The organism is Pseudomonas sp. 2FG (assembly GCF_005502935.1).
Classification (GTDB): Bacteria; Pseudomonadota; Gammaproteobacteria; order Pseudomonadales; family Pseudomonadaceae; genus Aquipseudomonas.
The window spans coordinates 167,941-224,319 of the sequence record NZ_SCMP01000005.1 but is presented as its reverse complement, the minus strand read 5'-3'; the positions used below and the strand labels follow the sequence as shown (position 1 = coordinate 224,319).

56 protein-coding genes (1 of these 56 only partly in view) are annotated in these 56,379 nt (G+C 63.8%); 29 read left to right on the top strand and 27 right to left on the bottom strand.

The window, feature by feature from the left end; genetic code table 11:
* Positions 1-435: 435 nt before the first annotated feature.
* From FFS13_RS07705 to FFS13_RS07680, 6 genes are all read right to left on the bottom strand, one after another.
* Entirely contained in the window at positions 436-783 is a 348-nt protein-coding gene (locus FFS13_RS07705; protein ID WP_137818501.1) for a hypothetical protein, read from the bottom strand.
* Positions 784-989: 206 nt separating this feature from the next.
* Positions 990-2,771: an ABC transporter ATP-binding protein gene (locus FFS13_RS07700; RefSeq protein ID WP_137818500.1), complete on the bottom strand. Its 1,782-nt coding sequence runs from the start codon at positions 2,769-2,771 to the stop codon at positions 990-992.
* Positions 2,764-3,366: a DsbA family protein gene (locus FFS13_RS07695; RefSeq protein WP_171006442.1), complete on the bottom strand. Its 603-nt coding sequence runs from the start codon at positions 3,364-3,366 to the stop codon at positions 2,764-2,766. The genes FFS13_RS07700 and FFS13_RS07695 overlap by 8 nt, the downstream gene beginning before the upstream one ends.
* A 36-nt stretch (positions 3,367-3,402) precedes the next feature.
* Positions 3,403-4,341 (bottom strand): rhodanese-related sulfurtransferase, encoded by a 939-nt coding sequence (locus FFS13_RS07690; RefSeq protein WP_137818498.1) that lies wholly within the window; start codon positions 4,339-4,341, stop codon positions 3,403-3,405.
* A gap of 164 nt (positions 4,342-4,505) precedes the next feature.
* Positions 4,506-4,811, bottom strand: coding sequence for a BolA family transcriptional regulator (locus FFS13_RS07685; RefSeq protein ID WP_137818497.1), 306 nt, complete (start codon positions 4,809-4,811; stop codon positions 4,506-4,508).
* 12 nt (positions 4,812-4,823) lie between these two features.
* Positions 4,824-5,345, bottom strand: a complete 522-nt coding sequence (locus FFS13_RS07680) for a DUF2059 domain-containing protein (protein WP_137818496.1) — start codon at positions 5,343-5,345, stop codon at positions 4,824-4,826.
* Positions 5,346-5,650: 305 nt separating this feature from the next.
* Here FFS13_RS07680 and FFS13_RS07675 point away from each other — a divergent pair, with 305 nt between their 5' ends.
* From FFS13_RS07675 to FFS13_RS07665, 3 genes are all read left to right on the top strand, one after another.
* Entirely contained in the window at positions 5,651-6,664 is a 1,014-nt protein-coding gene (locus FFS13_RS07675; protein ID WP_137818495.1) for a DUF2804 domain-containing protein, read from the top strand.
* 91 nt (positions 6,665-6,755) lie between these two features.
* On the top strand, positions 6,756-8,150 hold the full coding sequence (locus FFS13_RS07670; protein ID WP_137818494.1) for a class II fumarate hydratase: 1,395 nt from the start codon (positions 6,756-6,758) through the stop codon (positions 8,148-8,150).
* Positions 8,143-8,763, top strand: a complete 621-nt coding sequence (locus tag FFS13_RS07665; protein ID WP_137818493.1) for an NAD(P)H-dependent oxidoreductase — start codon at positions 8,143-8,145, stop codon at positions 8,761-8,763. Before FFS13_RS07670 ends, FFS13_RS07665 begins: the two co-directional genes overlap by 8 nt.
* A gap of 50 nt (positions 8,764-8,813) precedes the next feature.
* On the opposite strand, the gene FFS13_RS07660 is transcribed toward FFS13_RS07665, so the two are convergent.
* Positions 8,814-9,782: a DMT family transporter gene (locus tag FFS13_RS07660; protein ID WP_137818492.1), complete on the bottom strand. Its 969-nt coding sequence runs from the start codon at positions 9,780-9,782 to the stop codon at positions 8,814-8,816.
* A 293-nt stretch (positions 9,783-10,075) separates the two neighbouring features.
* Between FFS13_RS07660 and FFS13_RS07655 the strand changes: the two genes are divergently transcribed.
* Complete coding sequence (locus FFS13_RS07655; RefSeq protein WP_137818491.1) at positions 10,076-10,285, top strand: DUF6316 family protein; 210 nt, start codon at positions 10,076-10,078, stop codon at positions 10,283-10,285.
* Between the two features lie 70 nt (positions 10,286-10,355).
* Here FFS13_RS07655 and FFS13_RS07650 read toward each other — a convergent pair whose 3' ends face one another.
* Both FFS13_RS07650 and pap read right to left on the bottom strand, forming a co-directional pair.
* Positions 10,356-11,540, bottom strand: coding sequence for a thiolase family protein (locus FFS13_RS07650; protein ID WP_137818490.1), 1,185 nt, complete (start codon positions 11,538-11,540; stop codon positions 10,356-10,358).
* Positions 11,541-11,657: 117 nt separating this feature from the next.
* Positions 11,658-13,145 carry a polyphosphate:AMP phosphotransferase gene (pap, locus tag FFS13_RS07645; RefSeq protein ID WP_137818489.1) on the bottom strand — a complete coding sequence of 496 codons (1,488 nt, stop codon included), beginning with the start codon at positions 13,143-13,145 and terminating at the stop codon, positions 11,658-11,660.
* Between the two features lie 127 nt (positions 13,146-13,272).
* Here pap and mnmC point away from each other — a divergent pair, with 127 nt between their 5' ends.
* The 7 genes from mnmC to FFS13_RS07610 all read left to right on the top strand — a co-directional run bounded on the left by mnmC (position 13,273) and on the right by FFS13_RS07610 (position 21,057).
* On the top strand, positions 13,273-15,264 hold the full coding sequence (mnmC, locus tag FFS13_RS07640) for a bifunctional tRNA (5-methylaminomethyl-2-thiouridine)(34)-methyltransferase MnmD/FAD-dependent 5-carboxymethylaminomethyl-2-thiouridine(34) oxidoreductase MnmC (RefSeq protein WP_137818488.1): 1,992 nt from the start codon (positions 13,273-13,275) through the stop codon (positions 15,262-15,264).
* Between the two features lie 146 nt (positions 15,265-15,410).
* Positions 15,411-15,644, top strand: a complete 234-nt coding sequence (locus tag FFS13_RS07635) for a metal-sensing transcriptional repressor (RefSeq protein ID WP_137818536.1) — start codon at positions 15,411-15,413, stop codon at positions 15,642-15,644.
* A 20-nt stretch (positions 15,645-15,664) separates the two neighbouring features.
* Positions 15,665-16,207 (top strand): rhodanese-like domain-containing protein, encoded by a 543-nt coding sequence (locus FFS13_RS07630; protein WP_137818487.1) that lies wholly within the window; start codon positions 15,665-15,667, stop codon positions 16,205-16,207.
* Entirely contained in the window at positions 16,207-16,962 is a 756-nt protein-coding gene (locus FFS13_RS07625) for a sulfite exporter TauE/SafE family protein (protein WP_137818486.1), read from the top strand. The genes FFS13_RS07630 and FFS13_RS07625 overlap by 1 nt, the downstream gene beginning before the upstream one ends.
* 1 nt (position 16,963) lies before the next feature.
* On the top strand, positions 16,964-17,656 hold the full coding sequence (locus tag FFS13_RS07620) for an MBL fold metallo-hydrolase (protein ID WP_137818485.1): 693 nt from the start codon (positions 16,964-16,966) through the stop codon (positions 17,654-17,656).
* Positions 17,657-17,950: 294 nt separating this feature from the next.
* Positions 17,951-20,701: a hybrid sensor histidine kinase/response regulator gene (locus tag FFS13_RS07615; protein ID WP_137818484.1), complete on the top strand. Its 2,751-nt coding sequence runs from the start codon at positions 17,951-17,953 to the stop codon at positions 20,699-20,701.
* Positions 20,702-20,829: 128 nt separating this feature from the next.
* Positions 20,830-21,057 carry a YheU family protein gene (locus tag FFS13_RS07610; protein ID WP_137818483.1) on the top strand — a complete coding sequence of 76 codons (228 nt, stop codon included), beginning with the start codon at positions 20,830-20,832 and terminating at the stop codon, positions 21,055-21,057.
* Positions 21,058-21,145: 88 nt separating this feature from the next.
* On the opposite strand, the gene FFS13_RS20055 is transcribed toward FFS13_RS07610, so the two are convergent.
* The 9 genes from FFS13_RS20055 to FFS13_RS07570 form a co-directional block, all read right to left on the bottom strand.
* Positions 21,146-21,277 (bottom strand): hypothetical protein, encoded by a 132-nt coding sequence (locus FFS13_RS20055; protein WP_256657846.1) that lies wholly within the window; start codon positions 21,275-21,277, stop codon positions 21,146-21,148.
* Positions 21,278-21,383: 106 nt separating this feature from the next.
* Entirely contained in the window at positions 21,384-21,812 is a 429-nt protein-coding gene (locus FFS13_RS07605) for a hypothetical protein (protein WP_137818482.1), read from the bottom strand.
* Positions 21,813-21,956: 144 nt separating this feature from the next.
* Positions 21,957-23,429 carry an inorganic phosphate transporter gene (locus tag FFS13_RS07600; protein WP_137818481.1) on the bottom strand — a complete coding sequence of 491 codons (1,473 nt, stop codon included), beginning with the start codon at positions 23,427-23,429 and terminating at the stop codon, positions 21,957-21,959.
* Positions 23,430-23,677: 248 nt separating this feature from the next.
* Entirely contained in the window at positions 23,678-24,844 is a 1,167-nt protein-coding gene (locus FFS13_RS07595; RefSeq protein WP_256657845.1) for a CynX/NimT family MFS transporter, read from the bottom strand.
* 115 nt (positions 24,845-24,959) lie between these two features.
* Positions 24,960-25,769: an SDR family oxidoreductase gene (locus tag FFS13_RS07590; RefSeq protein ID WP_137818480.1), complete on the bottom strand. Its 810-nt coding sequence runs from the start codon at positions 25,767-25,769 to the stop codon at positions 24,960-24,962.
* 171 nt (positions 25,770-25,940) lie between these two features.
* Entirely contained in the window at positions 25,941-26,312 is a 372-nt protein-coding gene (locus FFS13_RS07585) for a DUF2784 domain-containing protein (protein WP_137818479.1), read from the bottom strand.
* 52 nt (positions 26,313-26,364) lie between these two features.
* Complete coding sequence (locus tag FFS13_RS07580; RefSeq protein ID WP_137818478.1) at positions 26,365-26,694, bottom strand: DHCW motif cupin fold protein; 330 nt, start codon at positions 26,692-26,694, stop codon at positions 26,365-26,367.
* Positions 26,695-26,817: 123 nt separating this feature from the next.
* Complete coding sequence (locus FFS13_RS07575; RefSeq protein ID WP_137818477.1) at positions 26,818-28,209, bottom strand: diguanylate cyclase; 1,392 nt, start codon at positions 28,207-28,209, stop codon at positions 26,818-26,820.
* 344 nt (positions 28,210-28,553) lie between these two features.
* Positions 28,554-29,474: a LysR family transcriptional regulator gene (locus FFS13_RS07570; RefSeq protein WP_137818476.1), complete on the bottom strand. Its 921-nt coding sequence runs from the start codon at positions 29,472-29,474 to the stop codon at positions 28,554-28,556.
* A 112-nt stretch (positions 29,475-29,586) separates the two neighbouring features.
* On the opposite strand from FFS13_RS07570, the gene gstA reads away from it, so the two are divergent.
* From gstA to FFS13_RS07540, 6 genes are all read left to right on the top strand, one after another.
* Positions 29,587-30,189, top strand: a complete 603-nt coding sequence (gene gstA / locus FFS13_RS07565; protein WP_137818475.1) for a glutathione transferase GstA — start codon at positions 29,587-29,589, stop codon at positions 30,187-30,189.
* Between the two features lie 69 nt (positions 30,190-30,258).
* Positions 30,259-31,338 (top strand): nitronate monooxygenase family protein, encoded by a 1,080-nt coding sequence (locus FFS13_RS07560; RefSeq protein ID WP_137818474.1) that lies wholly within the window; start codon positions 30,259-30,261, stop codon positions 31,336-31,338.
* Positions 31,339-31,848: 510 nt separating this feature from the next.
* Complete coding sequence (locus FFS13_RS07555) at positions 31,849-33,417, top strand: ABC transporter ATP-binding protein (protein ID WP_137818473.1); 1,569 nt, start codon at positions 31,849-31,851, stop codon at positions 33,415-33,417.
* Positions 33,418-33,451: 34 nt separating this feature from the next.
* Positions 33,452-34,531, top strand: coding sequence for an ABC transporter permease (locus FFS13_RS07550; protein WP_218568605.1), 1,080 nt, complete (start codon positions 33,452-33,454; stop codon positions 34,529-34,531).
* 1 nt (position 34,532) lies between these two features.
* Positions 34,533-35,465, top strand: coding sequence for an ABC transporter permease (locus FFS13_RS07545; RefSeq protein WP_137818472.1), 933 nt, complete (start codon positions 34,533-34,535; stop codon positions 35,463-35,465).
* 104 nt (positions 35,466-35,569) lie between these two features.
* Positions 35,570-36,667, top strand: a complete 1,098-nt coding sequence (locus FFS13_RS07540; protein ID WP_137818471.1) for a BMP family ABC transporter substrate-binding protein — start codon at positions 35,570-35,572, stop codon at positions 36,665-36,667.
* A 57-nt stretch (positions 36,668-36,724) separates the two neighbouring features.
* On the opposite strand, the gene FFS13_RS07535 is transcribed toward FFS13_RS07540, so the two are convergent.
* The 4 genes from FFS13_RS07535 to FFS13_RS07520 form a co-directional block, all read right to left on the bottom strand.
* The gene (locus FFS13_RS07535; RefSeq protein WP_137818470.1) at positions 36,725-37,123 is read right to left on the bottom strand and encodes a group 1 truncated hemoglobin; all 399 of its coding nucleotides are present in this window, start codon (positions 37,121-37,123) and stop codon (positions 36,725-36,727) included.
* Between the two features lie 220 nt (positions 37,124-37,343).
* Positions 37,344-39,002 (bottom strand): cation acetate symporter, encoded by a 1,659-nt coding sequence (locus FFS13_RS07530; protein WP_137818469.1) that lies wholly within the window; start codon positions 39,000-39,002, stop codon positions 37,344-37,346.
* Positions 38,999-39,313, bottom strand: a complete 315-nt coding sequence (locus FFS13_RS07525) for a DUF485 domain-containing protein (protein ID WP_137818468.1) — start codon at positions 39,311-39,313, stop codon at positions 38,999-39,001. The genes FFS13_RS07530 and FFS13_RS07525 overlap by 4 nt, the downstream gene beginning before the upstream one ends.
* 253 nt (positions 39,314-39,566) lie before the next feature.
* Positions 39,567-40,415: a glycine betaine ABC transporter substrate-binding protein gene (locus tag FFS13_RS07520; RefSeq protein WP_137818467.1), complete on the bottom strand. Its 849-nt coding sequence runs from the start codon at positions 40,413-40,415 to the stop codon at positions 39,567-39,569.
* 419 nt (positions 40,416-40,834) lie between these two features.
* Between FFS13_RS07520 and FFS13_RS07515 the strand changes: the two genes are divergently transcribed.
* Positions 40,835-42,388, top strand: a complete 1,554-nt coding sequence (locus tag FFS13_RS07515; protein ID WP_137818466.1) for a beta (1-6) glucans synthase — start codon at positions 40,835-40,837, stop codon at positions 42,386-42,388.
* 64 nt (positions 42,389-42,452) lie between these two features.
* Here FFS13_RS07515 and FFS13_RS07510 read toward each other — a convergent pair whose 3' ends face one another.
* On the bottom strand, positions 42,453-42,824 hold the full coding sequence (locus FFS13_RS07510) for a hypothetical protein (RefSeq protein ID WP_137818465.1): 372 nt from the start codon (positions 42,822-42,824) through the stop codon (positions 42,453-42,455).
* A gap of 194 nt (positions 42,825-43,018) precedes the next feature.
* On the opposite strand from FFS13_RS07510, the gene FFS13_RS07505 reads away from it, so the two are divergent.
* From FFS13_RS07505 to FFS13_RS07495, 3 genes are all read left to right on the top strand, one after another.
* The gene (locus FFS13_RS07505) at positions 43,019-43,507 is read left to right on the top strand and encodes a GNAT family N-acetyltransferase (RefSeq protein ID WP_137818464.1); all 489 of its coding nucleotides are present in this window, start codon (positions 43,019-43,021) and stop codon (positions 43,505-43,507) included.
* Between the two features lie 84 nt (positions 43,508-43,591).
* Positions 43,592-44,890: an alpha/beta fold hydrolase gene (locus FFS13_RS07500; protein ID WP_137818463.1), complete on the top strand. Its 1,299-nt coding sequence runs from the start codon at positions 43,592-43,594 to the stop codon at positions 44,888-44,890.
* Positions 44,883-45,650 carry a VacJ family lipoprotein gene (locus FFS13_RS07495; protein ID WP_371922939.1) on the top strand — a complete coding sequence of 256 codons (768 nt, stop codon included), beginning with the start codon at positions 44,883-44,885 and terminating at the stop codon, positions 45,648-45,650. The genes FFS13_RS07500 and FFS13_RS07495 overlap by 8 nt, the downstream gene beginning before the upstream one ends.
* Before the next feature lie 111 nt (positions 45,651-45,761).
* Here the strand turns inward: FFS13_RS07495 and FFS13_RS07490 are convergent, their stop codons facing one another.
* The gene (locus FFS13_RS07490; protein WP_137818461.1) at positions 45,762-46,949 is read right to left on the bottom strand and encodes a patatin-like phospholipase family protein; all 1,188 of its coding nucleotides are present in this window, start codon (positions 46,947-46,949) and stop codon (positions 45,762-45,764) included.
* A 40-nt stretch (positions 46,950-46,989) separates the two neighbouring features.
* Complete coding sequence (locus FFS13_RS07485) at positions 46,990-47,919, bottom strand: lipid A biosynthesis lauroyl acyltransferase (RefSeq protein ID WP_137818460.1); 930 nt, start codon at positions 47,917-47,919, stop codon at positions 46,990-46,992.
* Positions 47,920-48,051: 132 nt separating this feature from the next.
* On the opposite strand from FFS13_RS07485, the gene minC reads away from it, so the two are divergent.
* The 5 genes from minC to FFS13_RS07460 all read left to right on the top strand — a co-directional run bounded on the left by minC (position 48,052) and on the right by FFS13_RS07460 (position 52,073).
* Positions 48,052-48,792: a septum site-determining protein MinC gene (gene minC, locus FFS13_RS07480; RefSeq protein ID WP_137818459.1), complete on the top strand. Its 741-nt coding sequence runs from the start codon at positions 48,052-48,054 to the stop codon at positions 48,790-48,792.
* A gap of 113 nt (positions 48,793-48,905) precedes the next feature.
* The gene (gene minD / locus FFS13_RS07475; RefSeq protein WP_137818458.1) at positions 48,906-49,718 is read left to right on the top strand and encodes a septum site-determining protein MinD; all 813 of its coding nucleotides are present in this window, start codon (positions 48,906-48,908) and stop codon (positions 49,716-49,718) included.
* Positions 49,718-49,972 (top strand): cell division topological specificity factor MinE, encoded by a 255-nt coding sequence (minE, locus tag FFS13_RS07470; RefSeq protein WP_137818457.1) that lies wholly within the window; start codon positions 49,718-49,720, stop codon positions 49,970-49,972. Before minD ends, minE begins: the two co-directional genes overlap by 1 nt.
* A 57-nt stretch (positions 49,973-50,029) precedes the next feature.
* A complete protein-coding gene (locus FFS13_RS07465; RefSeq protein WP_137818456.1) occupies positions 50,030-50,665 on the top strand; it encodes an RluA family pseudouridine synthase in 636 nt (211 codons plus the stop codon).
* A 121-nt stretch (positions 50,666-50,786) separates the two neighbouring features.
* Entirely contained in the window at positions 50,787-52,073 is a 1,287-nt protein-coding gene (locus FFS13_RS07460) for a M18 family aminopeptidase (protein WP_137818455.1), read from the top strand.
* A gap of 125 nt (positions 52,074-52,198) precedes the next feature.
* Here FFS13_RS07460 and FFS13_RS07455 read toward each other — a convergent pair whose 3' ends face one another.
* Positions 52,199-53,161: a GlxA family transcriptional regulator gene (locus tag FFS13_RS07455; protein WP_256657844.1), complete on the bottom strand. Its 963-nt coding sequence runs from the start codon at positions 53,159-53,161 to the stop codon at positions 52,199-52,201.
* 84 nt (positions 53,162-53,245) lie between these two features.
* Here FFS13_RS07455 and FFS13_RS07450 point away from each other — a divergent pair, with 84 nt between their 5' ends.
* Positions 53,246-54,067 carry an MBL fold metallo-hydrolase gene (locus tag FFS13_RS07450; RefSeq protein ID WP_137818454.1) on the top strand — a complete coding sequence of 274 codons (822 nt, stop codon included), beginning with the start codon at positions 53,246-53,248 and terminating at the stop codon, positions 54,065-54,067.
* A gap of 102 nt (positions 54,068-54,169) precedes the next feature.
* Here the strand turns inward: FFS13_RS07450 and FFS13_RS07445 are convergent, their stop codons facing one another.
* Positions 54,170-54,886, bottom strand: coding sequence for a UTRA domain-containing protein (locus FFS13_RS07445; RefSeq protein ID WP_137818453.1), 717 nt, complete (start codon positions 54,884-54,886; stop codon positions 54,170-54,172).
* Between the two features lie 344 nt (positions 54,887-55,230).
* On the opposite strand from FFS13_RS07445, the gene FFS13_RS07440 reads away from it, so the two are divergent.
* Both FFS13_RS07440 and FFS13_RS07435 read left to right on the top strand, forming a co-directional pair.
* Positions 55,231-56,289, top strand: coding sequence for an ABC transporter substrate-binding protein (locus FFS13_RS07440; RefSeq protein WP_137818452.1), 1,059 nt, complete (start codon positions 55,231-55,233; stop codon positions 56,287-56,289).
* Positions 56,290-56,349: 60 nt separating this feature from the next.
* Positions 56,350-56,379 carry the start of an alkaline phosphatase family protein gene (locus tag FFS13_RS07435; RefSeq protein ID WP_137818451.1) on the top strand. Its footprint extends 777 nt past the window's final position, so 30 of the gene's 807 nt are visible here — the first part of the coding sequence; its start codon is at positions 56,350-56,352; its stop codon lies beyond the right edge, outside the window.

Genomic DNA, 56,379 nt, shown 5'->3' with positions numbered 1-56,379 from the left:
CGGCCGCCGCTGACCGCTGGAAATCCCCCAAGCCTGGGCCTAGAGACGCTTTTCGAGGTAGTTGTCGCGCAGGCCCTGTTCGCGCAAGGAAGCCGAATGTTCTTGGCAGTGCTCCAGGGGAAGGGAGTTGGCTGTTGCAACAGCCCGCCGACCTGAAGTCGAAAGTAGCGATCGCCGTCACGCAGGCAATCCGCAACACCTCACGGCGCCGCTCCAACTGGCCACTTTGGCGGAAGTTACCCGCTCGCTTGTTCTCCACCCCGCTCCCGCTGGATGAGCTGTTCGCGAACAAAGTTTAACTTCAGGCTTGAATGACACGCCTGAATGAAGTGGGCACCCATGCTCCTCGGCCGGATTGCTTAAGCCTCAGTTCGACCTTACCGCTCCGGACGCTCAGGTTCAGCGCTAAGCGCCCGGAGCGCTACGCCGCCTCACTCAATGCCCGTATTCGATCCTCTGTTGGTGGATTAGAGATTTGTACTGGGGTGCCGGTCCCTTGATCGACTGTGCCTCATTGGGCTCAAGCTGCGGGCCGGCAGCAGTTGGCTGCTCTTCGAGCAGTTGGGTAAAGCGCTGACTTTGATCCCCGCTTGTTCGAGCTTGGGCAACCTCATTACTAAGCATGCGAGACTCCAAAAGGCGATCACTACCATTTTCCGCCAGTAAGTACGCAGGCTCCTGCTCGAACGATGGGACCCGTGCGCTGGTTGCTTGCCCCGAGGTGGTGGCCGCAAGCATCACTATTAGGCCGCTGAAGGCCTTCGTGCTGAATGTCGATTTCATGGTGTCATCCTCATAACATTACCCCCTAGCCCCCAGGAATTGGACCGAATAGCCGAGGGGATTGTTACAAAGGTATTTCGCTGTCGGACGGGCGGCGATTCTTAAGACGGCTGTCGCCTGAGCGTGCCGATGCGCCCCAGAGGGGCGCGCAGACGCCTGCTTGAGTGAACGGCATTAAGGCTGGACTGCAACTAACCCTGCGGGCACTAACTCTGTTGCAGGTGGCCGTACAGCTTGGCGTACAAACCGCCGTCGGCGATCAACTGCTGATGATCACCATCCTCGGCGATGCGCCCGCCATCGAAGACCAGCACCCGATCCGCCTGTTTCACCGCCGACAGGCGGTGGGCGATGATCAAGGTGGTGCGGCCGTTGAGGAACTGGCCCAGAGCCTGGTGCAGGGCGTATTCGGTGGCGGCATCGAGGGCCGAGGTGGCCTCGTCGAGGATCACCACTTTCGGCTCGGCCAGCACCATCCGCGCGATCGCCAGGCGCTGGCGCTGGCCACCGGAAAGGCGTACGCCGGAGCGCCCGACGATGCTCTCCAGACCCTGCGGCAAGACGCGAATGGTCTGCGCCAATTGCGCGATTTCCAGCGCGCGCCAGCAGGCCTCATCGCTGCGCTCACGACCCATGGTCAGGTTCGCGCGTACCGTGTCGTTGAACAGCGCGGGATGCTGTAGCACCACCGCGACCTGCTCGCGCACGGTCTCCAGGCCGATCTCTTCCAGGCTGCAACCGCCATAGCGGATGCTTCCGGCCTGCGCCGTGTAGAGGCCCAGCAGCAGTTGCACCAGGGTGCTCTTGCCGCCGCCGCTGGCACCCACTATGGCGACCTTCTCACCCGCGGCGATGGCGAGGTTCAGCTCATCCAGCACCGGCTCATCGTGGTAGGCGAAGGTCAGGCCGCGCACCTCGATACCGAGCGTGTCGCGCCCGTCGAAGGGATCGACACCACCTCGATATTGCGGCTCATCGGCCCGCGCGAGCAGCTCGTTGATCCGCGTCAGCGCGCCACCGGCGGCGTAGAAGGCATATTGCAGATTCAGCAGCTGTTCGACCGGGCCGATCATAAACCACAGGTAGCTGAACACCGCGAGCATCTGGCCGATCGACAGGTCGGAGAACAGCACGGTGAGCATCGCCGCCGCCCGGAAAATATCGATACCGAACTGGAACAACAGACCGCTGGCGCGGCTGGAGGCATCACTCTTCCATTGCGAGGCCACCGCATAGTTGCGTACCTCTTGGGCGCGTACACCGAGGCGGCCGAGGAAGAAGCCCTGGCGGTTGCCGGCACGGATTTCCTGGATTGCGTCCAAGGTCTCGGTGAGGGCCTGGGTAAAGCGCGAGGTGCTGTCGTTCTCAAGCTTCTTCAGGTGCTTGACCCGTTTCCCCAACTGCACCGTGGCGTAGATCACCAAGGGATTGAACAGCAGGATCAACAGCGCCAGTTGCCAGTGCATCCACATCAGGATGCCCGCGGTGCCGGTCAGCGTCAGCACCGCGACCAGGAAGCGGCTGAGGGTTTCGCCGACGAACTTGTCCAGGGTGTCGAGATCGGTGACCAGGTGGGTGGTCACCGTGCCACCGCCGAGGCTTTCGTATTCGCCGAGGGAAATCCGCTTGAGCCGCTCGATCAGGCGAATGCGGATACGGTAGACGATGTCCTTCGACAAACGGGCAAACAGCCGCGCCTGCACCACGTTGAAGACCAGCGCCGAGCTGCGCAACAGCAAGGTCAGCAACACCATCAGGCCGATGTAGCCGACGGCGCTCTCCCAACTGCTGGGCAGGAAACGATCCATGACCTTGAGCGCCGCATCGCCCTGCTTGAGCAACACCTCGTCGACCAGTAACGGCAGCAGCAGTGGAATCGGCACGCTGCAGAGGGTCGCCAGCACCGCCACGCCATTGGCAATCAGCAAGGCTTTTTTGTGGCGCAGGGCCAGCCGGCGTATTTCCGCCCAGCTCAGCCGATCAAGCATGCGCGCCCCGCGCCAGCCAACGCGCCAGCAGCGGTGCCAGTTCGCTGAGCGGCTGATAGCCATTGGTCAGCAGGGCCAGTTGGCCATTGCGTTCGGCGAGCACGGTGGGGAAGCCGGCGATGCCCAGATCCTGCACCCAGGTGAAATCGGCGGCGGTGGCGGCGTGCTGTTCGGCACTGTCGAAGGCCGTCGCGAATTCGATGCGCGGCAAGCCGGCCGCTTCCGCGAGTTCGACCAGCACGCTGGCCTGTGTGACGTCGCGGCCTTCGGCGTAGAAGGCCTGCTGAATGCCCTTGACCAGCGGCCAGACGCTGGCCGGATCGAGGGAGCGCGCGGCGACCAGGGCACGGCAAGCCGGCTCGGTGTCGTAGACGAAACCCTCCGGCAAGGCGCCGTCGAACCTGAACGGCTGCCCGGTGGCCTGCGCGACCGCCTGCCAGTGCTCAAGAATATAGCGCTGGGTGGTCGGCTCCAGCGCCGCGCCACTGCCGGTCCGCAAGCCGCCGGCCACCATGTGCAGTGGCACGCCCGCCGCCTGCGCCTGTGCGGCGAGCGCCTCGAGCACCGGCGCGAAACCCCAGCACCAGGAGCACATGGGGTCCATCACATAGAGCAGGCGAGCTTGCATGGGTCAGGACTCTGCACAAAGTCGAGGGTTGTAGCCCAGAGGGTGCGGTTGATTGCGCGCCTTGGCCAGTTCGATCTGCTTCTGCCGCTCACGGGCACTGTTGCGGGTCTTCTCGCTCAGCGAGTCCCAGCAGTGCGGGCAGCTGATGCCCAGAACGTAATGCGGCGACTGGCGGTCTGCAACCGAAATCGGGATGCGGCAGGCATGGCACTGATCGTAATCGCCTTCGCTGAGGTCGTGGCGAACGGTCACGCGGTTATCGAACACGAAGCAATCGCCGCGCCACAGGGTGTCTGCCTGCGGCACTTCTTCCAGGTATTTGAGGATGCCGCCCTTGAGGTGATAGACCTCATCGAAGCCTTGGCCGAGCATATAGCTGGAAGCCTTCTCGCAACGGATTCCGCCGGTGCAGAACATCGCGACCTTCTTGTGCTTGGCCGGATCGAAGTTGGCTTTTATATAGTCGGGAAAGTCACGGAAGCTCTTGGTCTGTGGGTCGATGGCGCGCTCGAAGCTGCCAATTGCCACTTCATAGTCGTTGCGGGTATCGATCAGCAGCACTTGCGGGTCGGCGATCAGCGCGTTCCAGTCTTGCGGCTCGACATAGGTGCCGACCTGCTGGTTCGGGTCGACGCCCGGTACGCCGAGGGTGACGATTTCCTTCTTCAGCTTGACCTTAGTGCGATAGAACGGCTGCTCGTCGCAGTACGACTCTTTGTGATCGATATCGACGAAACGCGGGTCTTGCCTGAGCCAGGCGAGCAAGCCGTCGATACCCTCACGGCTGCCCGAAACGGTGCCATTGAGGCCTTCTTCGGCGATCAGCAAGGTGCCTTTGATGCCGTTATCCAGCAGGCTTTGCAGCAGGGGCTCGCGCAGTGCAACGTAGTCCTTCAGGGTGACGAACTTGTACAGCGCCGCCACGACGATGTTCTGAGTCATGCAGGTGATTGCTCCAGGTGGTCGTCCACGTAAAGGACGGACCGGGTTTTAGAAATGCTAAGGCTATAAATGACGGCGCCGGCTGGGCCGGCGCTGGGTGAAGTCTACCAGAAAGCCACGCCACCCAGCCTGCGGCCAAGCGGCACAGGGCTAATGGCACACAGCTAATGGTCGTGCTTACTGCCACCCTGGCAGGTGGGCGAATCCGGCGCATGGCCCAACTCCGCCCACTCTTGCGGGGTATAGGTATGCAAGGCCAGCGCATGCAGCTGACCCATCAGGTCGCCAAGGCTGGCATAGACCTGCTGGTGCCGCTTGACCGCATTCAGCCCGGCGAATAACGGGCTGACCACCACGGCCTTGAAGTGCGTTTCCAGCCCACGACTGTGCATATGGCTTTCATCCAATACTTCGAGGTACTGCGGTTCCAACGCGGCCAGAGCCGTCTGGATACGTTCGCGCATGCTCATATTGGACTCCGTTTAAGGCTTCTTCGATTCAGGCTTGGCCTGCGCCGGTTGCAGTTCGGCGGTCATATCGGCGAGCAGCTTGTTCACTTCCGGCACCGCAGTTTCCAGCTTGGCCTGGGTCAGCTGGGCCGATTGCGCGGTCAGGCTCGGCATGGTTTCCAGCACTTTCTTGCCCAGCGGCGATTGGTAGAAGGCAATCAGATCCTTCAGCTCTTGCTCGCTGAAGTTGCTGGTGTAGAGCTTGACCATGTCCGGCTTGAGTTTATCCCAGCCGACGGCCTTATTCAGCGAGGCATTGGCCTTGGCCTGGTAGCTCTCGAGCAGCGCTTTCTTCGCTTCCGGCGCCTGAGCCTGGGCGAAACGCTGGGCAAACATCTGTTGCACCTGGGCATACACCGGCACGGCCAGCTTGTCGGCATGCGCCAGCTTGAGGAAACGCTCGGCATCGGCCGCGTGGCTGGCCGCATCCGCCAACACCTGGCCGCTGGCGCACGCCAACAGAACGGCCGTGCAAAGGGTACGAATCGGGGTCATCGAAATTCCTTGTCTTCTCGGGAAGGGCTAATGATCAGGGCGAACCCCAAGGCTGGGCATTCTGCGCTCAAGCTCGCCCCCGGCTCAAGCGCGCGAGCTTGCACACAGGGTCACACAAACAGTGTGGCGCAGCGCAGCCGTTGATCCGCGACCAAAGTGCCAGTACTTGCCCATCCTTTAGTGGGGTGGGCATGCTGCGCGCCATCAAGACGACAGCTACTCTGTACGCTGAGGATCTGTCCGCTGAGGACGCCCACGCCCCTCAAGCACTGCGCATCTAAATCCTGCACACATGGACGTGCCCGATGAACAGTTTCACTTCCGTTTTTGCGCCAGAGCCCTGGCAACCGCTGTGCAATGCCCAAGGCCAACTCGCCCCCAAGGCGATCGGTTGGTCAGCGCGACCGCAAGTGCATTGCGCCCTGCCCGGCCACTACGGGCGACGTAAACGCTGGAACCACTGGTGCATCACCACCCCGCACTGGATGCTCTCGCTGACCCTGGCCGACCTCGACTACGTGGGCTACGCCGCCGCGTATTTCCTCGATTTAGAGACCGGCCACGCCGTCGCGCAGACCCAGTTACGCGCCTTCGGCCGCGGCTGTCGGTTGCCGGATACGCCGCTGGAAAGCCACGAGTTCGACCACCCACGCCTGCAATTCAAGGCCGATGAACACCCAGGGCGCCTGCGCCTGACGGTCGCCGCACCGGATGTCGGTGGCCAAGCGTTGCATGTCGCGCTGGATATTCAGCGCCCGGCGCATCTGGACTCGGTCAATCTGGTGGTGCCCTTCGCCGGCCGCGGTTTCCATGCCACCTGCCGTCAATTGGGTCTGCCGACCAGCGGCAGTGTGCAGTTGGGACGCGCACAATACAGCTGCGTACCGGGGCAGAGCTTCGCCGCCCTGGACTTCGGCCGCGGTGTCTGGCCGTTGCACAGCCAGTGGACGCGCGCCGCCTTCGCCGCCCCGGGGGGTATCGCCGGTAACTTCGGCTCGGGCTGGACCGACAACACTGGCCTGTCCGAGAACGCCCTATGGTTCGGCGGCGAGCTGCTGCCTGTAGATACTCCGGTGCACATCGAACAGGCCCCGCAGAGTCCTTTAGCGCCCTGGCGCCTGAGCAGCGCCGATGATCGCGTCGCCCTGACCTTCAGCCCGCGCCAGCAGCATCGAGCCCGCCCACAGCTTGGCCCCTTCTACGCCGACACCCGTCAGTGGTTCGGCCGTTTCGACGGCGTACTGCGTGGCCCGGGCGGCGAGCGCGTGCCGGTCGATGGCGCCCTGGGCTGGCTCGGCACGACCCGCGCGCGCTGGTAGCGGTAATCGGCGCAGTTTTAAATCCAGCGGGCACGGAACCAGAGCCGCGTCGGAGCGCCTAAACTTGCGGAACAGTCCCCGGAGAAGATCCATGAGCCGCACCGAAACCGACAGCCTCGGCCCCATCGACGTCCCTGACGAAGCTTACTGGGGCGCGCAGACCCAACGTTCGCTGATCAACTTCGCCATCGGCCAAGAGCGCATGCCGCTGGCGGTGCTGCACGCCCTGGCCTTGATCAAGAAGGCCGCGGCACGGGTGAATGACCGCATTGGCGAGCTACCCTCGGAGATCGCCCGACTGATCGAACAAGCCGCCGACGAGGTACTGGCCGGCCAGCACGACGAGCAGTTCCCGCTGGTGGTCTGGCAGACCGGCAGCGGCACGCAAAGCAATATGAACGTCAACGAGGTGATCGCCGGCCGCGCCAATGAACTGGCCGGCCAGGGCCGCGGCGGCAAGTCGCCGGTGCATCCGAACGATCACGTCAACCGCGCGCAAAGCTCCAACGACAGCTTCCCCACCGCCATGCACATCGCCGCCGTGCAAGCCGTACAGCACGAGCTGCTGCCGGCGCTTGCCGAGCTGTCTGACGGCCTGGCCGAACAGGCGGCGCGGCATGCGTCCCTGGTCAAGACCGGGCGCACGCATTTGATGGACGCCACGCCGATCACCTTCGGCCAGGAGTTGTCGGCCTTCGTCGCCCAGCTCGCTTACGCGGAGCGGGCCCTGCGCGCCGCATTGCCGGCGGTCTGCGAACTGGCCCAAGGCGGTACGGCGGTGGGCACCGGCCTGAATGCCCCGCACGGTTTCGCCGAAGCGATCGCCGCCGAGCTGACGGCACTGTCCGGCCTGCCGCTGGTTTCCGCGCCGAATAAATTTGCCGCCTTGGCCGGCCACGAACCGCTGGTGACGCTGTCCGGCGCACTGAAAACCCTCGCGGTGGCCTTGATGAAGATGGCCAACGACCTGCGCTTGCTCGGCTCCGGCCCACGCGCCGGGTTCGCCGAGGTCAAGCTGCCGGCCAACGAACCCGGCAGTTCGATCATGCCCGGCAAGGTCAACCCGACCCAATGCGAGGCGCTGTCCATGCTCGCCTGCCAGGTGCTCGGCAACGACGTCACCCTCGGCTTGGCCGCCAGCCAGGGCCATCTGCAGTTGAACGTGTTCAAGCCGGTGATCATCCACAACCTGCTGCAGTCGATCCGCTTGCTGGCCGACGGCTGTCGCAACTTCCAACGGCACTGCATCGAAGGCCTGGAGCCCGACGCCGCACAAATGGCCGCGCACCTGGAACGCGGTTTGATGCTAGTGACCGCACTAAACCCACATATCGGCTACGACAAGGCCGCGCAAATTGCCAAGAAGGCCTACAGCGAGGGCACCACCCTGCGCGAAGCCGCTCTGGCCCTGAACTATGTCAGCGCTGAAGAGTTCGACGCCTGGGTGCGTCCCGAAGCGATGCTGGAGACCGGTCACCATGGTTGAAACGACGAAAAGCGGTGCCACCCCACTGGAAGGGGACGGCAAGCGCATTCTGCTGATTCTCGGTACACCGAAGAGCCGCAGCCTCTGCCATGCCCTCGGCGAGGCTTACGCCCAAGGCGCGCGCAGCGAAGGCCATGTGGTGCGTCAGCTGAAACTGGGCGAGCTGGAGTTCGATCCGGTGCTGCGCGGCGGCTACGACCAGAGCCAGAACCTGGAGCCCGACCTGCTGGAGGCGCAACGGCAGATCCACTGGGCCGAACACCTGGTATTCGTCTACCCGGTCTGGTGGGGTGGCCTGCCGGCGCTGCTCCAAGGCTTTTTCGACCGGGTGTTCCTGCCCGGTTTCGCCTTCAAATATCGCGAGCGTTCGCACACCCGGGAGAAGCTGCTGAGCGGGCGCAGCGCCGATCTGCTGGTGACACTCGACACCCCGCCCTGGTATTTCCGCTGGATTTACGGCGCCCCGGCACATCGGCAGATGGTGCGCGCCATCCTCGGCGCCTGTGGCGTCAAAACCCGCCGCCTGAGCGAGTTCGCCTCGATCCGCCTGTCCTCCGAGGAACAGCGGCAGGGCTGGTTACGCCGCGCCGAGTTGCTCGGCACTCGTGCCTGACGCGCCCGTCGGCTGGGTTTCGCCCTGATGGGCTCTACCCAGCCTACGACCTACACATTGTCGGCTGCCGCCAACCGGGCACGGCGTGCCCGCCAGCCCGCGATAACCGATGGCCCGAGCGCGGTCAACGCCGAACCCAGCACCACCAGCAAGGCACCCGCGTAGGCGATCCAGTTGATCTGCTCGGGGTGCACATGATCGGGCCATAGGCTGGCCGCCAGGGCGACCGAGGCAAAGGTCACCAACGGGGTAATCGCCAGCGTGGCGCTGACCCGCGAGGCCTCCCAATGCGCCAAGGCCTCGGCAAAGGCCCCATAGGCCACCAGCGTATTCAGGCAACAGGCCAGCAACAGCCAGCCTTGCAGCGGGTTCAACGCCACTAGCTGCAACGGCTGCGCCCAGGGCGTGAGCAACGCGGCGCAGGCCAGGTAGATCACCATCATCACCTGCATCGAATTCCACACCGTCAGCAGTTGCTTCTGCGCCAAGCCATAAAAGGTCCAGACGAAGGCCGCCAATAGCACGATCAGCACACCCGTGGTGTATGCCGTGAGCGAGGACAACAGCTCGTGCAAACGCTGGTTGAAGAACAAGCCGAAACCCAGCAACAGCACCGCCAGACCGATGCCCTGGCCCAGACTGAAACGTTCGCGAAAAATGAACAGACTGCTGATCAGGAACAAGATCGGCGCCACCTGGATCACCAACTGCGTGGTGCCGGGGCTGAGCAGATTAAGCCCGATCAGATAGAGCACGTAGTTGCCGGTCAGCCCAGCAATGGCCAGCACCAGCAACCAGATGCCGTTCTTGCCCAGCAGGCGAACACTCGGCAGGCGTTCCGCCGCAGCCAGATAGGCCAGCAGGATCGAGCCGGCGACTAACAGGCGATACCAGGTGACAGTGATGGGGTCCATCACCTGCAGCACTTCTTTCAGTTTGATCGGCAAGATGCCCCAGAGCACGGCAGTGGTCAGGGCGAGCAGCAGGCCGTAGAGCCAACGGCCGGATGAGATGTGCATGGCAGCCTCGAATGCGCCGCGACCGCTAAACCAGGGTAAAACCGGGTGGCGGTCGCAAACGGTCATTCTAGGCTGCGACCGCTGGCCAGCACAGGAACAGTTAAAACCGGTTGCACTCGGCAACTGTACCCTTGGCCTCGCCCAAAGCCGTCACATGCTTGACGCCAAAAGAATGAAAACCAGAAAAATGCGCCGATCTTATCGGCAAAATCGACCATTTGTCGCGAACTCCAACAAGCGCCCAAACACCGATTAGACTGAAAAATAGTCAGCTCGTCTCGGGAGTCAGCGCTATGTTCGGTCAACGTACCAAAGATCCGGCAGCCGCCACGCACTACCGCAGCGAGCGTGTCAGCGCGGTCAATGGCGAGTATTTTTTTGCAACCCGTGAAGGCACTTTGGAAGGCCCGTACTTCACCCGGGTCGATGCTGAACGCGAAATTGCTATTTATGTCCGTCGGCAAATACAGGGCAACGAGATCATCGAGAGCCGGGCCTTCTAGAACACTGAGCCAGCGATAAAAAACCCGCGCCAAGGCGCGGGTTTTTTATCGCTGAAACGGCTGCGCAGGCTTAGCGCACGACCTCGAACAGACCAGTAGCCCCCATGCCACCACCCACGCACATGGTGACGATGCCATAACGCAGGTTACGCCGTTGCAGCTCACGTACCAGATGGCCGACCTGGCGCGAGCCGGTCATGCCGAACGGGTGGCCGATGGAGATGGAACCGCCGTTGACGTTGTATTTCTCGTTGTCGATTTCCAGGAAATCGCGGGCATAGAGGCACTGTGAGGCGAAGGCTTCGTTCAGCTCCCACAGATCGATATCGGCAACGCTCAGACCACGAGCCTTGAGCAGCTTAGGTACCGAGTACACCGGGCCGATGCCCATCTCGTCCGGCTCGCAACCGGCAACGGTGAAACCGCGGAAGAAGGCCAGCGGTTTCAGCCCCAGTTCGAGGGCTTTTTCCAGGCTCATCACCAGGGTCATGGAGGCGCCGTCGGACAGCTGCGAGGCGTTACCGGCTGTCACCGAGCCGTCTTCGGCGAACACCGGTTTCAACGCCGCCAGGCTGGTCAAGGTGGTATCTGCCCGGTTGCAGTCGTCGCGATCGACCACGCCATCGAGGATGCTCTTCTCGCCGCTGGCTTTGTCTTCCACCTGGTACTTCACCGCCATCGGCACGATTTCGTCGTCGAACAGGCCTTCGGCCTGCGCCCGCGCGGTGCGCTGCTGGCTTTGCAGGGCGTAGGCGTCCTGCTGTTCACGGCTCACGTGGTAACGCCGCGCGACGATTTCAGCCGTCTGCCCCATCGGGAAGTAGATGCCCGGCACATTCTGTTTCAACAGCGGGTTGATCAAATTGTCGCTGTTGACGCTTTTCATCGTCAGGGTGATCGACTCGACACCACCGGCCACGATGATGTCGCTGCAACCAGATGCGATCTGGTTGGCGGCAATGGCAATCGCCTGCAAGCCAGAAGAACAGAAGCGGTTCAGGGTCATCCCGGCCACCTGAGTGCCCAGGCCCGACAACACCGCGACGTTGCGGCCGATGTTGAAGCCCTGCGCGCCCTCGTTCGAGCCGGCACCGACTATGCAGTCCTCGACCACGGCCGGATCGAGGTGATTGCGGGCCAGCAGTGCGTTGACGCAATGCGCCGCCATATCGTCTGGACGGGTCAGGTTGAACTTGCCGCGGTAAGACTTGGCCAGGCCAGTCCGGACGCTGTCGACTATCACCACTTCACGCATGACGCACCTCGTGCTTGTTAGAGCATGTTTGCCTAGGGATGCAGGCAGGATAAAACCGCACGCAGCGACGGCGCGACGATCATTCACCCTGCGTATGCGCAACCATCCCCGCAGCCGTCAATCACGCACGAAAGCGGCTTGCAGCGCATCGTTGATAGTGCGTAGCACCTTGACCCGGGCGAAGCGTTTGTCGTTGGCCTCGACCAGCGTCCAGGGCGCGATCTCGCTGCTGGTGCGATCGACCATATCGCCGACCGCGTCGCTATACAGCGGCCATTTTTCCCGGTTGCGCCAATCCTCCTCGGTGATCTTGAAGCGCTTGAAGGAGGTCTGTTCGCGCTCCTGAAAGCGCTGCAACTGAGTGTCCTGGTCGATCGACAGCCAGAACTTCACCAGCACCACGCCGGCGCGGCTCAGCTGCTCCTCGAAGTCATTGATCTCGCCGTAGGCCCGCAGCCAGTCCGCCTGGCTGCAGAAACCCTCGACCCGCTCCACCAGCACCCGGCCATACCAGGAGCGATCGAACACGGTGAACGTGCCGCGCGCCGGGATATGCCGCCAGAAACGCCAGAGGTAGGGTTGCGCGCGCTCCTCCTCGGTCGGCGCGGCGATGGGCACGATGCGGTACTGACGCGGATCGAGCGCCGCAGCCACCCGGCGGATGGCGCCGCCCTTGCCGGCCGCATCGTTACCCTCGAATACCGTGACCAAGGCATGCCGGCGCATGCGTTTATCGCGCATCAGCCCCGCCAAGCGCGCCTGTTCGCTCGCCAATTGTTCCTGGTAAGCGTCCTTGTCCAGCCGCTGGCTCATGTCCAGGCTGCCCAGCAGGCTGCGCTTGTCCAGGCTCAGGGTCAAAGGCCCGGCATGGGGGTGGCGCTGTGGCCGCTGCTTGCGTTTGAGCGCGGCTTGCAGGCCTTCGAGCAAGATCCGGCCCATGGTCAGGCTGCGGTAATACTCGTCGAAACCCTCGATGACGTACCAGGGCGCATAGTCGCGGCTGGTGCGGCGCAACACATGCTCGCCAAAACGGACGAACTTGTCGTAGGTCTGCGATTGCTGCCAGTCCAACGGGCTCAGGCGCCAGCTGCGCAGCGGGTCGTCCTGCAAAGCCTTGAGGCGCGCCTTCATCTGCTGCTTGGAGAGGTGGAACCAGAACTTGAAGATCAGCGCGCCCTCGTCACAGAGCATGCGCTCCAGGTTCTCCGCGCCGTCGATGGCCTGATCCAGTACCGCATTCTTGAAGTGTCCATGGACCCGTCCTTGCAGCATCTGGCTGTACCAGTTACCGAAGAAGATCCCCATCCGCCCCTTCGGCGGCAGCTGCCGCCAGTAGCGCCACGCCGCCGGGCGGGCCAGCTCCTCGTCGGTCTGCTGGTCGAAGGTGCTGACCTGAATCAGCCGTGGGTCCATCCACTCGTTGAGCAGCTTGACCGTTTCACCCTTGCCGGCGCCCTCGATGCCATTGATCAGCACTATCACCGGGAAGCGCGCCTGTTGCTTCAGCTCGAACTGCGCCTCCAGCAGCGCCTCGCGCAGGGCCGGCACCTCGGCGTCGTAGGTCTCCTGGTCGATGGCATGGCCGATCTCGGCGGACTCGAACATAAATGTGGCTCCGTTCCCTGACTCGATGCGCTCAGCCTAGCGGATCGCCGCAGCGCTAGCATCCAAGCTACGCGGCGATAGCCCGCGGATCGGCTAGAATGCGCGCCTCGCTGTGACAGAAGCCGATATGTCCGACACTCCGCAGATTCAACCCGCCCATGCCCAAATAGCCCACGCCCAACTAGATTGGGACGAGCAAGGTCAGCCGCGCTCGCGCGCGTACGACGACGTGTACTTCTCCACTACCTCGGGCCTGGCGGAGACGCGCTATGTGTTCCTCGCCAATAACGACCTGCCGGCGCGCTTTGCCGCCCTGCCCAGCGGCGGGCGCCTGGTGATTGGCGAGACGGGATTCGGCACCGGGCTGAATTTTCTCTGCGCCTGGCAACTGTTCGAGCAAACCGCGCCAGCCGGCGCCCAGCTGCATTTCGTCAGCGTCGAGAAATACCCCCTCAGCCGCGCCGATTTACAGCGCGCCCTGCTGCTATGGCCCGAGCTGGAAGCCTTCGCCAGCGAATTGCTGACGCAGTACGTCGCCCTCCATGCCGGCTTCCAGCGCCTGCTGTTCGCCGGCGGGCGGGTGGTGCTGACGCTGCTGATTGGCGATGCCCTGGAAATGCTGCCGGAGCTGGATGCCCGGGTCGACGCCTGGTTTCTCGACGGCTTCGCCCCCGCGAAAAACCCCGACATGTGGACGCCCGAGCTGTTCGCCCAACTCGCCCGGCTCTCCACAGCGGACACCACCTTGGGCACCTTCACCAGCACCGGCTATGTGCGCCGCGCGCTGAACGACGCGGGTTTCCGCATGCGCCGGGTGCCCGGCCTGGGGCACAAGTGGGAAGTGTTGAAAGGCCGCTTCACCGCTGAATCGCGCGCGACCGCCAAACCCTGGTTCGCCCGCCCCGATTTCGCTGCCCCCGAGCGTACCGCACTGGTGATCGGCGCTGGCCTCGCCGGTTGCGCGAGCGCGGCCAGCCTGGCGGCGCGCGGCTGGCAGGTGCAGCTGCTGGAACGCCACGCCGAGTTGGCGCAAGAGGCCTCCGGCAATCCGCAGGGCGTGCTCTATCTCAAGCTGTCGGCCCACGGCACGACACTGTCACGGCTGATCGTCAGCGGCTTTGGCCATACCCGGCGCCTGCTGGAACGCCTGCAACGCGGCATCGATTGGGATGCCTGCGGCGTGCTGCAACTGGCGTTCGATGCCAAGGAAGCCGAGCGCCAGGCGCAGTTGGCCAACGCCTTCGCGAATGACCTGCTACAGAACCTCAGCCAGAACGAGGCGCAAGCGCGCGCCGGCATCGGCCTGCCCGCCGGCGGCCTGTATTACCCCGAGGCCGGCTGGGTGCATCCGCCGGCACTCTGCCGCCTGCTGGCGACGCAGCCGAATATCCGCCCGCTATTTCATCAAGAAGCCCTGGAACTGCGCCGCGCCGGTGAGCTGTGGCAAGCCTGGGCCGGCGATCGGTTGCTCGCCAGCGCGGCGGTGGTGGTGTTGGCCGGCGCCGCCGAAATCCGTCGCTTCCCACAGAGCGCCGGGCTGCCGCTGAAACGCATTCGCGGGCAAATTACCCGCCTGGTGGAAACCGCCGAAAGCGCCGCGCTGCGCACCGTGGTGTGCGCCGAAGGCTATGTCGCGCCGGCGCGCCTGGGCGAGCACAGCCTTGGCGCCAGCTTCGACTTCAAGAGCGACGACCTGACGCCGAACGCCGCCGAGCACGTCGGCAACCTCGAGTTGCTGCGGGAAATCTCTGCGGACTTGGCGCAGCGCCTGCACGCCGAGCAACTCGACCCCGCCGAGTTAGCCGGCCGCGCCGCCTTTCGCTGCACCAGCCCGGATTACCTGCCCATAGTCGGCCCGCTGGCGGACAGCGCGGCATTCGCCAACGCCTACGCGGTGCTGGGCAAAGACGCCCGGCAAACGCCAGACACGCCCTGCCCCTGGCTCGCTGGCCTGTATATCAACAGCGGCCACGGCTCGCGCGGGCTGATCACCGCGCCGCTGTCTGGCGAGCTGCTGGCCGCCTGGATCGATAACGAACCGCTGCCCGTGCCCCGCGACGTCGCCGAAGCCTGCCACCCCAATCGCTTCGCCCTGCGCAATCTGATCCGCAACACCTGACCGTCCGTCACCTGCGACAGCCCGACACAACTCATGGGCTGGTCATCGTCGCCTTGTCACTTATACTCCCCCCTGTATATATACCCCCAAGGGTATCAACAGGAGACCGCCCCGTGATCACAGCAAACGCCAAGCAACAGGACGCCATGCTCAAACGCCTGGCCCGCGTCGAAGGGCAGATCCGTGGCATCCAGGCGATGATCCGCCGCGGCGAGGAATGCGAGGCCATCGCCCAGCAGTTCGCCGCCGCGCGCAAGGCCCTGGACAAGGCCTACCAGGAGCTGCTCGCCTGCCTGCTGGAAGAAACCGTACTCGATCCCAACCGCGATGACGCCGAGACCCTGGCCCGGGTTCGCGCCATCTTCACCAAATACACCTGATACTCCCAGGGAGTACCAAAATGCCCGAGACCCTCTGCCTGATCGACGCCCCGCGCTTTGCCGCGGCCCAACACCAAGGACAGGTGCGCTTTCTCGTGGACGTGCGCAGCCCGGCGGAATTCCGCGCCCAGCATGTAGCCGGCGCGCGCAACGTGCCGCTGGATCAACTGGAACCGGCGCAACTGATTACCCAGCTCAGGGCCGAGGGCCTGCGGCACGGCGCTGAGCTCTACCTGCTGTGCCAGAGCGGCCAGCGCGCCCGCCGTGCCGCCGAGCAGTTGCAACAACTGCTGCCGGGCGCCCAGGTGATCGAGGGCGGCACCGACGCCTGCGTCGCCTGCGGCATCCCCGTCAATCGGGGCGCCGCCGGGGTGATCGGCCTGCAGCGCCAGGTGCAGATCTGCGCCGGCAGCCTGGTGCTGCTCGGAGTGATCCTCGGCACCTGGCTGCATCCGGGTTGGTATGGCCTCGCCGCCTTCGTCGGTGCCGGCCTGACCTTCGCCGGCCTCAGCGACACCTGCGGCATGGCCCTGCTGCTGGCCCGCATGCCCTGGAACCGATGATGGACATGCTGCTGCTCGAAGCGCTCGGCATCGGCGCGGTCCTCGGGCTGCTGCTCGGCCTGACCGGCGCCGGCGGCTCACTGGTGGCCCTGCCCTTGCTGCTGAGCCTGCATCTGCCGCTGCGCGATGCCATAGGTGTCAGCCTCGGCGCCGTCGCCCTCACCGCCCTGGTCGGCGCGCTGCCGCGCGCCCGTCAGGGCCAGGTGGCCTGGCTGCCGGTGCTGCTGCTCAGCCTCAGCGGCTTGCCGGGCAACGCCCTGGGCCAGTGGCTGGGCCGGTTCGTTGCCGAAGCCGTGCTGGTGATTGGCTTCTGCCTGCTGGTGCTCTGGTCGGCCTGGCGCATGTGGCACAGCAGCGGCCTGCCGCGCACCAGCCAGAGGCCGCTGCGTGGCCTGCCGCTGGTCGGCATCGGCCTGGGCGTCGGCCTGCTGTCTGGACTGATGGGGGTCGGCGGTGGTTTCCTGATCGTCCCCGCCCTGCTCTGGCTCACCCCACTGTCGATGCTGGCCGCCATAGCCACCTCGATGACGGTGATCGCCCTGGTCTCCGGCGGCGGTTTCTTGCTCTACCTCAGCGGCGCGCGGCCCTCGCCCCTGCTGCTGGCCGGTCTGGCGGCCGGTGGAGCGCTCGGCGTGCTGGTCGGTAATCACCTGGCCCAGCATCTGGGCAGCCGACTGCTGCAACGCCTGTTCGCCCTGATGCTGGTGCTGGTCAGCCTGTCGCTGGCCAGCCAGAAACTCCTTGGAGGTGCCTGAGATGTTGTTCCGTCAATTGTTCGACAGCACCAGCTCGGCCTACAGCTATCTGCTGGCGGATGCCGGCGAGGCCGTGCTGATCGACCCGGTCAAGGACAGGCTGGACGACTACTCACAGCTGCTCCATGAGCTGGATCTGCGCCTGGTGCTGGCCGTGGACAGCCACACCCATGCCGATCACATCACGGCCCTGGGCGCCCTGCGCAAAGCCACCGGCTGCCGCAGCGGTTTCGGCGTGCAAAGCGGCAGCCACTGCGCCAGTTTCACCTTCAGTGATGGCAAACGCCTTGCCTTCGGCAATCGCGAACTGATCGCCTGGCACACCCCGGGACATACGGACGACTCCTATTGCTTCCTGCTGCCGGCCACAGGCGCGGAACCCGCAAAGCTGTTCAGCGGCGACACCCTGCTGATCCGTGGCAGCGGCCGCACCGACTTCCAGAACGGTGACGCCCGCGAGCAATGGGCCAGCTTGCAGCGCCTGCTGACCCTACCCGGCGATACCGAGGTCTGGCCCGGCCATGACTACCGCGGCTGGACATGCTCCAGCATCGCCGAAGAAGCGGCACACAACCCACGCCTGCAGGTGGGGAATGTAGAGGCCTACGTCGCCTTAATGAACAGCCTGAAGTTGCCAACCCCGCGCCTGATGGACATCGCCGTACCGCTCAACCGAGCCTGTGGGAATGACTGAAGCAGCACCGCTGCCCGCGCCCCGGAACCGCGCCGAAGTCGCCAGCCCAAGCGCTTTGCCTGGCGCAAGCTGAGCCGCGCGCGACACAGCAAGCCCAAGCGACCGCCTCGAGGAGCGCTTCAGTCCGCAACTGGAGCACGGCGTGCTAACCCTCGGCAGCCTGATTGCCCCCCGATCGAGCAAGGTAAAAACGTCACTTGATGGCCGGCCGGCGTAAGGGCACAGTGCCAGACAAAAGCCGAGGGGAGCAGCACCCTTAACCCCTCCAGATAACAACAATAATGAGGTTTACGGATGCCTCGAATTTGCCTGGCGTTGCTGCTGCTCCTACTCACCGGGCAGGCTTGGGCCTGGCTGCCCGCCCCGCTGAATCAGGATGAACTGCGCCTGTCGCTCGGGCCTTACCTGGGCTACCTGGAGGATCACCACGGCAGCTTCACCCTCGAGGAGGTTCGCGCCCTGCCTGATACGGACTTCCGAGCGGTCAGCGGCGATCACGCCAACCTCGGCAAGAACGGCTCGGTCTGGTGGTTCAAGGTGCCGTTGCTTAACAGCCGTGCCCATGACTTAGCCGGCTACCTGGAAGTCAACTACCCGCTGCTCGACGACCTGCAGGTCTACCTGCTCACCCCGGACGGCCGCCTGCGACAGCAGGAAAGCGGCGACCGCTTCGCCTTCTCGCAGCGGCCGGTGCAGGTGCGTAATTTCTGGTTTCCAGTCAGCCTGCCGGCAGGCGGCAGCACGCTGCTGATCCGCGTGGAAACCACCAGCACGGTATTCGTCCCGCTGTTCTTCAGCACCTACGGCGCCAGCGCCGCCGCCCAGGAAAACCTGATGGGCGCGAATGGCGCCTTCTATGGCGTGCTGTTCGCGATGTTCTGCTACAACCTGTTTCTGTTTCTATCGCTGCGTGAGCCGGCGTACTTCTGGTATCTGATTTACAGCCTGAACATCGGCCTGTTCGCCGCCTCCTTCGATGGCAGCCTGTTCAAACTGCTGCCCGAGCAGGTCGCCCTGCAATCGGTGAGCATCTACATCCTGATGTTCCTGCACTGCTTCAGCGCGACCCAGTTCAGCCGGCATTTTCTGCATACGCGGCAGTATTTCCCGCGCCTCGATCTGGCCCTGCGCCTGTTTATGCTGGCCATCTTCGGCTGCCTGGTGTCGCTGCCGCTGATCGGCCTGCAGGCCTGGAACATCCTGGCCAGCCTGACCGTGCTGGGCGTCTCCTGCATCCTCCTGCTCAGCGGCGCCTATGTCTGGCGCCAGGGTCTGCGCTATGGCTCCTACTACATCCTGGCCTGGGGCATTCTGCTGCTCTCGTTCATCATCGCCACCAGCGGCTCTCTGGGTCTCGAGTTGTTCGGTCTCTACGGCGCGGCGGTGGTCAAGGTGGGCGTCACTATCGAGCTGATCACCCTCTCCATAGGTCTGGCCGATCGGATCAATCGGCTCAAGGAGGAAGGCTTCCGCTCACGCCAAGCCGCCGAGCAGTCGGAGATCGAGAATCAGGCCAAGAGCCGCTTCCTGGCCAAGATGAGCCATGAGATCCGCACGCCGTTGAACGGTGTGCTGGGCATGCTGCAACTGCTCAAGAGCACGCCGCTGGACCGTAGCCAAGGCTTCTATGTCGACACCATCGCCAGCTCGGGCAGCTCACTGATGGCGGTGATCAACGACATTCTCGACTACGCGCGGATCGAGTCCGGCAAGCTGAGTCTGGAACATATCGACTTCGACCTCGAAGTGCTGCTCTCCGAGACCCTCAGCCTGTTTACCGCCCAGGCCCTGGAGAAACAGCTGCACCTCTACGTCGGCCTCGAAGGCGGCGTACCGCGACGCATCCAGGGTGATCCGACGCGGCTGAAACAGGTATTGATGAACCTCTTGAGCAATGCCCTGAAGTTCACCGCCGAAGGTCATGTGGCCGTCAACGTCTGCCGCCGGAGCGACAGCCGGGGCGCAGCGCATCTGATCTTCGCCGTCAGCGACAGTGGCATCGGCATTCCCGCGGCGGCGCTGACCCAGCTGTTCGAGTCCTTCGCCCAAGGCGATTCCAGCACCACCCGCCATTACGGCGGCAGCGGCCTCGGCCTGGCCATCAGCAAGGAACTGGTGGAAATGATGGGCGGCCATATCCAAGTACAGAGCACGCCTGGCCAAGGGACCCGCTTCGCCTTCGATATAGCGCTGCCCGACGGCGACGAACACTTCGATGAGTTGAGCCAACTGCTCAAGGGCCGCACCGCCCTGCTCGCTTCGCTGGACGGCCTCGGCCTCGATGCCCTCAGCCGCCTGCTCGGGCGCTGGGGCATGCGCACCGAGCGCTGCCAAAATCCGCAGCGCCTGCACGACTACCTCGACGATTTCGCCGTCGCTCCGCTGCTGGTGTTGATGGCACCCTGGCCTGGCAGCGTAGCGGGCTGGCTGGACTCGCTGCGCCCCCGCCTGCAGCCCGGCCAACGCGTACTGCTGCTGTGCCCACCCGAACACTGCCCACAACTGCCGGCCAGCGGCGGCCTGCGCCTGCTCAACCTGGCCCAACCGCTGGCCGTGACGCCCTTGCGCGAGGCGCTGCTGGAGCTTTACCAAGAACGCCGAGCAGAATCACGCCCGCCAAGCGGCGAAATCCGCAACGCTAGCGGCGCGACGCCGTGCCTCCTGGTCGCCGAGGACAATCCGGTGAACCAATTAGTGGTGCAGGGCTTCTTGAAGAAACGCGGCTACAGCGTGCGTCTGGTGAGCAACGGTCTGGACGCCGTCAGCGAATACCAGCGCGACCCCGCCGCCATTCAACTGATCCTGATGGACTGCGAAATGCCCAAGATGGATGGCTTCGAGGCCACCCGGCAGATCCGCCGCCTGGAGCGCAACCAGCAGCTGACGGCGGTACCGATCATCGCGCTAACCGCGCATATCCTCGACGAACACCGGCAGCATGGCGCCGACGCCGGCATGGATGACTTCCTCGGCAAGCCACTGGACAGCAAGCTGCTGTACAGCACCCTGGATCGCTACCTGCTTAGCCAGCCGCTGGAGACCTAGGCTCCCATCTGGTTAATCCGTTTATCTATCGCGGTATCTGTAGGCTGGTGCAGAGCGAAGCGAAACCCAGCATGGCCAGCCAAACCACGGCGCGTTAGCATCGCCGCTGCGTTTTGGAGAAGTGCCCCGTGTTAATCCCCCAGCAGCTGTTAGAAGCCGACACCCTCACCCGCCTGATCGAAGACTTCGTCACCCGTGACGGCACCGACAATGGCGATGAAACCCCGCTAGAAACCCGCGTTTTGCGCGTCCGTCGCGCCCTGGATAAAGGCGACGCGGTGATAGTGTTCGACCCGGAAAGCGAACAATGCCAACTGATGCTGAAACGGGAAGTGCCGCGGGAGTGGTTGGACTGACGGGATTGCAAACCCCGCAGGCTGGGTAGACTGATAGCGAAACCCAGCCTGGCCAAGCTGGGCTTCGGCGCATGCGCCTCTACCCAGTCTACGATTGGGAGAAACGCGGCCCCAGCAGAATGACGCTCGCGCCCAATACACAGAGCGCCGCCCCCAACCAGCCACTTTTGCCCATCCGCAGCCACAGCCAAAAGGCATAGCAGCCGGCGATCTCGAACAAGGCGGCGAGGCAAAACTACAGGTAGTTGAGCATCCAGCGCTCTCTTGGTTAATTGCAATTTAGCGGCTGGGCATGGCGCAGGCCTTGCCCAGCGAAAGGTCCAGCCCTAACCGCGTAAGCCGCCCTCGCGCTCCCAGGCGCAGCGCACGCGCAAACCCTCTTCCTGGGGGCTGTGAAAGCCCTTCTCCGACTCCCAGCGAAAGGTATGGGTGCCGTTCAGCTCGGTTTCCAGGTGGACGACCGCGCTGCCCCAGTACAAACGCTTGAGCAGCGCCTCGAACTGCTCGACCCACAGGCTCCACTCGTACTCCACCGCACGGTAGCTGGCACCGAAGTGGATCACCTGCGTCTGGTACAGCCCTTCGCCTGCGTGCTCGCAAAAAGAAAACATCTCCCGCCCCAGAAACGGCCAGGCCTCCCCCGCGGGTAAAGCATTCAGCTCACGGCGGTTGGTCACCCGGCGCAGGCGCCGCTGCTCCGAGTCAGTGGACGGCCAGTCGCGGATACAGCCATAGACGATGGATTCGGACTCCACGCGGGCACTCCAGGAAATGAAGGCAGCCTTCTAACACAGGGCAAGGGCCTGGGGAAACCTCTGCCTTATCAGGCTTGAGCGCCCATCCACACCGCGCGCAGAAAAAAGCCCCGCAGCAGGCGAGGCTTTTTTCAACGCTTCGATTTACCCGACCAGTCTGGTCGCCAGCCAGAACAAGCCCGCCGACAAGGCCATCGCCGTCGGCAAGGTCAGCACCCAGGCCAGCAGGATGTTGCGCACGGTACCGCCCTGCAGGCCGCTCTTGTTCGCGACCATGGTGCCGGCGACACCCGAGGACAGCACATGGGTAGTCGACACCGGCAGGCTGAACACGTTAGCCAGGCCAATGGCGCAGGCCGCGGTGATCTGCGCCGCCATGCCTTGGGAGTAAGTCATGCCCTGCTTGCCGATCTTCTCGCCGACGGTCAGCACCACGCGCTTCCAACCGACCATGGTACCGATCCCCAAGGCCAAGGCGACCGCGAGGATGACCCAGAACGGCGAGTATTCGGTGGTGGCGGTCAGATCCTTGCGCAGCTTCTCCAGGTCGGCCTTCTCGCGCTTGTCCAGGCCTTGCAGCTTGCCGACCTTCTTCGCCGTATCGTCCAGGCACAGCAGATAACGGCGGACCTGAATACGGGTATCCGCCGCCAGGCTGTGATAGTCCTCGACGCCCTTCAGGTCATTCAGCAGTCCGGCGATGGTCGACTCGGTCAGTTTGGCGTCGCAGCGGAACTTCTTCGGCAGCTCGGTCGTGTGATTCTTGCCGAGGGCCAGGTATTCGCTGAGGGTCGCGCTGTTGCGCTCGTAGAACTGGCTGAGATGCAGGGTGGCATCGCGGGTCCGTTCGATCTGGTAGGTGGTGCTGTTCAGATCCAGCACGAACTGGGCCGGCACTATGCCGATCAGCACCAGCATGATCAGGCCGATGCCCTTCTGGCCATCGTTGGAGCCATGCACGAAGCTCACGGCCATGGCCGAAAGCACCAGCACCAGCCGGTTCCAGAACGGCGGATGCTTCTTGTCGTCGAGCTCGCGACGCTGTTCCGGGGTCTTGTGCATCTTCGACAGCGGCCGCCACCACTTCAGTGCCAGTAGCAGCAGCGCGGCGACCATGAAACCGGCGGCCGGCGAGGCGACCAGGGAGATGCCGATATCGATCGCCTTCTGCCAGTTGACCCCATCCGCCAGCGGGATATCGGTAATCAGCGCATTGGCCAGGCCGACGCCGAGGATCGAGCCGATCAGGGTGTGCGAACTGGAGGCCGGAATGCCGAAGTACCAGGTGCCCAGATTCCAGGCGATGGCCGCGGCCAGCAGGGAGAACACCATGGCCAGGCCGTGACCGGTATCGACATTGATCAACAGCTCCACCGGCAGCAGATGGACTATGGCATAGGCCACGCCGACGCCGCCGAGCAGCACGCCGAGGAAATTGAACAGGCCAGAAAGCATCACCGCCAGGTGCGGCGGCATGGCTTTGGTATAGATAACCGTGGCCACCGCGTTGGCGGTGTCATGGAAACCGTTGATGAATTCGAAGGTGAGGACGAAGGCCAGGGCGAGTAGCAGGCTCGCGACGACCCAGGCATCAAGCCCGCTGAAGAATTCGAACATGAAGGTTTTATGACCGGAGCTGAAGGGGGCGCGATTATGCCAGATAAAGCCTGTGAGCAAATCCACAAACTGCTGGTTGGTGAAGCTGGCAGACCAACTCGCGCCCTGTATTTCGCAGGCAACAGCTTAAGACTGAGGCTTACGAGCCGTTGCTAGGGCACCTCAAAAACGCCTTGGCGTCTCGACGCCTCGAGGTTAACCGCAGCCAAAGCGCTGCGTTGGCCAGGGTTGCACTTAATTCTAGGCAGTCAGCACGCCTTGCCCGGCCGTGGGCGCAACTGCCAGGCCAGACCGCTCATCAGCAACGCCAGGCCCGTCAGTACCATAAAGGGCAACTGATAATCGCCGGCCAGATCGCGGCCGAGGCCGGCCAGAATCGGCGTCAGACTCGCCATGCTGTAACCGGCACAGAGCATCATCGCGGTCCAGCGGCTGACGGCCAGCGGCGTGTGCGCATCGTACAACGGCAACACCAGCGACAGGGCGAAGGAGCCGCCGAGGCCGAAGCCAATCAGCACCGCCCACAGCTCCGGGACGAAGGTCGGCACCAGGCTGATCATGCCCAGGCACAAGGCCGAGCACAGCCCGCAAAGCAGCAGCAGTTGGTAGCGGCAATCGAGGCGCTGCGCTAGCCAGGGCAACAAGAAGGAGCTGGGCAAGCCGACCAGCATCGAGATGCTGAACAGCGTGTTGCTGCGCAGCAGGGATAAGCCGGCCTCGTGGTAGCGCGCCACCACCCAGGTTGCCAGGGCATAGAACAGCCCGGCCTGAATGGCGAAGAAGCAGCTGATCAGCCAGGCCCGCGACTCGCCCCACGGCAGGCCGGAACCGCCGCCGACTTCAGCGGCGCTTTCCGCCCGGTTCGGCAGGCGCAGCCAGAACACCAGCCCGAACAGCGCCGGTAACGCCCAGATGGCCAAGCCATAGGTCCAGCGATCGGCCAATAGCTGCGTGGCTGGCGCCGTCAGCACCGCGCCAGCCGCACCGCCAATCGCCATGCTGAAGGAGTACCAGCCGACGGCGTGGCCGATATGCTCGACGAAATGGCGTTTGATGAAGCCGGAGAGCAAAGGTCCGGCCACGGCGATGCCGGTGCCCAGGAGCACCGCGCTGCCGATCAGGATCGGGCTGGCCTGCCCGGCCAGACGCATGAGCAAGGCCGCCGCGATCAAGCCGAGGCACAGAGCGATGGTCCGTTCCAGCCCCAAGCGCAGCGCCAGCCGTGGCGCCAGCGGGGCCAGCAGGCCCATGCACAGCACCGGTAAGGCGGTGCTCAGGCTGATCAGCCCGCGGCTGAGGGCGAGTTCGCGGGCGATGCGCTCGATCAGCGGGGCAAGGGAGGTGATGCCGGGGCGCAAGTTGATCGCAGCCAGCACCAGGGCCAGCAACAGCATGGCCCGGGATACGGGTTTCACAGAGTTTTCAACACAGTAGCGGCCAAGCGGGCCGGAGGATCAACCCTACTCCCCCGGCCCGAGCCAGGACAAGCCCGGCCCAGGTCAAAGTTGACCAAACGGACAATTTATCCCATTAACCCTGTTTGCTCTTGGCGCGCATCTTCTCGGCCATAGTGGCCATCTCGTCGTAGAGCAGCTGCGGGTTCTTCTGTTTCAGCGCCCAGGCCATGCGGCCTTGCTCATGGGGCAGGATCATGAATTCGCCCTTGGCGATCTCCTGGTAGATGTAGTCGGCGATATCCGCCGCGCTGATCGCCGAGCCCTCCAGCAGCTTGCCTACCTGCGCCTTGATCGCCGGGGTCGGGCCACGGAAGGAATCCAGCAGGTTGGTCTGGAAGAACGACGGGCAGACCACGTGCACGCCGATCTCCTGCTGCTTCAGCTCGCTCAGCAGGCTCTCGGAGAGCGCCACCACGCCGGCCTTGGCCACGTTGTAGTTGCTCATCGCCGGGCCCTGCATCAGCGCCGCCATGGAGGCGATGTTGACGATCTTGCCCTGGCTGCGCTCGAGCAACGACAGGAAGGCCTTGCAGCCCTTGACCACGCCCATCAGGTTGATCGCGATCTGCCAGTCCCAATCCTCCAGCGACAGCTCGCTGAAGAAGCCGCCGGAGGCCACGCCGGCGTTGTTGACGATGATGTCGATGCCGCCCAGCTTCTCTTCGCAGGCCTGCGCCAGCGCGGTGAGCTGGCTGTAGTCGCGGACGTCACAGCGCTGGGTGAAACCATCACCGCCGGCTTCGCGGACCAGTTGCAGAGTTTGCGCCAGGCCCGGCTCGCTAACGTCGGACAACGCCAGTTGCCAACCTTCGCGCGCCCAACGCAGGGCGATTTCGCGACCCAAGCCGGAACCCGCGCCGGTAATCATCATGCGGTTTTGCATAGTGAGGTTGCCTTGTATGTGCTGTGGTAGATGGGCCGCAGTGTAGCGAAGGCACTAGTGCAGCCCACGCACCATTAGGCTGCTGAATGACCGAGGCAAACCGCACCAGCGCCTCGCCATGGCTAAGGTAAAGGCCCCGTAGCCTTATCCGCCCACAGGGTCATGCCGCGTTCAACGCCTGCGCTTGCGCAGCACTAGCGCCAACCGCAGGTAAACCAAGACATTCAGCACAACCACCAAGCCGCCCAACCACAGTTGCAGTTGCACCGTCAGCCCGCTCGGGTAGATGAGCGGGATCAGGTAATGCTCGACGAAACCACCGCTATAGCCAGCCTGACCGGCGGCGCGGCGCAGGCTGTTCTCCCACGGCGTCAACGGACAGACCAGATGAAAAAACTCCACCACCGCCCCCCAGCACACCGCCGGCAGATGCACCCAGGCCAGCGCGTGCCATCTCAGCACCAGCAGCCCTCCGCCCAGCACGAAGAGAATAAACAGCAGATGAGTCAACACCAGCGCATCGGCGCCCAGGCGGTAGATCATCCCGCTGCCCTGCCCTGCGTGCTGAAGCGCTTAGCCGCCATCGGTTAGCCCCTCAATCCAGCACAAACAACTTGGCGCCGAGCGTGGTAGAGGAGCGATGCGGCTCGGCATTATCCGCGACCTGATAACTCATGCCCGGTTTGAGCACAAAGCGGCGACCATCCTCCAACTCGGTCAGCAACTCGCCCTCCAGGCACAGCAGGATATGGCCCTTCACACACCAGTGGTCGGCCAGATAGCCCGGCGAATACTCGACCATCCGCACCCGCAACGGGCCGAACTGGCAAGTCCGCCAATGGGCCACGCCAGTTTCGCCGCGATGCTCGCTGGGTTCCACGGCCGACCAATCGGTGGTGCCGAAGGGGATATCGCTCAGTTGCATAGGGCCTGCCTTAGGGTTTGCTGATTATTGAATAGGGGGTCAGTCGCTAAGCCGGGCATGCTCGGCCAACTCGACCTCGATAAAGGCCGCGATCCTCGCCCGATGCAGCGCCAGCCCCGCTCCCTAGAGCTCAGATGGGGACAACTCCTGATCCGCCTCGACCCGGTTGCGGCCCGCGGTCTTGGCTCGATAGAGCGCTCGATCGGCGGCCTGCAACAGACTCTCCGCCGAACTGTCGGCCTTGGGTACCAGAGTGGCGATGCCCAGGCTCAGGGTGACGTAGCTGGCGGTTGCCGAGTCGATATGTTCGACCTTCAGCTCATACACGGCGTTACGCATGGCCTCGGCCAAGGCATAGGCGCCTTCGGCCGAGGTGTCCGGCAGGATGATCACGAATTCTTCGCCGCCGTAGCGGGCGACCAGATCGGGCGGACGCCGCACCCGGGCGTGGAGCCGCGCGGCGACCCGTTGCAGGCAGCGATCGCCGGCCTGGTGGCCGTAGTGATCGTTGTAGGCCTTGAAGTTGTCGATATCGGCCATGATCAGGCTGAGCGGGCTGCCCTGGCGTTGCGCGCGCCGCCACTCCAGGCTCAGGGTGCGCTCGAAGCCGCGGCGGTTGGCGATTCCGGTTAGCGGGTCCTGGGTCGCCAGCAGTTCGAGTCTGTCGTTGGCCGAACGCAGGTCGACTTCCACCTGCTGGCGCTCGACGATTTCCCGTTCCAGGGCCCGGTTGATCGAGCTCATCTCCTGGCTGAGGCATTGGGCTTTCTCGCTGGCGCGGTGCAGGCGGCCGATCACCAGGGCGAGCAGGGTGGAGAACAGGGCCAGGATGCTCAGGGTGACGACGGCGGTTTCGATCAGCAGTGGACGGGCGCTGAGCCCCGCGCTGTCGAGTGGTTGATCGACTTCGAGGATGCCGCGTACATCGCCGACCTTCCAACCGCTCCGGGGGGAATCGGGATGGCTATTGTGACAGTCGACGCAGGCCGGGCGCATGAGGTCGGCCGTGGCGTAGCGCAGCACCAGTTGATCGCCCTGGCGTTCGAAGCGATAGAACGGCTGCTCGGGGTCGGCTTGCAGGGCTTGCCAGGCCTGCCGGCCGAAGTCGTCCTTGAGACCGCCCTCCTGCGCACGCCAGGGAAAGGGGTAAGGGCTGTACAGCCTGGTGCTGACGCCGGAACCGTGCTGGCCCAGGCGGTTGCCGAGCAGCATGCTCAGGGTCGCGGGCAAGGGAATGGCCTGGGGCGTGGCCTGGTAATCGTGGGTGACGCTCATGCCGTAGGCACGGGCGCGGGCGACCACCTCGGAGGCGTAGAGGCTGCGGAACTCGCTGAGAGTGGCCGTATACAGCTGGGCGCTCTTGAGGGCGGCGTTTTGCTGCTGCTGGCTGAATATCTGGTGCAGGCTCCAACTCAGGCCGGTCAGGCTGAGCAGGAGTATCAGCGCCATGCCGAGCACGGCATGGCGCTGGAAGAGGTCGAGGGCTCGGTCCAGCCAACGGGGTGGGGAAGGCATCGTGCGTTCGGCGTCCTGGGTTGGGGGGAGGCGCGTGCTCAGAGTATAGGAATAGCCAGCATCCTTGCATCGGTCATGGCTTCAGATTAATGCCGGGCGGCGTCTTTCTGGATGCTCTGCCCCGGATGCTCGGCTTCCCTCTCGGGCGTCAGGGCGTTCTCGACGTCTTGCCCTCCGCACGCATGCGCATAATGCCGCTGGCTGCCGGTCTAGGCAGTCGATCTGGGCGCGGAGCTCTTCCTGCGAGGAGCCAGTAACAACCCTGTTCATGGAGAATTGCTTAAGTGAGTCGGCAAGCAACTTTATAAGGCATTGATTGAGAGGCGCAGGTAAGCACAGGCGCCTTATGCGCGGCAGTCGGCCAGCGCCTCCAGCAGAAAGTCGACGAAGCTGCGCACCCGCAGCGAGAGATGCCGGCCATGGGGGTAAAGCAGCGTGAAGGGCCGGGAGCGGCCGGCGAAGGGCTGCAACACCTCGACCAGAGTACCGCGGCGCAACTCCTCCTCGACGATAAAGCCATAGGTCTGCAGCAGCCCGGCGCCGCTACGCGCCAGGGTCACGCCGCCCAGCAGATCCTCCGCACAGCAGTAGCCGCCGGCGGTGACCAACTCCAGCTCCTTGCCGTCCCGGCGGAACGACCAGGGAATCGGCTTGCCGCTGCTCGGCAGCAGGAACTGGATGCACTCGTGCTCGGCCAGTACCTCGAGGCTAGCAGGCACCCCGGCGCGCTGCAGATAGGCCGGCGCGGCCACCACCAGCAGCGGCGCATCCTCCAATTTGCGCGCGATCAGGCTCGAGTCCGCCGGCACCCGCGCGCGTATCGCCAGGTCGAAACCCTCGCCGACGAAGTCGACATTGCGGTTACTCAGGTGCACCTCGACAGTGACCTTCGGGTAGCGCGCGCGGAACACCGGCAGCAGCGGCAGTACCCGATAGTGGCCGTAAGGCGTGCCCATGCTGATGCGCAGCAGCCCGGCCGGGGCCGCCTGCTGACCCGACACCTCGCGCTCGGCCTCGACCAGTTGCGCGAGCGCCTGCCGGCACTGCTCGAAATAGGCCTGGCCGCCTTCGGTCAGGCGAATCTGCCGGGTCGTGCGCACGAACAGGCGCACGCCCAGCCGAGCCTCCAGGCGCGACACCGAGCGGCTCACCGCCGCCGGGGTCACGCCTGCGGCCAGGGCGGCGGCGGTAAAGCCGCCCAACTCGGCGGCCAAGCAAAACAGTTCCATGCTGCCCAGCAGCACTCCACCCAACTGACGCCCCATCTATTAGTTACACCCTGTATCAAGTGAATTGAGTTAGGCGCTGTTTATTCGCCTGGAGATTATCAATAACCTAAACCGCAGCGTACATCCACATCGACAGAGGGAACTCACCATGAAGCTTTACTACTCCCCCGGCGCCTGCTCGCTGGCCCCCCACATAGTGCTGCGCGAAGCCAAGCTGCCCTTCACCCTCGTGCGGGTCGACATCAAGACGCACCAAACCGAGCACGGCGCCGACTATTACCGGATCAACCCCAAAGGCTATGTACCGCTGCTGGAGCTGGATAGCGGCGAGCGCCTGAGCGAAGGGCCAATCGTCGCCCAGTACATCGCCGACCAGGCTGGCAATCATGAGCTGATGCCCGAGGCCGGTAGCCTGGCGCACTACCGGGTGCTGGAATGGCAGAACTACATCACCTCGGAACTGCACAAGTCATTCGGCGCACTGTTCAACCCCGCCCTGGACGCGGCGACCAAGGCGGTCTACAGCGCCGCCCTGGCGAAGAAGTACGCCTGGGTCTGCGAGCAACTGCACGGCAAGCAGTACCTGACCGGCGACAACTTCAGTGTGGCGGACGCGTATCTATTCACCGTGACGAACTGGGCTCCCCATGTCGGGCTCGATCTCTCGGACTACCAGGACCTGCAAAGCTACTTGAAGCGAGTCGCGGCGCGGCCCGCCGTGCGCGAGGCGCTGGAGGTCGAAGGCTTCTGACCCCGCAACAGCCCCGCTCCGGCCCAAGCAGGGCCGGAACCCACTCAGATCAATGGAAGAGATCCCCCCATGTGGAAAAGCACTGAAGTCTCACGGCGCCTGAACCTGGCCGCACCGATCATTCAAGGGCCCTTCGGCGGCGGCCTGTCCAGCGTCGAGTTGGTCGTCGCCGTCTGCGAGGCCGGCGGTTTAGGCTCCTTCGGCGTGCATCACCTCGCCGGAGCGCAGATCAGGGAAGTCGCCCACAACATCCGCTCACGCACCCAGCGCCCGTTCGCCCTCAACCTGTGGATACCCTTCCAGGACAGCGAACACCCTAGCCTCAGCGCTGAAGAATTCGCGCGCAACGTCGAGCGGCTGACGCCTTACTACAACGAATTGGGTATGCCCCCGCCGGTACGCCCTGAACGCTTCACGCCGAGTTATGCGGAACAAGTCGAGGCCGTGTTGGAGGCCCGCCCGGCGGCCTTCAGTTTCGTCTACGGCGTGCCCTCGGCCGAAGTGCTGCGCCGCTGCCGCGAGCTCGAGATAGTCACCATCGGCGCCGCCACCACCGCGGACGAGGCGCTCGCGCTCGAGCGGGCCGGGGTCGACCTGATAGTCGCGACCGGCTTCGAGGCCGGCGGGCACCGGGTCTCCTTCCTGCGCGCCGCCGAACACTCGCTGACCGGCACCTTCGCCCTGGTGCCGCAGGTGGTCGATGCGGTCAAGGTTCCGGTCATCGCCGCCGGCGGCATCGCCGACGGCCGTGGCATAGCCGCCGCCTTGGCCCTAGGCGCCCAGGGCGTGCAGATCGGCACGGCATTCCTGGCCTGCGCCGAGTCAGCAGCCAGCGAGGTGCACCGGCGCATGCTGTTCAGCCCGGAGGCGAAACACACCGCGCTGACCCGCGCCTTCAGCGGCCGGCTGGCCCGCGGCATCCGCAACCGCTTTATCGATGAGCTGAGGGCGGAGGAAGCGAATCTTCCCCAATACCCCGTACAGAATTGGTTCACCGGGGCGATCAAGGCGGCGGCGATCGCACAGGACCGGGCCGACTTGATCTCGCTCTGGGCCGGCCAGGCGGCGCCCTTGCTGCGCCACCGCGATGCCCAGGCGCTGATGCAGGCGCTGCTGGAGGAGGCTTCGGCAGTGCTCGACAGGGCTTAGATCAGGGGGCCAGGCCTGGCCCTGCCCCCCCCCCGGCGAGCCGCCTTGTCCGCCGCGGCACGGCCTAGTCGCGCTCGGTTCAGTACGTAGGGTGCGCTCTGCGCACCAGTTGCAGCGGGCATTGGTGCGCACAGCGCACCCTACGAAGCCATGCCGTCGAGTCGATATTTCTAAGACCGAACCTAAGCGCTCCCCCGCGCTTGGCGTCCCTAATTAGGCAATCCAACGCTCGGCTTCTGCGCGAATACCGCTATCTTTTCAGAGAGTCGCGAGCGTCCCGGTGCGCGTCCCGCCTGGCACCTTGTTTACATATCAACGTTAAATTGTTCACAACAAGTTGCACAGTTTTATCGAAACGTAGTACACAACAGCACGCTCCCGCGCATCACTCGCCGGGCAGCGGGTGGGCACCTCGAAGGGAGCAGCGGCGGACACCGCGCCGAATCCCCCAAGGCGCCGAGCCCGGCTCGTCAGAGCTGCTAAGGTCACCGCAGACAAGGAGAAAACTCAATGCATGAGTTCGCTGCAGCCACACCCGATACGCTGCCTAGGTTGACCTTGAAAGGCATCTGTAAGGTCTATCCCACGGTCGTCGCCAACGATGGGATCGACCTGTGCGTCATGCCCGGCGAGATTCATGCCGTGCTGGGCGAGAACGGCGCCGGTAAATCGACGCTGATGAAGATCATCTACGGCGTGACCCGCCAGAGCGCCGGCGAGATGTTCTGGGAGGGCCAGCCGGTCGTGGTGGAAAACCCGGCCCATGCCCGCAGCCTGGGCATCGGCATGGTGTTCCAGCACTTCTCGCTGTTCGAGACCCTGACCGTGCTGGAAAACGTCGCCCTGGCCCTGCCGGGCAACCCCGATTTGCCGGATCTGGCCCGCCGCATCGAGTCGGTCTCCACGCGCTACGGCCTGCCGGTCGATCCCCGTCGGCATGTGCATGCGCTGTCTGTCGGCGAGCGCCAGCGGGTCGAAATCGTGCGCTGCCTGCTGCAAAACCCGCGGCTGCTGATCATGGACGAACCGACCTCGGTGCTCACCCCGCAGGCGGTGCGCGTCCTGTTCGAGACCCTGCGCCGGCTGGCCAGCGAAGGCTGCTCGATCCTCTATATCAGCCACAAACTCGACGAAATCCAGGAGCTGTGCCACAGCGCCACAGTGCTGCGTAGCGGCAAGGTCACGGGCGCCTGCATCCCCTCCCAGGAGACGCCCAAGAGCATGGCGCGGCTGATGATCGGCAAGGATCTGCCGGCCTGTGTCCACACCGCGGTCCAGGCCGGCGGCGAGGTCCGGCTGAAACTGGCGGGGCTGTCGCAGGCCTCGCCCGATCCGTTCGGCACCGATCTCCAGGACATCCAGCTGGAGGTGCGCTCCGGCGAGATAGTCGGCATCGCCGGGGTCTCGGGCAACGGCCAGGCCGAGCTGTTGGCGGCCATTTCCGGGGAGACCCCGCTGAGCGAGAAAGACCAGGTGCAGATCTGCGGGAACCCGGCGGGACGCTTGCCGCCCGACCAGCGCCGACAGATCGGTCTGTGCTTCGTGCCGGAAGAGCGCCTGGGCCGCGGCGCAGTGCCGAGCATGGCGCTCAGCGACAATGCCATCCTCACCGCCGCCACCGCAAAGGCCCTGGTCAAGCGCGGGCTGATCGATTTCCGCGCCGCCAAGGCCTTCGCCCAGGAGTGCATCGAGCGCTTCAACGTCAAGTGCGGCGGGCCGGCCGCGCAGGCCAGATCGCTGTCCGGCGGCAATCTGCAGAAGTACATCATGGGCCGCGAAATCCTCCAGGCCCCCAAGCTGCTGGTCGCCGCCCAACCGACCTGGGGCGTGGACGTGGGCGCGGCGGCCTTTATCCGCCAGCAGATCATCGACCTGCGCAACAGCGGCTGTGCCGTGCTGGTGGTCTCCGAGGAGCTGGATGAGCTGTTCGAGATCTGCGACCGCATCGCGGTGATCGCCAAGGGCCGGCTGTCGCCGAGCCGGGCGTCGGCCGAGACCTCGGTAGAAGACATAGGCGTGTGGATGAGCGGCATGTGGCCGGGCGCCGAGAGCGCGCCAGCAGCGACCCACCATCAATAAACCAGCCATCAATAACAAGGGAAAGCGAGCCATGTTGTCCTTCACGCTTGAAACCCGCCCCGAAGCCTCGCGCACCATGAGCTATCTGTCGCCGTTGATTGCGGTGGCACTGACCGTGCTCGGCGGGCTGCTGTTGTTCTCCGCCTTGGGTAAAGACCCGGTCGAAGGCTTCCAGGTGTTCTTCCTCAATCCGCTGCGCCACTGGTACGGGGTGGCCGAACTGCTGCTCAAGGCCATCCCGCTGATGCTCATCGCGGTGGGCCTGGCCATCGGCTTCCGGGCCAATGTCTGGAATATCGGCGCGGAAGGCCAGTTCATCCTCGGCGCCTGTGCGGCGACGGGAGTGGCGCTGGCCTTAGGGAACCACAGCGGCCCACAGGTGCTGCTGGCGATGGTCGTCGCCGGGGCGCTCGGTGGCGCGGCCTGGGCGGCGATCCCGGCGTTCCTGCGCACCCGCTTCAACGCCAATGAGATCCTGGTCTCGCTGATGCTGGTGTACGTCGCCCAGTTGCTGGTGTCCTGGCTGGTGTTCGGGCCCTGGATGGACCCCGAAGGCTTCAATTTCCCGCAGAGCAAGATGTTCTCCGAGTCGGCGCTGCTGCCGATGCTGGTCGAAGGCACGCGGCTGAACCTGGCCTTAGTGATGGCGCTGGGGGTGCTGGCGGTCGGCTATGTGTTTATGCAGAAGAGCTTTCTCGGCTTCAAGATGCGCGTGGCCGGCGAGGCGGCGGATGCGGCGCGCTATGCCGGCTTCTCGGCCAAGCGGATGGTCTGGATCGGCTTGCTGGCGGGCGGGGCCAGCGCGGGCCTGGCCGGCATGGCCGAGGTGGCCGGGCCCATGGGCCAGCTGACCGACAAGGTCGCCAGCGGCTACGGCTTCGCCGCCATCATAGTGGCCTTCGTCGGGCGGCTGAATCCCATCGGCATCTTCTTTGCCAGCCTGTTGATGGCGCTGCTGTTTCTCGGCGGCGAGCAGGCGCAGCTGTATCTGAGCCTGCCCTCGTCGATCTCCAAGGTGTTCCAGGGCATGTTGCTGTTCTTCCTGCTCGGCTCCGACCTGTTTATCAACTACCGGCTGCGCGTGCGGCTGACACTGGCCAAGGCGGGAGACTGAGATGGAGCAGAGTCTGATTACCTCGATCCTGTTCGCCACCCTGGTGGCGGGCACGCCGCTGATCATCGTGGCCCTGGGCGAACTGATCACCGAAAAGGCCGGGGTGCTCAACCTGGGCGCCGAAGGCACCATGGCGATGGGCGCGGTGGCCGGCTTCGCCGCCACCCATTACACCGGCAACCCCTACCTCGGGGTGCTGGCCGGCATGGCCGCCGGCGTGCTGATGAGCCTGCTGTTCGGCCTGCTGACCCTGACGCTGATGGCCAACCAGGTGGCCTCCGGGCTGGCGCTGGCGATCTTCGGCGTCGGCCTCTCGGCCTTTATCGGCAAACCCTACGAGTCGCTGACCCTGCAGGCCGTGCCGGCGATCCGCATTCCGCTGCTGGCCGATATTCCGCTGCTCGGGCCGGCGCTGTTCAACCAGCAGTCCTTGGTCTACTTCTCCTGGGCCCTGCTCGGCGGCGTGCTCTGGTTCCTCCACAAGAGCCGCGCCGGACTGATCCTGCGCGCCGTCGGGGAATCGCCTTCCTCGGCCCATTCGATCGGCTATTCGGTGATCGGCATCCGCTACCTGGCCACCACCTTCGGCGGCGCCATGGCCGGTATCGGCGGCGCCTTCCTGTCGGTGTTCTACACCCCGTTGTGGGTCGAGGGCATGGTCTCGGGCCGCGGCTGGATCGCCCTGGCGCTGGTGGTGTTCGCCACCTGGCGGCCATTGCGGGTGATGGCCGGGGCCTACCTGTTCGGCGGGGTGATGATCATCCAGTTGTTTATCCAGGGCTCGGGCCTGCAGATCGATGTGCCGTCGCAGTTCCTCTCGGCGCTGCCCTATCTGGCCACCATCCTAGTGCTGGTGCTGATTTCCCGGAACCTGCAGAGCATCCGGCTGAATTCACCCCAATCGCTCGGCCAGCCCTACCGGCCGGACGCTTGATCCAGCGGCGGGCCGTGAAAGGGGGGCGGCCCGCCTTGCGCAAGACTCCCCCAATAACAAAAAACGGCTTACCAGCCAGCGCAATTAGGCAAGGAGAGGAACTGATGGGTAATCGCAGACATTTCATCAAGGCAGCGGGTGGCATGGCGGTGGCGGCGGTGTTCGGCGTCGGCCTGTTCGGTCAGGTGCAGGCGGCCGATCCGCTCAAGGTTGGCTTCGTCTATATCAGCCCGATCGGCGACGCCGGCTGGACCTACCAGCACGATCAAGGGCGCCTGCAGATGGAACAGGCGCTGGCCGGCAAGGTGGAGACCAAATACATCGAAAACGTGCCGGAAGGCGCCGACGCCGAACGGGTGATCCGCGAGTTGGCCAGCAGCGGCTACACGCTGATCTACGCCACCAGCTTCGGTTACATGAACTACGTCGATCGCGTCGCCAAGCAATTTCCGAACGTCACCTTCATGCACGCCACCGGCTACAAGATGGGCAAGAACTTCGGCAACTATAACGCCCGTTTCTATGAGGGCCGTTATCTGAATGGGGTGATCGCCGGCAAGCTGAGCAAGTCCAATGTCATCGGTTATGTCGCCGCCTTCCCCATCCCCGAAGTGGTGATGGGCATCAACGCCTTCGCCCTCGGCGCCCGCAGCGTCAACCCCAAGGCCGAAGTCCGGGTGATCTGGGCGAACAGCTGGTATGACCCGGGCAAGGAGCGCGAAGCCGCGCTGACCCTGATCTCCCAGGGCGCCGACATGCTCACCCACCACACCGACTCGACCGCGGTGGTGCAGGCCGCCGAGGAAAAGGGCGTGAATGCCTTCTCCTACCATTCGGACATGGCCAAGTACGGACCCAAGGCGCAGCTCTCCGGCACCACTCACCAATGGGGTGACTTCTACACCAAGACCACCAGCGCCGTGTTGGATGGCAGCTGGAAGCCGGCCTCAACCTGGGGCGGCGTCAAGGAGGGGATGATCAAGATAGTGCCGCTCAACCCGTCCGTTCCGGCCGAGGTGAAGGACCTGGTCACCAAGTTGGAAGGCGAGATTCAGGCCGGCACGCTCCACCCCTTTACCGGCCCGGTCGTGGACCAGGACGGCAAGACCCGCGTCGCCGCCGGCCAGGTGATCACCGATACCGATCTGAACAAGATGAATTACTTCGTGCAAGGCGTAGCCTCCAAGCTGCCGCAGAAGTAACCCGGGCCAGTACCAAGCAAAAGGCCAACCTGTCGGTTGGCCTTTTGCTTGGCGGCTTCATCCCTCGCCAATGACGATGTCGCCGTAGGTGCTCTGGACAATGGCTTTCAGCTCCGCCTGCTCGCCGGCGGGCACCTTGAACTTCTCCAGCGTCTGCTGGAAGTCATCCATAAAAGCCTCCCACTCTGTGGGCGTGATGTTCAGGTGCCGATGAGAGTCCCGCATCGAGCGTCCGCTATAGTGCTGCGGTCCCCCGCTAGCCCAGCCGACCATTTCGGTCACGAGATACTTGAAGCCGGCTGGCGGCACCTTGTGATGGGCTTCGTTCACGGCCGGATTCGCATTCAGGCGGGGGTCCGCCATGACACGGTCGATAAAGTCATCGACCACGACCGCAATGCTGTAAATCCCGCCCAGGCGCTCGTAGAGGCTGGGTTGAGGTTGCTGGGTTGCCATGCCTGTCTCCTTTCGCGTGTTGGGTTTTTGCGTAACCAACGCTTCGTAAGCTGCCTAACGGCCACTGCATCGACGGGTTGGGCTGAAGTGGCCTCCCGCACAAGGTGCATCCCTGCGAGCTGCTTTGAGGCTAGCCCGCCCCTGAGCGCCGGGCAAAAACCACTCGTCCAAATAAAAAAGGGCAGCCCGCGGGCTGCCCAATCACTCAGAGAGTCGCTGCTTAGTGCGCCGCGGCACCGCTGGCACCCAGGCCGGTTTGCGAGCGGACGAATTGCGGCAGGAAGCGTGCGCGCTCATCGGCAGCGGCAGTGGACTTGTCCGTAATGGAGAAGAACCAGATACCGGCAAAGGCCACGATCATCGAGAACAGCGCCGGGTACTCGTACGGGAAGAGGGCCTGGGCGTTACCCAGTACCTGCACCCATACGGTTGGGCCGAGGATCATCAAGCCCACTGCGGTGACCAGCCCCAGCCAGCCGCCGATCATGGCGCCACGGGTGGTCAGGTTCTTCCAGTACATGCTGAGGAACAGCACCGGGAAGTTGCAGCTGGCGGCAATCGAGAACGCCAGGCCGACCATGAAGGCGATGTTCTGCTTCTCGAACAGGATACCCAGGCCGATGGCGAGTACGCCGAGGGCAATGGTGGTGATCTTCGAGACGCGCAGTTCATCCTTCTCGTTGGCTTTGCCCTTCTTGATCACGCTGGCGTAGATGTCATGGGACACCGCCGAGGCACCGGCCAAGGTCAGGCCGGCCACCACCGCGAGGATGGTGGCGAACGCCACCGCCGAGATGAAGCCGAGGAACAGGCTGCCACCCACGGCATTGGCCAGGTGCACCGCGGCCATGTTGTTGCCGCCCAGCAGGGCACCGGTCGCATCTTTGAACACCGGATTGGTGCTGACCAGCAGGATCGCGCCGAAGCCGATGATGAAGGTCAGGATGTAGAAGTAGCCGATGAAACCAGTCGCATAGAACACGCTCTTGCGGGCTTCTTTGGCATCGCTCACCGTGAAGAAGCGCATGAGGATGTGCGGCAGACCGGCAGTCCCGAACATCAAGGCCAGGCCGAGGGAGATCGCCGACACCGGATCTTTCACCAGCGCGCCGGGGCTCATGATGGCCTGACCTTTGGCGTGCACTTTCACCGCTTCGGCGAACAGCGTGCCGAAGTCGAAATTGACGTGCTTCATCACCATCAAGGCCATGAACGAGGCGCCGGAGAGCAGCAGCACGGCTTTGATGATCTGCACCCAGGTGGTCGCCAACATGCCGCCGAACAGCACGTAGAGCACCATCAGGATACCGACCAGGATCACCGCGACCTGGTAGTCGAGGCCGAACAGCAACTGGATCAGCTTGCCGGCACCGACCATTTGCGCGATCAAGTAGAACGCCACCACCACCAACGAACCGCTGGCGGACAGGGTGCGGATTTCTTTCTGCTTGAGGCGGTAGGACGCCACGTCGGCGAAGGTGTACTTGCCGAGGTTACGCAGGCGCTCCGCGATCAGGAACAGAATCACCGGCCAGCCCACCAGGAAGCCGATCGAGTAGATCAGGCCGTCGTAGCCGGAGGTGAACACCAGGGCGGAAATACCCAGGAAGGACGCCGCCGACATGTAGTCGCCGGCAATCGCCAGGCCGTTCTGGAAACCGGTGATCTTGCCGCCGGCGGCATAGTGGTCGGCCGTCGAGTTATTGCGCTTCGAAGCCCAGTAGGTGATGAACAGGGTGGCGCCGACGAAGGCGACGAACATGACGATGGCCGACACGTTCATCGGTTGGCGTTGGACCTCGCCGGTCAGCGCTTCGCCAGCCCAGAGGGCCGGGGCACAGGCGAGCAAGCCCAGGGTGGCAAGCAGACGCGCGATCATTTCTGCACCTCATCCAGAATGGCCTGGTTCAGATCGTCGAATTCACCGTTGGCACGGAAGACGTAAATGCCGGTCAGGACGAAGGCCGAGACGATCAGCCCCACCCCCACCGGAATGCCCCAGGTCGTGGTCGAACCCGGGCTGATCGGCGTACCGAAGAGTTGCGGATCGAAGGCGATGACCAGGATGAAGGCCACATAGAGGCCGAGCATGATGGCTGAGAGTATCCAGGCGAATCGCTCGCGTTTGGCTACCAGTTCTTTGAAGCGCGGACTCTGTTCAATCCGCCGGTAGATGCTGTCGTTGCTCATTTTGTTGTTGTCCTCCGCAGCACGGGTTGCTGGTGAGGTCACTCTAGAGCGGCTAGGCCCACGCGACAGACGACCTTAGTCTTAGTTGAGACCATAGTCTTAGTCGAAGGCAGCGCCTGCGGCGCAGCGGCAAACACCGCACAGGCAACCAAAAAAGCCGCTCAGTGCAGGCACTGAGCGGCTTGGTGGTCACGCTTCGGAAGTCAGTGGGCCTATAGCCGCCCGACTCCCTGCAGGTGTTCAGCGGCCGGTGTTACAGCCACTCCTTGACCCGATCCGGGTGCTCGCTGACCCACTTCTGCGCCGCCGCCGCGGGCTTGGCGCCCTCTTCGATGGCCAGCATCACTTCGCCGATTTCGCTCGGCGTCCAGTTGAATTTCTTCAGGAACGCCACCACGGTCGGCGCTTTGGCCTCCAGGCCCGGGTTGGCAATGCTGTCGACGTGCTCGGCGGCACCGTAGACGCCTTTCGGATCGTCGAGGAAGCGCAGTTGCCACTTGGCGAACATCCAGTGTGGAATCCAGCCGGTGACGGCAATGGGCTTCTGCGCCTTGATCGAACGCGCCAACTCGGCGGTCATGGCGCTACCGGAACTGGCCTGCAGCTTGTAGTCCAGACCATAGTCCTTGATCGCCTGATCGGTCTTGAGCATCACGCCCGAGCCGGCATCGATGCCGACGATGCGCCCGGCGAAGCCGTCCTTCTGCGCCTGCAGGTCACCGATGCTCTTGGCCGTGACGTACTCCGGCACGATCAGGCCGATCTTCGCGTCATTGAAGTTCGGGCCGAGGTCGACCACTTGATCCTTCAGCTTCTCGTAATAGGGTCCATGGGTAACCGGCAGCCAAGCCGACAGCATGGCGTCCAACTGACCTTTCGCCACGCCCTGCCACATGATGCCGGTGGCTACTGGCATCAACTTCACCTCATAGCCGAGTTGCTGTTTAATCACCTCAGCCGCCACATGGGTAGTCGCCACGCTGTCCGACCAACCCTCCACATAACCGATCTTGAGGGTCGGTTTATCCGCTGCTGCCGCCAAGCCAGTACTAAGTGCAAGTGCCAGGCTGGCACCGATCCCCAATAGCCGTCGCATTTTCATTGTTTTTTCCCGAAAGTAGCGCGCCCGATCGATGTCGAGCAGCTGGAGTGGTGTTTTCGTTTGGGATTCGCCCCCGTCACGCCCTAAACAGACCCTGCCCTCATCAGTGGAGTACTGATGGGTCGATATTCGACTCGAAGCCAAACCGCACCTGCTCTGATAGCGACCTCAAGCCAGCGAGAAGCGACATTCGCCCAGCGGATCGGGAAATCAAAAGACCTATGCCCCTTAGCAGCGACTATAGGCGTCGTACATAAACGCGTTTCCTTCGCGGCTGAGCGTGCCACGCGCGGTCGAGGCCAACGAGATATCCAAAGCTACAACGGTGGCCTGCGCGGCAATGGTCGCCTGCGCGGCTATGCGCGAAACGCCGGGAATGCAGGTAAGATGCGCGGCTTTGCTCCCAGACGCGCCTGATCATGCCCGCTACCGCCCGCTTCCCCGCCTTACCCTATGTATTCGCCTGTCTGCTCGCCCTGTTTGCCCTCGCCGGGCTCTGGTATGGCCTCGGCCAGCCAGTCGTGCTGCCGGATGCGGCGACGCCGACGCACAAGTTGCAGTGCGCCTCTTACACGCCGTTCGACAAGGATCAGTCGCCCTTCGACCAACCTTTCGCCCTGCGCCCGGAGCGGATGGATGCGGATCTGGCGCTGCTGGCCACGCGCTTCCACTGCATTCGCACCTACTCCATGACCGGCCTCGAAGCCATTCCCGCGCTGGCCCGCAAGCATGGTTTGCAGCTGATGCTGGGCGCCTGGGTCAACGGCAACCCACTGGACACCCAGAAAGAAGTCCAGGCGCTGATCGAGTCCGCCAACGCGAATCCTGACGTCGTACAGTCGGTGATAGTCGGTAACGAGACCCTGCTGCGTAAAGAAGTCACCGGCGCCCAACTGGCAAAACTGATCGGCCAGGTCAAGGCTCAGGTCAAACAACCGGTGACCTACGCCGACGTCTGGGAGTTCTGGCTGCAGCACCCGGAAGTCGCGCCCGCCGTGGACTTCCTGACCATCCACCTGCTGCCTTATTGGGAAGACGACCCGGCGGGAATCGACGAGGCCCTGGCCCACGTCGCCGAGATCCGCCAGGTGTTTGGCAACAAATTCGCCCCCAAGGACATCCTGATCGGCGAAACCGGCTGGCCCAGCGAAGGCCGTCAGCGTGAAACCGCGCTGCCGAGCCGGGTCAACGAAGCCAAATTCATCCGTGGCTTCGTCGCCCTGGCCGAGCAGAATGGCTGGCACTACAACCTGATCGAAGCCTTCGATCAGCCCTGGAAGCGCGCCAGCGAAGGTGCCGTGGGTGGTTACTGGGGCCTGTTCGATGCCGATCGCCAAGACAAGGCCGTCCTCGCCGGCCCGGTCTCCAACCTGCCGAACTGGACTGTCTGGCTGAGCGTTAGCGGGCTGATCTTCCTCGCCACCCTGCTGCTGGCCGGGCGCCCGGCCTCCACCCGTGCGGCCCTGATCTTGCCGCTACTGGCCGCCCTCGGCGCCGCCTGCATCGGGCTCTGGGGCGAGTTGGCGCGGGTCACCAGCCGCTTTGCCGGTGAATGGCTGTGGGCGGCGTTCCTGGTCGGTTTGAATCTTCTGGTACTGGCCCATGCCGCGCTGGCGCTGTCGGCCAAAGTGGGCTGGCGCGCCCGCCTATTCGCCTGGCTGCAAGCACGCGGCGGCTGGTGGCTGGCCGCCGCCGGCTTCGCCGGTGCGGTACTGATGCTCAGCCTGGTATTCGACCCGCGCTACCGCAGCTTCCCGAGCGCGGCGCTGTTACTGCCGGCCGTGGTGTACCTGTGCCGCCCGGTAGCCGGCCCACGCCGTGAAATCGCCGTGCTGACCTTGCTCATCGGCGCCGGCATCATCCCGCAGCTGTACCAGGAGACCCTCGGCAACCTGCAAGCCATGGCTTGGGCGCTGGTCAGCGTACTGCTGGTCGCGGCGCTGTGGCGCAGCTTGCGCGTCAGAACGGCGTAACTTCAGCTGATCGGCGAAACAAAAAAGGGATGACTCCGTCATCCCTTTTTTCTTGCCCGCGGGTTCAAACCGCTGGACGTGGCGCCCGCACCAGCCGCAGCGCGGCGATCACCACGGCAAACACCGCCAGACTGGCGCTGTACAGCACCAACGCCGGCAACGCGAACAGCAGCGCCAACACCGCCAGCCCCCGACCCAACCGGCCCGGCACAAAGAAGGCCACGACCGCGCCGCTCAATGCCGCCCAGGCGATCACCCGAAAGTGGATCAGCAATCCCAGCCCGGAGCGCACCTGGCACTCCCAACGCTGCGCCTCATCCACACACAGGCCGACCCACTGGCCATCCTCCATCAGCGCAAAACGCAGCCCATAGCTGGCGGCCAACCACAGTGGCAGAGCAATCAGCAGCGCGATCAAGGGCAAACGGCGGGACATGGGGCTCTCCGATGGATGAAAACGGCGCCCAGCATAATCGCCCACCCGCCGTATGCAAGCCTAAATCCACACCTCCATACCGGTTCGGCGCTGGCGGATCGATCGGCTCGGGCACTTGCCCCGCTACATTAGCCCGCTTGCCGGTAAGGGCTCGAACACGGCAAGCTCAGGCACCTACCACGAAAGGAATCCGTATGTCCCGCATTCAGCTACGCCCCGCCCAACGCGACGACATCCCACTCATCCTCAGCTTGATCCGCGAACTCGCCGAGTACGAAAAACTCAGCGCGCAGGTCGTCGCCGACCCGGCGCAGATGGCCGACCACCTGTTCGGCCCACGGCCGTTTGCCGAGGTGCTGATCGCTGAACTGGATGGCGAGCCCGCCGGTTTTGCGCTGTTCTTCCACAATTATTCGACCTTCCTCGGCAAACCCGGCATCTATCTCGAGGACCTCTACGTGCGCAACAGCGCCCGCGGTGCGGGACTGGGCAAGGCACTGCTGGCAGAGCTGGCGCACTTGGCCGTGAGTCGCGGTTGTGGTCGCCTGGAATGGTCGGTGTTGGATTGGAACGAACCGGCCCTCGGCTTCTATCACCGCCTTGGCGCTCGCCCGCTGGACGATTGGACGGCCTATCGCCTGAGCGGTGCCGCCCTGACCGAACTGGCCCAGCACGCAGGCTAAAGCTGCATCTGGGCACTCACGAGGCTTGCCGTTGTCCTAGCCAGCGTATTCACTCAGCACCTTATCTTCTAAAGGGACTCTGCAATGCCCCGTCTTCTAGGTCTTGCTGCGCTCTGGAGCGGCCTCGTCTTGAGTCTGCCGCTGCTGGCGGCCGATATCGACGCCGCCAGCTATGGCTACCCATTGAGCAACCCGTTCGAGGCGACCATCGCCACCACCCCGCCGGAGCTGCGTCCGCAGCTGCCCGCCGACGCCGATATCGACCAGGCCGACTACGACCTCAAACTGCGCCCGGAGCGCGAGTTCGAACTGCCGGCCAACTTCTGGCCGGTGACCAAGTTGCGCTATCGCCTGGCGGAGCAGAAAGGCCCGGCGCCCCTGATCTTCATCATCGCCGGCACCGGCGCGCACTACTCCAGCAGCCTGACCGAATACCTGAAGAAGCTGTTCTACGGCGCCGGCTACCACGTGGTGCAACTGTCCTCACCGACCAGTTATGACTTCATGGCGGCGGCCTCGCGCCACGCCACCCCAGGCGTCTCGACCGAGGATGCCGATGATCTGTACCGGGTCATGCAGGCCGTCCGCGCCCAGCACCCTGGGCTCGAGATTACCGACTTCTACCTGACCGGCTATAGCCTCGGCGCCCTGAATGCGGCCTTCGTCAGCCACCTCGATGAAACCCGGCGCAGCTTCAACTTCAAAAAAGTGCTGCTGCTGAACCCACCGGTCAACCTCTACACCTCGATCACCAACCTCGATAGCCTGGTGCAAACCGAGGTCAAGGGCGTCACTGACAGCACCACCTTCTATGAGCTGGTCCTCGGCAAGCTGACCCGTTACTTCCAGCAGAAGGGCTATATCGACCTCAACGATGCCCTGCTCTTCGACTTCCAGCAGTCCAAGCAGCACTTGTCGAACGAACAAATGGCCATGCTGATCGGCACCGCGTTCCGCTTCTCCTCGGCGGATATCGCCTTTACCTCCGACCTGATCAACCGCCGTGGCCTGATCACCCCGCCGCACTACCCGATCAGCGAAGGCACCAGCCTCACACCCTTCCTCAGGCGTGCGCTGCTGTGCGACTTCGACTGCTATATCGGCGAACAACTGGTGCCGATGTGGCGCGCCCGCACGGATGGCGGCAGCCTGCTGCAATTGATCGACCAGGTCAGCCTCTACGCTCTGGAGGATTACCTGAAAACCAGCAGCAAGATCGCCGTGATGACCAACGCCGACGATCTGATCCTCGGCCCTGGCGACCTCGGCTTCCTGCGCCGCACCCTGGGTGAGCGTTTGACCGTCTACCCCCATGGCGGGCACTGCGGCAACCTCAATTACCGCGTCAACAGCGCCGCCATGCTGGAGTTCTTCCGTGGTTAAGACATCCTTCCTGCTTGCCCTGCTGCTCGCCAGCAACCTGGCCCAGGCCGAACGGACGGTTGCTCCGGATGGTTTCAGCGAGCCGCTGAAAACGCTGAAATTCAACCCGGGCCTCGACCAGCTCGAGTTCGAGCGCTCGAGCCTCGACGCCCTGAACATCTACGATCCCCTGGAGTCGTGGAACCGGCGGGTCTACCACTTCAACTACCGCTTCGATGAGTGGGTGTTTCTACCCGTAGTTAACGGTTACCGCTACATCACCCCCGGCTTCCTGCGCAGCGGAGTGAGCAACTTCTTCGGCAACCTGGGCGATATTCCCAACCTGCTCAACAGCCTGTTACAGCTCAAAGGCCAGCGTTCGATGGAAACCACGGGGCGGCTGCTGTTCAACACCACGCTGGGGATCGCCGGTCTGTGGGACCCGGCAACTATGCTGGGCCTGCCCAGGCAGACTGAAGACTTCGGCCAGACCCTGGGCTTCTACGGCGTGCCCGCGGGCCCTTATCTGATGCTGCCGATACTCGGCCCGTCCAACCTGCGCGATACGGGCGGGTTAGTGGCGGATTTCAGCGCGGAGAGCCAGATCAACTTCCTCAACGTCGCCGAAGTCAGCGGCGATCACCCGGAAATCGGCGTGCTGCGCGCCGTCGACAAGCGCTACAGCACCAATCTCCGCTACGGCCAGACCAACTCACCGTTCGAGTACGACAAGATCCGCTACGTCTACAGCGAGGCGCGCAAGCTGCAGATCGCCGAATGATGAATACCTGGGAGGAGGTTGAGCAGGCGGCATCAGACCGCCGTTTCATGACGCAGCGCAAAGAGTCGGCGAAGGTGCACGCATGGCGATCTTCGGGCCGAGCCGCGCGGCTTACGGGCTGAGCGCCGCAAGCGGCTCTAAACCGAGGAAGCTAAGCAGCGCCGTCTTTTGCGCCATGGCGTCCTGATAACCCAACTCAATCAGCTCATTGCAGTAGCCCGGCTCGAATAGCAAATAGCTGAGAACCCCAGCGCCGCTGGCCTTGGTCGCGCCAGGCCCACGCAAGAACAGCCGCAGCGTCCGCGGTAGCTCGTGAAGATGGCGCGCGGCGATCTGGTCCAGCGGCTGACTCGGGGCAATCACCAACACCTCCACCGGCTTCGGCGCCAAACTTCGCGGCGGTAGCTCGGCGGGCAGCCAACGGCTCATATGGTTGAGCCGCTCCAGCAGTTCGATGTCACCTTCCAGGCTGTCGATAAAGGTGCTGTTGAGCAGATGCCCGCCGATCTGCGCCAAGCTGGGTGGGCGGCCGGTTTTCGGCCGGATGACGATCGCATTCGCATCGCCACTCTGCGGATTGCCGCTGACCCCGACCACCAGCACACGGTTGGCGCCCAGATGCAGCGCCGGGCTGATCGGCGCGGACTGGCGCACTGCGCCATCGCCAAAGTATTCGCGATTGATCTTCACCGGCGGGAAGATCAGGGGGATCGACGCACTGGCGAGCAGGTGCTCGAGTTTCAGCCGGGTGGGTACGCCAACCCGGCGATGGCGAAGCCAGGGATCGATGGTCGCGCGCCCCTGATAGAAGGTCACCGCCTGGCCGGACTCATAGCCGAACGCGGTGATGGCCACCGCGCGTAACTGGCGCATCCGCACCGCCGCGGCGATCCCGGAAAAATCCAGCTCCCGCGCCAGCAATTCACGCAACGGCGAGCTGTCGAGCAGCGCGACGGGCAAACTCTTACCCAGGCCGAGCAGGCTGTGACCGAGAAAACGATAGGCCTGACGCAGTACCCCAGGCAGATCGCTGCGATAGACCTGATGGGTATGGAAGTTTTGCCAAACCTGGGTCAGCCGGCGGACCGCCTCGGTGAAGTGCAACGCGCCACAGGCCAGCCCCACCGCATTCACCGCGCCGGCGGAGGTGCCGACTATCACCGGGAAGGGATTTTGCGTGGCATCCGGCAGCAGGTCGGCAATCGCGGCCAACACCCCCACCTGATAGGCCGCCCGAGCTCCACCGCCGGAGAGAATCAGCCCGGTGACCGGCTTGGCAGAGCTGTCTGCTGGATTCATCGGCGCGCTCTCGGGGCATTTCCGCGAGTATAGGCGCGGCCTACTTAGGCCGCTTTTTGTACAACTTGGGTTCACCGCTCGGCCGGGTCTTGAAGCGGCGGTGCGCCCACAGATATTGCTCGGGGCACTGGCGAATAGCCGTTTCGACCCATTGGTTGATGCGCAGGCAATCGGCCTCCTCGCTCTCGCCGGGGAAAGCCTCCAACGGCGGATGGATCACCAGGCGATAACCGGCGCCAGCCTCCAGACGCTTCTGGGTAAAGGGTACGACCCGCGCCTTACCGAGCCGAGCGAACTTGCTGGTGGCGGTCACAGTCGCGGCGCTGATGCCGAAGAACGGCACGAAGATGCTTTGCTTGGCGCCATAGTCCTGATCCGGCGCATACCAGATCGCCGCGCCGGCACGCAGCACCTTGAGCATGCCGCGCACGTCTTCGCGCTCGATGGCGCTAATCAGCCGCTGCTCGCGACCACGACGCTGAACGTAATCGAACAGCGGATTCTTATGCGCGCGGTACATGCCGTATAGGCCATGCTCCAGCCCAAGCAAGCCGCCGCCCATCTCCAGGGTGGTGAAGTGCAGGGCCATCAGGATCACACCCTGCCCGTCGGCCTGCGCCTGCTGCAGATGCTCCAGCCCCTCGATCTGCGCCAATTTGCGCAACCGCGCCTCGGGCCACCACCAGCTGATCGCCATCTCGAAGAAGGCGATACCGGTAGAGGCGAAGTTCTCCCGCAGCAGGCGCCTGCGCTCAACCGCAGGCAGCTCTGGAAAGCACAGCCGCAAATTACGGGCGGCAATCTGCCGGCGCGAACGCGCGCCCCAATACATCAGCGCGCCCAAGCCGCGCCCGCACTGCAGCAACAGCGCGTAGGGCAATTGGGTGATCAGCCACAGCAAACCCAGGCCCAGCCACAGCAGCCAGAAACGCGGATGGAGGAAATAGGCACGAAAACGCGGACGATCCATCTCAAATTCCGGACAATCAACAAGGCCGCGCATTCTACAGGACTCCGCCTGGCTTGCGGCCCAACCGCGTTCTCGCTATAAACCCCGACTACTTTCGCTCTCAGCAAACGACCAAGGCGCATCAGGCAGACCATGAGCCAAGCCGATCTTCTCAACCAGGACCCCGTGTTCCAGCTCAAGGGCAGCATGCTCGCCATCACGGTGCTGGAGCTGGCGCACAACGACCTCGCCCGCCTCGAGCTGCAACTGGCCGAAAAGGTTGCCCAGGCGCCGAACTTCTTCAGCAACACCCCACTGGTGCTGGCGCTGGACAAGCTGCCTGATGGTGAAGGCCTGCTCGACCTGAGCGCGCTCATGGCCGTCTGTCGCCGCCACGGCCTGCGCACCCTGGCCATCCGCGCCAGCCGTGAGGAAGACATCGCCGCCGCCAGCGCTCTCGACCTGCCGGTCTTGCCGCCCTCCGGCGCGCGCGAACGGCTGGTCGAACCCGTCGAAAGCATCGCCGCGCGGAAAAAAGCGGAAAAACCCGCAGAACCGGTCGCCAAGCCGACCAAGGTCATCACCACCCCGGTGCGCGGCGGCCAGCAGGTGTATGCCCAGGGGGGCGACTTGATCGTACTGGCCCCCGTCAGCGCCGGCGCGGAACTGCTCGCCGACGGCAATATCCATGTGTACGCGCCGATGCGCGGCCGGGCTCTGGCGGGCATTAAAGGCGACACCAAGGCGCGAATTTTTTGCCAGCAAATGGGCGCAGAAATGCTCTCGATTGCCGGTCAATACAAGGTCTCCGAAGACCTCCGGCGCGACCCGCTATGGGGCGACGCGGTGCATGTCAGCCTATCGGGTGACGTGTTGAACATCACCCGTCTTTAACGGATACTGCCGCCGACTTCTAATTTAAGTCCCACCGGGGCATTACGGGAATTCGCGCAGCCGCAGTACGGCTTATTAAGTTCCCGATTTATTTACATTTGGGGTGAATCACCTTGGCCAAGATCCTCGTAGTCACTTCCGGCAAGGGTGGCGTGGGTAAAACCACCACCAGCGCCGCCATCGGTACCGGCCTTGCCTTGCGCGGGCACAAGACCGTCATCGTCGACTTTGACGTCGGCCTGCGTAACCTCGACCTGATCATGGGCTGCGAACGCCGCGTGGTGTACGACTTCGTCAACGTCATCAACGGCGAAGCGACCCTCACCCAGGCCCTGATCAAGGACAAACGCCTGGAAAACCTCTACGTCCTGGCCGCCAGTCAGACTCGCGATAAAGACGCGCTGACCCAGGAAGGCGTAGAAAAGATCATCAACGAACTGCGCGAAACCTTCGAATTCGTGGTCTGCGACTCGCCGGCCGGGATCGAAAAAGGTGCGCATCTGGCGATGTATTTCGCCGATGAAGCGATTGTCGTGACCAACCCGGAAGTCTCCTCCGTCCGTGACTCCGACCGCATGCTCGGCCTGCTGGCAAGCAAGTCGCGGCGCGCCGAGAAAGGCGAAGAACCGATCAAAGAGCACCTGTTGCTGACCCGCTACAACCCGGAGCGGGTGACCAAGGGTGAAATGCTCGGCGTAGAAGACGTCGAGGAAATCCTCGCCATCCGCCTGCTCGGCGTGATCCCGGAGTCGCAAGCGGTGCTGAAAGCGTCGAACCAAGGCGTGCCGGTGATCCTCGACGACCAAAGCGACGCCGGCCAGGCGTACAGCGATGCCGTCGATCGTCTACTGGGTAAGGAAGTCGGGCATCGCTTCCTCGACGTGCAGAAGAAAGGCCTCCTGCAACGCCTGTTCGGAGCTCGCTAATGAATATCTTCGACTTCTTTCGTGAGCGTAAGAAGGAATCCACAGCCTCCATCGCGAAAGAGCGCCTGCAGATCATCGTCGCCCACGAACGCGGTCAACGCAGTCAGCCCGACTACCTGCCCGCCTTGCAGCAGGAACTGGTCGAGGTCATTCGCAAATACGTGAACATCGATTCGGATCAAGTACAGGTCGCACTGGAAAGCCAGGGCAGTTGCTCGATTCTGGAACTCAACATCACCCTGCCGGATCGTTGATTCGCAAGGGTACGCGACGGCGGCCTCGGCCGCCGTTGGCGTTTCTGGAACTGCCCAATGCCGCTGTCGAATATTGAAATAGTCCACCAGGATGCCGCCATTCTGGTAATCAACAAGCCGACCCTGCTGCTCTCGGTGCCTGGCCGCGCGGACGACAACAAAGACTGTTTGATCACCCGCCTGCAGGAACATGGCTTTGCGGAAGCCCGCATCGTCCATCGCCTGGATTGGGAAACCTCCGGGCTGATCCTGCTGGCCCGGGATGCCGACAGCCACCGCGAACTGTCGCGGCAATTCCACGACCGCGAGACGGAAAAAGCCTATACCGCGCTGTGCTGGGGCGAACCGCAGCTGGACAGCGGCCGGATCGAGTTGCCCTTGCGTTACGACCCGCCCACCAAGCCACGCCATGTGGTCGATCACGAACTGGGCCGGCACGCCCTGACCTTCTGGCGCGTACTGGAGCGCTGCGGCCATTACAGTCGAGTCGAGCTGACCCCGATCACCGGCCGCTCGCACCAGCTACGGGTGCACATGCTCTCCATCGGCCATCCGCTACTCGGCGATCGACTCTATGCCCATGAGCAAGCCCTCGCCGCCCATGAGCGCCTGTGCCTGCACGCCAGCATGCTCGCCTTCAGCCACCCGCAAACCGGTGAACGCCTGCGTTTCAACTGCCCGGCGCCATTCTGAAACCCGTGCAAACCTTACCCAGGGCGAACATCCCCGCCGCTGTTAGCCACTGGCGGAGCAGCGCCATCCAATCAGCCCAGCCAATACGGTAAACTGCCGACCTTGCCGCCCGGAGTGCCCTATGCGCGAAGAATTGAACCAAGGCCTGATCGACTTTCTCAAGGCCTCGCCCAGCCCTTTTCACGCCACCGCCAGCCTGGCCCAACGCCTGGAAGCCGCGGGGTTTCAAGCGCTGGACGAGCGTGAACCCTGGGCCACCGAGCCCGGCGGCCGTTACTACGTGACGCGCAACGACTCCTCGATCATCGCCATCAAACTCGGCAAGCGCCCGCCACTGGACGGCGGTCTGCGCCTGGTTGGCGCGCACACCGACAGCCCCTGCCTGCGGGTGAAACCCCAACCGGAGTTGCAGCGCCAAGGCTTCCTGCAACTGGGGGTGGAAGTCTATGGCGGTGCGCTGCTCGCGCCCTGGTTCGACCGCGACCTGTCGCTCGCCGGGCGTGTCACCTTCCGCGAAAGCGGCAAGGTGCAGAGCCAACTGATCGACTTCCAGCTGCCCATCGCGACAATCCCCAATCTGGCGATCCACCTCAATCGCGAAGCCAATCAGGGTTGGCCGATCAATGCGCAGAACGAACTGCCGCCGATTCTGGCCCAGGTCGCCGGCGATGAGCGCTACGACTTCCGCGCCCTGCTGGCCGATCAACTGAGTCGCGAACACGGCCTCAACGCCGACGCGGTGCTGGATTACGAGCTGAGCTTCTACGACACCCAAGGTGCCGCCGTGATCGGCCTGAGCGGCGACTTTATCGCCGGCGCGCGCCTGGACAACCTGCTGTCCTGCTTCGCCGGCCTGCAAGCGCTGCTCGGCAGCGAGGGCGATGAAACCTGCGTGCTGGTCTGCACCGACCACGAAGAAGTCGGCTCCTGCTCGGCCTGTGGCGCCGACGGCCCGATGCTCGAGCAGGTGCTACGGCGTGTGCTGCCCGAAGGCGATGCGTTCGTGCGGATCATCCAGAAATCTCTGCTGGTCTCCGCCGACAACGCCCACGGCGTACACCCCAACTACGCCGACAAGCACGACGCCAACCACGGCCCCAAGCTCAACGCCGGTCCGGTGATCAAGGTCAACAGCAACCAGCGTTACGCCACCAGCAGCGAAACCGCCGGTTTCTTCCGCCACCTGTGCCTGGCAGAAGAAGTGCCGGTGCAGAGCTTCGTGGTGCGTAGCGACATGGGCTGCGGCTCGACCACTGGCCCAATCACCGCCGGCCAGCTCGGTGTACGCACTGTGGATATCGGCCTGCCGACCTTCGCCATGCACTCGATCCGCGAACTGGCCGGCAGCCATGACCTGGCGCATTTGGTGAAGGTACTGACGGCGTTCTACGGTGCCGAACTGTTCTGAGCGACTTACTTCCCCACTGCACACCTGCGCAGTGGCCGGAGGACAGTGCCTGTAGGGTGCGGCTCACCGCGCCATAGCGCGCCCATCGAGCAGCGTTGGCGCGATAAACCGCCCCCTACGAAGAACTACAGTTTGAACTGCTGTCGATAGGCCACCGGCGTTTGCCCGGTGACACGCTTGAAGCTGCGGCGAAAGCTGGACTCGTCGCTGAAGCCCAGACTATCGCTGATCAGGCTGACCGAGTCGGAGGTGAGGATCAGCCGCTCGCTGGCCTGGTTGAGCTTGATCAGGCGTATCTGGTCGGCCACGGCATTGCCCGTCAGCGCCTTGATCCTGCGCGCCAGGGTGCGCGCCGTCACGGCCAGCTCATCCGCCAGCTGCTGCACGTTGAGCCGTTTCGCCGGCCGCTTTTCCACCAGCAGATGCAGCCTGCGCAACAGCGGGTCGGCCTGCTCCACCAGACTGATGGCGCTAAAAACTGGAGCAGCCGGCTCGGGCCGCGGCAGCACCATCAGCTTGGCGATATCGCGATAGACTGCTACCCCCAGTAGCCCCTCGATCACTGCCTTGGCGATCAGCAGGTAGCCGCTGGCCCCGGAAGCCGTGGCGGTCTGACGGTTGAACACCTGGGTGCGCTGCAACTGCCAGTCCACTTGGGGAAAACGCGCCTGCACACTGTCCGCCAGCCACCAGGTGGCGGTCGCCGCCTCGCCGTTCAAACGCCCGCTCTGGGCCAGCAGGCACACGCCCGTGCAATAGCTCCACAGCTGGGTCTTGCGGTCCAGCTGGGCCAGAACGCGAATCAGCCCACGGTTGCCTTCCAGCACCTGCGCCATCTTGGCCTCCGAATCCGCCCAGAGCCCGGGGATCAGCAGGGCCGTGCAGTCCGCCTCGGCCAGCGCGGTGTCCGGCTGCAGGCGCATGCCATGAACACAGTCGACCGGCTCGCTATCCAGCCCGACCCAACAGACCTCAAAGTGCCGCTCGCCGACCCGGCGATTGGCCGAGAGCAGCAGATCGGCAAAGGCAAATAAGCCGGCCGGCATGCAGCCTGGATAGAGCAACAGGCCTATTTTCTGGACTGGCATGAAATGTCCGCTTTATGGCAACTCCTGCCATCCTCCCGTGGCGGGCACATTTTTACAATGGCAGCACCTGAATCGGAGCTCGCCATGAAAATCACTCAGCTGCGCAACGCCACCCTTATCGTCGAATTCGACGATGTCCGCCTGCTGGTGGACCCCATGCTGGCGGCCCAGGACCAACTGCCCTCGCTCAAATGGCTGACCGGCAACCGCCGGCGCAACCCACTGGTCGAACTGCCGGATAACGCCTCCGAGCTGCTGGAGCAGGTGACCCACTGCCTGATCACCCACTGCCAGAAAGGCCACTTCGACCACCTCGACCGCGCCGGCGCCCGCTGGCTGCGCGAGCGCAAGCTGCCGGTCATCTGCATGGCGGAGGACGCGGACTATCTGCGCAAACTCCGGCTCAACGTTCAGGAGTTGCCCGAGCAGCCGGCCAGCCCCTTCTTCGGCGGCAGCATCCGGCCGATTCCCTGCCTGCACGGCGAAGGCTTTATTGGCCGGCTGATGGCCCATGGGCATGGCTACTTCATTCAGATCCCGGGCGAACCCAGCCTCTATCTCGCTGGCGATACAATCCTCACCGCCGAGGTGCGCCACTGCCTGACCAGGCTGGCGCCGGAGGTCAGCGTCCTCCCGGCCGGCGGGGCGGTGCTCGATATCGGCAGCCCCATCATCATGGGCAAGGCCGATGTCCTGACGGCACTCAGACTGAGCAAAGGCATGATCGTGGCCAACCATCTGGAGGCCCTCGACCATTGCCCGGTGACCCGCACCGAGTTGCTGTGCGAAGCCGCCCAGCAGCAACTGGGGGATCGACTGAGGGTGCCGCTGGATGGCGAAGCCTTGGTTTTCCAGACTGTGGACGAGGAAGTCGCCGAGAAGCGGCAAGCCCTTCCGAGCCTGTAACAACGTCCCGATGAGGGCCACCCGTAGGAACGAGCTCCACTCAACACCCTAGCCTCCGATCGCCAGCAGAGCTGGCTCCTACACAAGCACTGCGGGGTGCACCTACTCCGGCACTTCGACGCTCACATGAATGGCGTCGTGCCGCCAGTACTCGATGTCGCAATCGATCAGCCGGCCATGCTGGTCACGGTTGATCCGGGTGATACGCAGCGCCGGGCTGCCGACCGAGACCTTGAGTGCCGCCGCGGCCTCCACGTGCAACGCGGTCGGCACCATATCGAAGCGCACCCGCCCGTAGAAGATGTCGTACTGCTGTGCATACAACTCGGTCAGCGAGCGGGTCAGGTCGAACGTCAAAACACCGGGGAAATGCGCCGGATTGAGGTAGTGCTCGACATAGAGCACCAACCGCCCATCGATCCGCCGGGCCCGGCGAATCTGAATCACGCTGGACAACGCCGGTAACTCCAGCAGAGCGCAGATTGCCGCCGATGCCGGTAGCAAGCGCGCCGACAACACCTCGGTGGCGGGCTGCCGGCCCTGCTCGCCGACCATCGCGTGGAAGTGGCTGCGCACCAACGGGTTGTAGGTCAGCCGTGGTGGCGAGACAAACCAGCCACGCCGCTCTTCCCGATAGATCAGCCCCTGCGCCTCCAACTGCCCCAGCGCCTCGCGCAGGGTGATGCGCGTGGTAGCGAACAGCTCACTGAGTTTGCGCTCGGCCGGCAACTTACTGCCTGACGACAACAAACCGTGCTCAATCTGCTCTTCCAGCGCGCGACAGATGGCCGTCACGGCGCGGGGCGCTTCATCTCGCATCAGGCCTTACCCATTCTGGACTAGTCCAACCCCATTCAAGGGCGTTGATTGGCTCGCGAAGAGCCCGTAATAGAGCGGTAATCCTAGCTAGCCTAGATGACTATTCGATGACATCCAGCAGTATTTACGCGCCGCAGGTCAACCCGAGCAAAAAATCTACCGCAGATAAATCAGTTACTTAACTATGGTCTACGCTTGTTGAGCACGCACCTTGGCACCGCCATGGGCGACGTTGAAATACCCTGACCGACACAAAACCGTCATCCAACCCGGCTAACTTGGCTTGGCTATTGCTGATCTAGACCAACACCTTCACCACCCCTTGCTACAAAAAGGAGCGTCGAATGAAACGCCTGTTGCTAGCTTCACTCATAGGATCGACCATTGCCCTGGCCAGCTCGGCCATGGCGGCAGAAGCAGACCTTAAAAGCCTGGAACAAGCTGCCCGTGCCGAAGGCGCAGTGAATAGCGTGGGCATGCCCGATAGCTGGGCAAACTGGAAAGACACCTGGGCCGATCTCGGCAAGCTCTACGGCCTCAAGCACCTGGACACCGACATGAGCTCGGCGCAGGAAATCGCCAAGTTCGCGGCCGAGAAAGACAACGCCACCGCCGATATCGGCGACGTGGGCGCCGCCTTTGGCCCCATCGCCACGCAACAGGGCGTGACCCTGCCCTACAAGCCGAGCACCTGGGAGCAGATCCCCGCCTGGGCCAAGGATGCCGACGGCCACTGGATGCTGGCCTATACCGGCTCGATCGCCTTCATCATCAACAAGCAACTGGTGAAAGAGCCGCCGAAATCCTGGGCCGACCTGGAAAAAGGCAAATACAAGGTCGCCATCGGTGACGTCAGCGCGGCGGCGCAAGCGGTCAACGGCGTACTGGCCGCCGCCATCGCCAAGGGCGGCGACGAGAAGAACATCCAACCGGGCCTCGACCTGTTCGCCAAGATCGCCGAGCAAGGTCGCTTGTCGCTGTCGAACCCCACCATCCAGACCCTGGAAAAGGGTGAAGTCGAAGTCGGCATCGTCTGGGACTTCAACGGCCTGAGCTACCGCGACCAGATCGACCCGAGCCGCTTCGACGTGCTGATCCCGTCCGACGGTTCGGTGATCTCGGGCTACACCACCATCATCAACAAATACGCCAAGCACCCCAACGCCGCCATGCTGGCCCGCGAGTACATCCTCAGCGATGCCGGCCAGATCAACCTGGCCAAGGGCAATGCCCGCCCGATCCGCGCCGAGCACCTGACCCTGCCGGCCGAAGTACAGGCCAAGTTGCTGCCGAACGCGCAATACGCCAAGGTCCAACCGATCAAGGACGCCAAGGCCTGGGAAGCGACCTCCAAGGCCCTGCCGGGGTTGTGGCAGGAGCATGTGATCATCAACATGGAATAACAGCGTGCCCAGGCGCCGGCCACCCGGCCGGCGCCTAACCACCTCCAAGGCGCAAAGGTTATGCAGCACAACGTCATCCTGGTCCTGCTG

Coding starts and splice junctions, on each gene's coding strand:
- FFS13_RS07705 (WP_137818501.1), bottom strand. CDS start 783: ATGAAATCGACATTCAGCACGAAGGCCTTCAGCGGCCTAATAGTGATG.
- FFS13_RS07700 (WP_137818500.1), bottom strand. CDS start 2,771: ATGCTTGATCGGCTGAGCTGGGCGGAAATACGCCGGCTGGCCCTGCGC.
- FFS13_RS07695 (WP_171006442.1), bottom strand. CDS start 3,366: ATGTGCTCCTGGTGCTGGGGTTTCGCGCCGGTGCTCGAGGCGCTCGCC.
- FFS13_RS07690 (WP_137818498.1), bottom strand. CDS start 4,341: ATGACTCAGAACATCGTCGTGGCGGCGCTGTACAAGTTCGTCACCCTG.
- FFS13_RS07685 (WP_137818497.1), bottom strand. CDS start 4,811: ATGAGCATGCGCGAACGTATCCAGACGGCTCTGGCCGCGTTGGAACCG.
- FFS13_RS07680 (WP_137818496.1), bottom strand. CDS start 5,345: ATGACCCCGATTCGTACCCTTTGCACGGCCGTTCTGTTGGCGTGCGCC.
- FFS13_RS07675 (WP_137818495.1), top strand. CDS start 5,651: ATGAACAGTTTCACTTCCGTTTTTGCGCCAGAGCCCTGGCAACCGCTG.
- FFS13_RS07670 (WP_137818494.1), top strand. CDS start 6,756: ATGAGCCGCACCGAAACCGACAGCCTCGGCCCCATCGACGTCCCTGAC.
- FFS13_RS07665 (WP_137818493.1), top strand. CDS start 8,143: ATGGTTGAAACGACGAAAAGCGGTGCCACCCCACTGGAAGGGGACGGC.
- FFS13_RS07660 (WP_137818492.1), bottom strand. CDS start 9,782: ATGCACATCTCATCCGGCCGTTGGCTCTACGGCCTGCTGCTCGCCCTG.
- FFS13_RS07655 (WP_137818491.1), top strand. CDS start 10,076: ATGTTCGGTCAACGTACCAAAGATCCGGCAGCCGCCACGCACTACCGC.
- FFS13_RS07650 (WP_137818490.1), bottom strand. CDS start 11,540: ATGCGTGAAGTGGTGATAGTCGACAGCGTCCGGACTGGCCTGGCCAAG.
- pap (WP_137818489.1), bottom strand. CDS start 13,145: ATGTTCGAGTCCGCCGAGATCGGCCATGCCATCGACCAGGAGACCTAC.
- mnmC (WP_137818488.1), top strand. CDS start 13,273: ATGTCCGACACTCCGCAGATTCAACCCGCCCATGCCCAAATAGCCCAC.
- FFS13_RS07635 (WP_137818536.1), top strand. CDS start 15,411: ATGCTCAAACGCCTGGCCCGCGTCGAAGGGCAGATCCGTGGCATCCAG.
- FFS13_RS07630 (WP_137818487.1), top strand. CDS start 15,665: ATGCCCGAGACCCTCTGCCTGATCGACGCCCCGCGCTTTGCCGCGGCC.
- FFS13_RS07625 (WP_137818486.1), top strand. CDS start 16,207: ATGGACATGCTGCTGCTCGAAGCGCTCGGCATCGGCGCGGTCCTCGGG.
- FFS13_RS07620 (WP_137818485.1), top strand. CDS start 16,964: ATGTTGTTCCGTCAATTGTTCGACAGCACCAGCTCGGCCTACAGCTAT.
- FFS13_RS07615 (WP_137818484.1), top strand. CDS start 17,951: ATGCCTCGAATTTGCCTGGCGTTGCTGCTGCTCCTACTCACCGGGCAG.
- FFS13_RS07600 (WP_137818481.1), bottom strand. CDS start 23,429: ATGTTCGAATTCTTCAGCGGGCTTGATGCCTGGGTCGTCGCGAGCCTG.
- FFS13_RS07590 (WP_137818480.1), bottom strand. CDS start 25,769: ATGCAAAACCGCATGATGATTACCGGCGCGGGTTCCGGCTTGGGTCGC.
- FFS13_RS07585 (WP_137818479.1), bottom strand. CDS start 26,312: ATGATCTACCGCCTGGGCGCCGATGCGCTGGTGTTGACTCATCTGCTG.
- FFS13_RS07580 (WP_137818478.1), bottom strand. CDS start 26,694: ATGCAACTGAGCGATATCCCCTTCGGCACCACCGATTGGTCGGCCGTG.
- FFS13_RS07575 (WP_137818477.1), bottom strand. CDS start 28,209: ATGCCTTCCCCACCCCGTTGGCTGGACCGAGCCCTCGACCTCTTCCAG.
- FFS13_RS07570 (WP_137818476.1), bottom strand. CDS start 29,474: ATGGGGCGTCAGTTGGGTGGAGTGCTGCTGGGCAGCATGGAACTGTTT.
- gstA (WP_137818475.1), top strand. CDS start 29,587: ATGAAGCTTTACTACTCCCCCGGCGCCTGCTCGCTGGCCCCCCACATA.
- FFS13_RS07560 (WP_137818474.1), top strand. CDS start 30,259: ATGTGGAAAAGCACTGAAGTCTCACGGCGCCTGAACCTGGCCGCACCG.
- FFS13_RS07555 (WP_137818473.1), top strand. CDS start 31,849: ATGCATGAGTTCGCTGCAGCCACACCCGATACGCTGCCTAGGTTGACC.
- FFS13_RS07545 (WP_137818472.1), top strand. CDS start 34,533: ATGGAGCAGAGTCTGATTACCTCGATCCTGTTCGCCACCCTGGTGGCG.
- FFS13_RS07540 (WP_137818471.1), top strand. CDS start 35,570: ATGGGTAATCGCAGACATTTCATCAAGGCAGCGGGTGGCATGGCGGTG.
- FFS13_RS07535 (WP_137818470.1), bottom strand. CDS start 37,123: ATGGCAACCCAGCAACCTCAACCCAGCCTCTACGAGCGCCTGGGCGGG.
- FFS13_RS07530 (WP_137818469.1), bottom strand. CDS start 39,002: ATGATCGCGCGTCTGCTTGCCACCCTGGGCTTGCTCGCCTGTGCCCCG.
- FFS13_RS07525 (WP_137818468.1), bottom strand. CDS start 39,313: ATGAGCAACGACAGCATCTACCGGCGGATTGAACAGAGTCCGCGCTTC.
- FFS13_RS07520 (WP_137818467.1), bottom strand. CDS start 40,415: ATGAAAATGCGACGGCTATTGGGGATCGGTGCCAGCCTGGCACTTGCA.
- FFS13_RS07515 (WP_137818466.1), top strand. CDS start 40,835: ATGCCCGCTACCGCCCGCTTCCCCGCCTTACCCTATGTATTCGCCTGT.
- FFS13_RS07510 (WP_137818465.1), bottom strand. CDS start 42,824: ATGTCCCGCCGTTTGCCCTTGATCGCGCTGCTGATTGCTCTGCCACTG.
- FFS13_RS07505 (WP_137818464.1), top strand. CDS start 43,019: ATGTCCCGCATTCAGCTACGCCCCGCCCAACGCGACGACATCCCACTC.
- FFS13_RS07500 (WP_137818463.1), top strand. CDS start 43,592: ATGCCCCGTCTTCTAGGTCTTGCTGCGCTCTGGAGCGGCCTCGTCTTG.
- FFS13_RS07490 (WP_137818461.1), bottom strand. CDS start 46,949: ATGAATCCAGCAGACAGCTCTGCCAAGCCGGTCACCGGGCTGATTCTC.
- FFS13_RS07485 (WP_137818460.1), bottom strand. CDS start 47,919: ATGGATCGTCCGCGTTTTCGTGCCTATTTCCTCCATCCGCGTTTCTGG.
- minC (WP_137818459.1), top strand. CDS start 48,052: ATGAGCCAAGCCGATCTTCTCAACCAGGACCCCGTGTTCCAGCTCAAG.
- minE (WP_137818457.1), top strand. CDS start 49,718: ATGAATATCTTCGACTTCTTTCGTGAGCGTAAGAAGGAATCCACAGCC.
- FFS13_RS07465 (WP_137818456.1), top strand. CDS start 50,030: ATGCCGCTGTCGAATATTGAAATAGTCCACCAGGATGCCGCCATTCTG.
- FFS13_RS07460 (WP_137818455.1), top strand. CDS start 50,787: ATGCGCGAAGAATTGAACCAAGGCCTGATCGACTTTCTCAAGGCCTCG.
- FFS13_RS07455 (WP_256657844.1), bottom strand. CDS start 53,161: ATGCCAGTCCAGAAAATAGGCCTGTTGCTCTATCCAGGCTGCATGCCG.
- FFS13_RS07450 (WP_137818454.1), top strand. CDS start 53,246: ATGAAAATCACTCAGCTGCGCAACGCCACCCTTATCGTCGAATTCGAC.
- FFS13_RS07445 (WP_137818453.1), bottom strand. CDS start 54,886: ATGCGAGATGAAGCGCCCCGCGCCGTGACGGCCATCTGTCGCGCGCTG.
- FFS13_RS07440 (WP_137818452.1), top strand. CDS start 55,231: ATGAAACGCCTGTTGCTAGCTTCACTCATAGGATCGACCATTGCCCTG.